The organism is Paenibacillus terrigena DSM 21567, assembly GCF_000374845.1.
GTDB lineage: Bacteria > Bacillota > Bacilli > Paenibacillales > Paenibacillaceae > Paenibacillus_K > Paenibacillus_K terrigena.
This window is the reverse complement of sequence record NZ_KB895429.1, coordinates 1-57,671: the sequence shown is the minus strand read 5'-3', so window position 1 is coordinate 57,671 and position 57,671 is coordinate 1. Positions and strand designations below refer to the sequence as shown.

Here is a 57,671-nt window from a genome sequence, read left to right as displayed (position 1 = left end):
TAATCAAGGACAAAAGATATCAAATTAAGACATTAGAAGGAGATTATGGACTGATGTTATTCGACACACATACGCATTTAGACGCTGAACAATTCGACGAAGATCGGGAGGAAGTCATTGCAAGAGCGCTGGAGCAAGGCGTTACGCAGATGATCAATATCGGGTTTAACCGTGAGACGATCCCGACGACCATGAAATTGGCGGAAAGCTATGATTTTATCTATGCTGCTGTAGGCTGGCACCCGCAAGACGCGATTACGATGCAGCCTGGTGACCTCGAGTGGATTGAAAAGTTATGTGCACATGAGAAGGTTGTTGCGATTGGTGAGATCGGACTGGACTACTACTGGGATACCTCACCAAAGGATGTGCAGCATCGCGTATTCCGTGAACAAATTCGGTTAGCAAAGCGTCTTAATATGCCGATCGTTATTCATGATCGGGATGCGCACGAGGATGTCGTTCGCATTTTGCGCGAAGAGCATGCTGAGGAATGTGGAGGCGTAATGCACTGCTTCTCCGGCAGCTGGGAAATTGCCAAGCAATGCCTAGATTTGGGATTCTATATTTCATTTGGCGGCCCCCTTACATTCAAGAATGCAAGGGTTCCCAAAGAGGTGCTCGCGAACGTTCCGAATGACCGATTTTTGATCGAAACAGACTCGCCATATTTGACGCCGCACCCCTATCGCGGGAAGCGAAATGAGACAGGTTATGTACGTCTTGTCGCGGAGGCAGCAGCGGAAATAAAAGGGCTAAATTTGGAAGAAGTTGCTAAAATTACGATGAAAAATGCCCAAGCCTGTTTCCGCTTAGGATGAAAAACGGTGAAAAACGCATGAAAAACCTAATAAACGGGTGAAATAGGTAGTTTTCATCTCAAAAATCGAAGAATATTACAAAATTTTAACCATTAATATCTAAAAATGAGTTTGATGCCTTCTTTACAAGCATGGAGCATTCAGAGTATGATTCAAATCAGAGTTTGAATATTGTTCCATCCATTTTGTATCGCTGAGTCTCCAAATTGGAGAGCGGGGGAACCGATATGGACCTTCTCAGGAGGGTTCGTAATTGATTTCTTAATGGGGTGAATAGAGGGCTTCTCGCCATGAGCGGGATAGCAATCTTAGGGCGACTCTCACGTCCGAATCCGACAGCTAACCTCGTAAGCGTGCAGGGAGAGGTACCCTCGTGCGGCCATCAACTATTGTTTCCAACAGGAAGCCACGAAAGAGACCCTCTTTACGCTAGGCTTCTTTTCTTTTGAATAAAGTTGAGTAGGACGTCATACTGTTACAGAACAGGAGGTGGGGGGACGTACCTAACAGAGGATGGTGTACAGCTGTCACATGCAGGTTGATGCGGCCGTTGTGCAAAAATACAGTATATAGTCTTCGTCAATTTATGATCATGCTTAACACCTGACGGCGGGACTATGAAGGAGGTCTGAAGACGTGGGCGTTTTCCAAACTGAGGAATCCCATGGTACACGATCATCCAGCATGTCTTTCGCATTGCGATGGATGCATGAAAACGTGCGTTTGATATCACTCGTGGCTCTACTGTCACTCGCGATGACTTTCATGTTAATGGTGGTGCTGAATGTTTACGCCAAGAAGGATATTTCTCTGGTCGTAGACGGACAACATATCCAGGTCGAAACGACAAACACAGTATTACAGCACCTACTGGATGAACAAGCTATACAAGTCGGCGCATACGACAAGCTGTCGATGCCGCTCCAATCGGAGCTCAAGGATGGTGACAGCGTTGAAATTTGGCGTGCGGTTCCCGTTCTTGTCACAGCAGATGGTCAGACAAAAAACTTGTTTACGACCGAAAAAACAGTCAAAGAAGTACTCGCAGCTGCGAATATACCATTATCTGAAGACGATAAAATTACACCTGCGCTGAATACACCGATTTCGAACAAAATGGATATTAAGATTACACGCGTCAGTACGAAGATGGTAAATCGCGAAGTATCGATTCCTTTTGAATTCGTCAAAAAGCCCGATGCAACGCTCCTACAAGGCAAACAGAAGCTAATCCAAGACGGAAAGTCTGGACTTGTTGTTCAGAAGATTGAGAAGGTCTTCGAAGATGGCAAGTTGGTTTCGATCAAAATGGTTGATAAGGCCTATAAATCCAAGGCAACACACAAGATTGTTGCTTATGGTACAAAGAAACCTGAGGCTAAAGTCCGAACTTTGTCTGCTGGTGGACCAGGGGTTGCGAAAATTCATAGCCTTGGTAAAGAAGTGAAGTATGCAAAAGTGCTGAAAAATGTAACGTTAACCGCCTATTCTTCGGAAGAAGATGGCATTGGAACGCGGACGGCTTCAGGCACGACCGTAACCGAAGGGCGCACAATCGCTGTAGATAAGGACGTCATCCCGATTGGTTGGTGGGTATACATCGAAGGAGTCGGATTTAGACGAGCGGAAGATACAGGTGGCGCTATTAAGGGCAATAAGATTGACGTGTATATTCAATCCCTAAAGACAGCGAATAAATTCGGCCGTAAGAAGGGGCATACCGTCTATGTGATTGGACCGGTCAAACCGTCGGCGAGCTAATGAGGGTCGTAATTCTAGGCCATGCTTCATTTGCCAATCGTGTATTAATCATATAGTATTATCCATAACAATATGCCATGATAAGAAGAGGGAAACCTCTTCTTTTTGTATTTTGCGGAAGAAAAGAAAGGAAGCGGATTGTACATGATTAAGGAAGTCATCGTGGTCGAAGGGAAAGACGATACCACGGCCATTCGGCGGGCTGTAGAGGCCGATACGATCGAGACCGGGGGGTCTGCCATTAACAATGCGATATTAAAGCGTATTGCGCTGGCTCAGGAGCGTCGAGGCGTAATCATTCTGACAGATCCGGATCATGCCGGGGAACGTATTCGCAAGATTATATCGAATCGTATCCCGGGCTGCAAGCACGCTTTCTTGAAGGAAGCGGATGCCACCTACAAAGGGGACATCGGTGTAGAGAATGCATCGCCAGAAGCAATTCGGTATGCGCTGGATCATCTACGAACGGAATATGAGAAGAATGAACAGCTCATCGATTGGGGTGATCTGATGGATGCAGGACTAATTACCCATCCGAATGCAGCGAGTCGCAGAAGGGCGATGGGAGATATACTTGGGATTGGCATGTGCAACGGAAAGCAGTTCTATAAACGGTGCGGCATGTTCCAGATAAGCCGAGAAGAGTTCTTGGCCGCGTTAGAGCAAATTGAAAATGAAGGGCTGTAGAAATAATGAAAGAAATCAATTCAGCAGGGGCACGCATCGATATTGCGACGCCGAAGCGGACGAAAGATATTATTGGAAAACATGGATTTTCATTTAAGAAAAGTCTAGGTCAGAATTTTCTGATTGATATGAATATATTGAACAAAATTGTAGATGCTGCAGAACTTGATGAGACCATGGGGGCTCTTGAGATTGGACCTGGGATCGGAGCGCTGACAGAACGTCTTGCGCAGACGGCAGCGGAAGTGACAGCAGTAGAGATCGATACACGATTGATTCCGATTCTGGAAGAGGTGCTTGCACCTTATCCGAATGTAGGCGTCATTCATGGAGACGTACTGAAAGTGGATTTGAAGCAAATTTTCGAGGAGCGGTTTTCTAAGGTAAACAAAGTCAGTGTTGTGGCGAATCTTCCTTACTATGTTACGACGCCCATTCTTATGAAGCTACTCGAAGAACGTCTACCGCTGCAAAATATTGTGGTGATGATCCAGAAGGAAGTGGCGGACCGGATGGCTGCTCGCCCAGGTGGGAAAGACTACGGCAGTCTAAGTGTTGCAGTCCAATATTATTGCGAGCCAGAGCTGGTATGTACGGTACCGCATACGGTGTTCATTCCACAGCCGAACGTAGAGTCTGCTGTGATTAAGTTGAAGGTGCGGGATACACCGCCAGTTCAGGTCGCAGACGAAGCCCATTTCTTCCAAGTAGTACAATCCTCGTTCGCGCAGCGACGGAAGACGATTGCGAATAACTTGAAGGCAAGATTCTTCAATGAAGGCGGCCGTGAGGCGCTGGAGGCCGCGTTACAGGAAGCGGGTATCGAACCCCAGCGCCGAGGCGAAACGCTAAGTATCGCTGAATTTGCGCGTCTTAGCGACGTATTGTTGGCAGCAGGACGGGTATAACCGCTAAAATCCGGTTGATTGCATGAAATCGATGTGGATTCGAACAGAAGATAGACACCAATCCATGGGCACCTCCATACGATAGACAGAAGAGGTGATTTGGGCCATGAAGCAAGGAGATCTTGTCGTTCGAAAATCGTATGGCGGAGACGTCACATTTCGCATCGAGGCATTTATGAAAGATTTAGTGATTATCAAGGGGATTGACTTTCGTCTATTGGCGGATGCTCCCACGAATGATTTGATGCCTGTAACCGAGGGGAAACCTCTACATTATAAAGAAGAGCAGGCTTTTATTCGTGCGAAGGAATCGACTCGGCTTCTGGAACAGCATAGACGCGTGCAGACTGAGCGGAACCAGGCAGATTTGAATCAGAAAATGATGAACCACCAACCTTACTTTGAAGTACCCGGCAAAGTGCTCCACTTGGACGGGGATCCGAATTATTTAAGGAAGAGTCTGGATTTGTACAATCAACTGAGGGTCCCAGCCGAAGGCCATTACGTGACAGAAGCAAACATGTCTGACGTCCTCTACCGACTGCTTCCCCGTGTCAAACCGGATATCGTTGTCATCACCGGACATGACGGCGTCTATAGGCATTTGAAGAATCGTGATTTGTACAGCTTGTCCAGTTATAAGAACTCTCAGAATTTCGTGAATGCCATCAAAACGGCACGGCAATATGAACGGAATTTCGATGTGCTGAATATCGTTGCAGGGGCATGTCAGTCACATTTTGAAGCACTGCTCCAAGCAGGTGCGAACTTCGCAAGCTCACCGGGACGTATTCTCATCCATGCGCTTGATCCGGTGTATGTTGCAGCGAAGGCATCTTTTACACCGATCCGGGAGACGATAAATATTGTGGAAGTTCTCTCCCAGACGATTACGGGAACCGACGGTATGGGTGGTATTGAGACGCGGGGAAGTTATCGAATCGGTCTTCCGAAACTTCGAGACTTAACTAATTTGGACATCGTTCCGTCGATTCCGTGAATAATTTTCGAAATTTAACAAAATTGCCGTTGACAACTTCAAATAATCGTTGATATAATATTCAGTTATTTGACATCACCCCTTGAATTGGTTATAATGGACAAGGAAAGAGGTGGTAGTTGACAATGGCTAAAAATGCGCTGTTGGAAATTAAACGTAGCCTAGAAGCCCATGTCGGGCGAAAAATTATGCTGCGAGCAAACGGTGGTCGCCGAAAGACCATTGAACGTACCGGTGTACTTGAAGAAACCTACCCATCTGTTTTCATTGTTAAACTTGACCAGGACCAGAACGCATTTAAGCGTGTTTCATACAGTTACGCCGACATTTTGACGGAATCTGTGGAATTATCGGTATGCGAGGACGATGGCCAAGTGCGCATCACATATATCCAGAATTAAGGCTTTTGTAGTAAGCATCACGGCAGCCCTTCGGGGCTGTCTTTTTTCATGGAGTGATAGGTGAGTATGATCTGGATAGGGAACAGCCATACTAACGATAAGGGCAACGAATACACTCCAGTCATAAATACATCCCTTAAAGGAGGACCTGAGATGAGCCGCAGAAGAAGTGTCATGTCAGATCAATTGAAAGTTGAGCTTGCAAAGGATCTCGGGTTTTATGAAACAGTCCAGAATGAAGGTTGGGCCAACATCCGAGCCAAGGATGCAGGAAATATGGTCAAACGCGCCATCCAATTGGCTGAACAAGCCGCATCAAGAAAATAATCATCATGAGCGAAGGATGTCCGACACAGGTGGCGTTCTTCGCTTTTTATTTCCTGTGACGGCTTCAAATGACTTCAATATATGATTCTGATATAATATGTTAAGTTCCTAGAACGTTTGATCAGATAAAGTAGGTGAAGACCGTGAAAGTATATGAGAAAGCGCCAGCCAAGATCAATTTATTGCTGGACGTGTTACATAAAAGAGAAGACGGTTACCATGAAGTTGAGATGATTATGACGATGGTCGATCTCGCAGATCGTCTCGAGATGGAGGAATTGCCTCGCGACACGATTATTATATCGAGTCAAGCGGGTTATATTCCGCTTGATGAGAAGAACCTAGCCTTTCAGGCCGCGAAGCTTATTAAGGATCGCTATGACGTCAAGCAGGGTGTCTATATCCACCTGGATAAGAAGATCCCGGTGGCTGCAGGTCTTGCAGGAGGAAGCAGTGATGCAGCAGCAACACTGCGTGGATTGAATCGCCTCTGGAAGCTGAATATTCCGGATCTTGAACTTCAGGAGTTGGGTGCTGAGCTGGGCTCAGATGTTCCTTTCTGCGTGACGGGAGGTACGGCGATTGCTCGAGGTCGTGGCGAGAAATTAGAAATGATCCCGAATCCGCCGCAATGTTGGGTGATTCTAGCAAAGCCGCCGATCAATGTCTCTACCGCCGATGTCTATGGACGGTTTCGGGTAGACAAGTTGAACGGCCACCCTTCCATGGCGGATATGATCTCTGCGATCGAAAATCAGCAGTTCCACGATGTGTGCGGACAACTTGGTAATGTGCTCGAAGATGTGACCTTATCGCTATACCCTGAAGTACACCAGTTGAAGGACGCAATGATGAAGCTGGGAGCAGATGGGGTATTGATGTCAGGCAGCGGACCGACGGTCTTCGGCCTTGTATCGAAGGAATCCAAAGTGGCGAGAATCTATAATGGACTTAGAGGATTCTGCAAAGAAGTATATGCTGTTCGTATGCTCACATAATGAAATGAAGGAAATGTTGGTAAAATCCGTACAAAAATGATATATTTTCATTATAATATTCGGATTTAACAGAGGGGGAGTAGAATGAAAAAGCTAAAGAGAAGCGCCCGTCTGGTGGAAATGACACAATTTTTGTTACATCGACCCCATACTTTAATATCGCTCACGACTTTTGCTGAGCGCTACAATGCAGCGAAATCATCGATCAGTGAGGATCTAGTGATCATTAAGGAAGTGTTCGAAGAAGAGGGCATGGGAGATCTTCTTACGCTCGCTGGAGCGGCAGGTGGTGTGAAATTTATTCCGCGTATGCCGAAATCTATTTCATTGCCTATCATTGAGGAATTGTCTCGCAAGCTAGAGGATCCTGATCGGATCTTGCCGGGCGGCTACTTGTATATGACGGATCTTTTGGGGCAGCCTGCCCTGATGAATGAGGTTGGAAAAATGTTCGCAGCGGCGTTTGCAGATGCTCAGATCGATGTGGTCATGACGGTGGAGACGAAAGGGATCCCGCTCGCTTACGCGACGGCTGCCCAGCTCAATCTTCCCGTGGTGCTCGTTCGACGTGACCACCAGGTGACAGAAGGCTCTGCCGTAAGTATTAACTATGTTTCGGGCTCCAATAAGAGCATTCATACGATGACGCTAGCACGTAGAGCACTCAAAGAGAAATCACGTGTACTGATTATTGATGACTTCATGAAAGCAGGCGGGACGGTTCAAGGAATGATTGATCTGCTGCATGAATTCGAAGCCGTTGTTGCAGGTGTGGGCGTTCTCGTCGAGTCTGGTGAACTGGAGAGCAATGAACGACTGCTGAATGATTATTATTCGCTTGCGAAGTTAACACATATTGATTTCAAGACCAAACAAATCTCGGTCGAACCTGGTAATTATTTCGGAGAGGAAGCGTGATTGAGGATGAAATTAGAAACGGTTGCAACAACAAATGCTCCGGCAGCGATTGGACCTTACTCACAGGCCATGAAATTTGGTAATTTATTGTTCACTTCAGGGCAAATTCCACTTGGACTGGATGGACAAATAGTTGAGGGTGGTATTGCGGAGCAGACGCATCAAGTTTTCCATAATCTACAAGCAGTCTTGGCCGAAGCAGGGGCTACATTCTCTAGCGTAATTAAGGCGACGGTGTTCATCAAAGATATGAATCAATTTGCAGCGTTGAATGAGATTTATGCATCCTATTTTGGTGATCATAAACCTGCAAGATCAACCGTTGAAGTTGCCCGTCTCCCTAAGGATGTCCTTGTCGAAATTGAATTGATTGCGTCGATTTAATTCGATAAATGTCGAATCGCATAAATATTAGTTTTAAATTCAAAAAATATTCATAACAATGGTAAAAAAAAGAAGGAATTAGCATGGATATGTGGAATTATACACCAAGTCTCTGATGGAAAAAGGTGGTGAACACACATGCAAATTACCGATGTAAGGCTCCGCCGCGTCAACTCCGAAGGGAGAATGAAGGCGATTGCTTCCATCACTATTGACAATGAATTCGTTGTGCACGACATTCGCGTCATCGACGGGAACAATGGAATGTTCGTTGCAATGCCGAGTAAGCGGACACCAGATGGTGAATTCCGCGATATCGCTCACCCGATCTCTTCCACAACTCGCGAGAAGATTCAAGCAGCAGTTCTCGCTGAATATGAGCGCGCAGCTACGGAAGAAGAAGTCATCGAAGAGGGAGCTTAAGGTTTGTAATTGCGCTTAGAGGAAGGGAGCCGGAGGACGGCTCTCTTTTCTTTTTGTTCAGAATAGGATATATTCTTTAATGAACTGATTAACATGTGCGAAGTATGTCTATTTGTTATGCGTCTAGAGTGAGCATATGGTAAGAAGCGTTTGGGAGGTCGGAACCTTGAAGAGAATGGCAGTTGTGCTTGCTGCAGGACAGGGCAAACGCATGAAGTCGAAATTGTATAAAGTGTTGCATCCGGTATGCGGCAAACCGATGGTAGGCCATGTCGTCGATACCGTATCGCGTGCATCCTGTGAGCGTACAGTCGTTATTGTAGGTCATGGAGCTGATGCTGTGAAATCGTATTTGGGAGATCGCGCTGAATATGTATTGCAGGCAGAACAGTTAGGTACAGGTCATGCGGTGAAGCAAGCGAAATCGCTGCTAGGACATGAAGAAGGTTTGACATTAATTGTATGCGGAGATACGCCGCTAGTGACGGAGACGACACTTGAGCGTTTGATTGCGCTGCACACGGAGAAGGGTGCATCCGCAACGATTCTATCAGCGCATATGGCGAATCCTACCGGTTACGGAAGGATTATTCGTGGTGCCGACGGATCGGTTCAGAAGATTGTGGAGCAGAAAGATTGCACACCTGACGAACAAGCGATTCAAGAGATTAATACAGGAACCTATTGCTTCGATAATGCGAAGCTTTTTGCTGCGCTGGAGCAAGTGACGAATCAGAATGTGCAGCAGGAATATTATTTGACGGATGTCATTGGCATCTTGCGTGCTGCGGGCGATATCGTTGATGCGTATTGCACAACGGATGAAGCAGAAGCGATCGGCGTGAATGACCGCGTTGCGTTATCGGAAGCCGAGCAATTAATGCGTGCTCGCATTAACCGCCAACATATGATCAATGGTGTGTCATTGATTGATCCAGCATCCACCTACATTGGTGCTGACGTTGTGATCGGTCAAGATAGTGTCATCTATCCGGGCACGATGATTCGCGGGAAGACCATTATTGGTAATGAATGCATGATTGGGCCTCATACCGAAATTGAAGATTCTGAGATTGGCGATGGCGTCATTGTGAAGCAATCCGTATTGTCGGAAGCGACGGTAGGCAACGGCTCGGGAATCGGACCGTTCGCTTATTTGCGCCCAGGTGCACGGATTGGCCAAAATGTGAAAATCGGCGATTTCGTTGAAATAAAAAATGCAACGTTAGATGACGGTGCAAAAGTAAGTCATTTGAGTTATATTGGCGATGCAACGGTCGGTAAGAATGTAAATATCGGTTGCGGAGCGATTACGGTCAACTATGACGGGTATAATAAATCTGTTACAGAGATCGAAGATGATGCCTTTGTCGGCAGTAACGTGAACCTAATTGCGCCAGTTAAGGTAGGCAAAGGGGCATATGTCGTGGCTGGATCAACAATAACGCATAATGTAGCAGAGAACGAACTAGCTGTTGCAAGAGAACGCCAAGTGAATAAGCCGGGATATGCGGAGAAATTGCGCGCCCGTGCTAGAGCGAAGAAAGAGCGTAATTCGTAACCACAATGGATTTATCATGTTTGGTTATCGGCAGGAACAAGACGAACTAGGTTATGATAGCAACACTGACTATACAACGACTGGCACGGAGGGTTTTTATTCTATGGCTTATTGTGACTCAAAATTAAAGATTTTTACATGCAACTCGAATACGTCTTTGGCACATCGCATTGCTGAACATATCGGCGTACCGATGGGAGATTCGGAGACACTCGCATTCAGCGATGGCGAGATCCATATCAAGCTAACCGAGAGTGTTCGTGGTTGTGACGTCTATGTCGTTCAATCAACGTGTGCACCGGTTAATGATAACTTGATGCAGCTGCTCGTTATGGTAGATGCTCTGAAACGGGCATCGGCGAAGAGTATCAATGTCGTCATTCCGTATTACGGCTATGCACGTCAAGATCGTAAGGCTCGTTCACGCGATCCGATCACAGCGAAGCTCGTTGCGAACTTGATCGAGACGGCAGGCGCACATCGCGTCATTACAATGGATTTGCACGCAACGCAAATTCAAGGTTTCTTCGATATTCCAGTAGATCATATGCTGGGTGTTCCGATTCTGGCGCAATATTTCCGTTCGAAGCAAATCGAGGATGTCGTTGTTGTCTCACCTGACCATGGTGGTGTTGTTCGTGCCCGTAAATTGGCTGATTTCTTGAAAGCCCCACTTGCTATTATTGACAAACGTCGTCCTGAGCCGAATGTGAGTGAAGTCATGAACATTATCGGTGAAGTTAAAGGGAAAACTGCCATTGTTATCGATGATATTATCGATACGGCTGGTACGATTGTTCTAGGTGCCAATGCATTGCGTGATGCAGGTGCCAAAGAAATTTATGTTTGTTGTACACATCCGGTCTTATCCGGACCTGCGATGGAACGTCTTGAGAATGCACCAATCACGGAAGTTATCGTGACAGATACGATTCCAATTACGCATCCTAATCCAACAAGCAAACTCAAAGTATTATCCGTTGCGCCTTTGATGGGCGAAGCGATTATCCGTGTCCACGAAGAGTTGTCGATCAGCAAGCTGTTCGAAATCGAATAAGAGTAAGCTAAGCATACGAATGATGAAGGGTTACAGCTCCGCGCCTAGTGGAGAAGTAGCCCTTGTCGTTCAAATATAAGAATCTATAAGTTTTACCTATAGGCATAGAGAGGAATTGCACACATATGAAATGGATTGTCGGACTTGGGAATCCCGGGACATCGTATCAGAAGACGCGGCATAATGTCGGATTTATGGCGATTGATGAACTTGCGAGACGTCATAACATCGCCGTCACCCAGAACAAATGCAAAGCGCTTATCGGCGAGGGGCATGTGAACGGGAAGAAGGTTGCCTTGATCAAACCGATGACGTATATGAATCTATCAGGCGAGTCGGTTCGGGCATTCATGGATTACTACAAAGTGAATCTGGAAGATTTAATTGTCGTCTACGATGATCTTGATACGGAGATTGGACGGATTCGCCTTCGTTATCAAGGTAGCGCAGGTGGGCACAATGGGATTAAATCAATCATTCAGCACACTGGCACTCAGATTTTCAACCGTGTTCGGATGGGGATTTCAAGACCGCCAGCAGGGTTCAATATTGCCGATTATGTCCTCAATAATTTCCCGAAGGCTGAAGCAGCGCCGCTCGAAGACATGATCGGAGCAACCTGTGATGCACTTGAATTCGCGATGCAGAATCCGTTCGAAACGACGATGGCGAAGTTCAACGGGTGACCTAAAATCCATACTGGATAATACGGCTAATTCTGAGAAGGATGGGCATACTGGGGGTATATCCTACTCTCAGGAGGCATATAGATGTCAGTAAACTATATTTGCAGGCATTGCGGGACGTCGCTAGGCCGTATTGATCAAGAACATGTAAGTGAGACGCAACTCGGGTTCCATTCCTTGACCCCTGAAGAACGCAACGATATAATATCGTATAACTCAAATGGAGACGTTACCGTGCGAGTGACATGTGATTACTGCAGAGAAGCACTCGACAACCACCCAGAATTGTCGCTCTTATCGAGTCCACTACAGTAGAAGTGTTGTACAAAAGATGATAGAAGCCTTGGCATGTTCGCCGAGGCTTATTTGTAAAAGATCCGAAGAATGGTATGGCCCATGTATACAAATTTGTAGAGGCGCTTCCCGTCATGAAGACGGCGAAGCCAATTCTACATGGTGTTGGTACGCGTTCTTGAACGCTGTATTTCCATGCCATTCCATGGATTCTCTTAAGAGATGAGTTATTCAGAGAGAGGTGCCCGCGTTGTTACACGCACTTATTCAAGCATTATCCGAAGATCGAGATTTTAAATCCATTACAGCAGGCCTTGAATCCGGGATGCGAGAGCAGCTCATATCAGGACTCACAGGTTCTTCGCGACAAGTTGTGATCGCTGCGCTGTTCGAGAAGTTGCAGCGTCCGATCCTCATCGTGACCCATAATATGTTCGCAGCGCAGAAAATCACCGAGGATTTGCAGGAGTGCATCTCACCGGAGCATGTGATGCTGTATCCTGCCAATGAGCTGGTCGCAGCAGAATCAGCCATTTCAAGTCCTGAGACGTTAGCGCAGCGCATCGATGTCTTGATGAAGTCCTCTCGCGGCTTCCGCGGTGTTATCGTCGCTCCTTATTCCGGTGTGCGCAGATTCATTCCGACTCGAGAGATGATGAAGAGCGCACACCTCGATATTAAAGTCGGGGAGACGCTGGAGATTAATGCCTTTATGAAGCGTATGGTGGAGCTCGGATATGAACGGGTAGAGCAGGTCCAATCACGCGGTGAAATGAGCGTACGCGGCGGAATTGTGGACTTCTATCCACTAACATCACGGCTTGCTTACCGGGTGGAGTGGTTCGGTGATGATATCGACTCGATTCGTACATTCGATCCGACGGATCAGCGTTCGGTGGACAAGGAAGAAGCCATCGTCATTCCACCATGTAAGGAGATTATTGCCGATGCACGGCGATTCCAGAATGGGGCTGTGCATGCATCGGAACTGCTCGATAAGCAGCTGGAGAAAATGGCGGATCGCAATGCGAAGAGTTTGCTTCGCGAAGAGATCGGTCGTGAGCTCGAGATGCTGCGGGAGCAGATCTATTTTCCGGACCTCTATAAATATATTTCGATGTTGTTCCCGGAGCGGGAGACGTTATTCGACTACATGGCGGAAGATACTCTCCTCATTCTGGACGAACCAACGCGTATATTGGAGATCTCGAAGCAGCTTGAACGGGACGAGAGTGAGTGGAATCTGCATTTGATGCAGAATGGCAAATCAATGCCAGGCTTCGTTCTCGGTCATACGGCCGATCATATGCTGCATCATCCTCCGTTCCAGACGTTGTTCTTGTCGCTGTTCTTACGTCAAATTCCACATACGCAGCCGCAGAATATCGTTAATTTCATGTGCCGCGCGATGCAGGATTTCCATGGGCAGATGAACGTGCTCAAGGCAGAGATGGAGCGCTGGAAGAAGTCTGGGGCGACGGTCATGATGCTCGCGAGCAATGACGAGCGGACAGAGCGGATGCGCCGCGTTCTGCAAGATTACCAGATTGACGAGCCAATGATTCTGAAGGGCAACCTGCAGACAGGGTTCGAGCTGTCTTCCATCCACCTTGTCGTCATTACCGAAGGCGAGATGTTCTCGCAGAAGCAGCGCAAAGTTCGTAGTAAAATTGATAAAAAAGTCGACAATGCCGAACGCATTAAGAGCTACACCGAGCTGAAGGTCGGCGATTATGTTGTGCACACGAACCATGGTATCGGGAAATACATGGGGATTGGGACGCTGGAGATCAACGGTATCCATAAAGACTATCTGCATATTCTGTATGCAGGAGGCGACAAGCTATCCGTGCCGATCGAACAGATCGATATGATCCAGAAGTATGTCGGCTCGGAAGAGAAAGAGCCGAAGATTTACAAGCTAGGCGGTAACGATTGGGCGAAGGTTAAAAATAAAGTGCGTTCTTCCGTGCAGGACATTGCGGATGATCTAGTCAAGCTCTATGCGGAACGTCAATCCGCACCGGGTTTTGCTTTCGAGAAGGACACGCCTGAGCAGCAAGAGTTCGAAGCGATGTTCCCCTATGATGAGACGATCGACCAATTGCGTGCGATTGAAGAGATCAAGAAGGACATGCAGAACAATGTGCCGATGGACCGTCTATTGTGCGGTGATGTTGGATACGGGAAGACGGAAGTTGCCGTTCGCGCAGCGTTTAAGTCAGCGATGGAAGGCAAGCAGGTGGCCGTCCTTGTTCCGACAACGATCTTGGCGCAGCAGCATTACGAGACATTCCGCGAACGATTCGCGGGTTACCCGATGAATATACAAGTCCTTAGCCGATTCCGTTCGAAGAAAGAGCAGAATGAGACGATCAAAGGCATCAAACGCGGTACCGTCGATGTCGTCATCGGGACGCATCGTATTCTGTCGCAAGATATGATCTTTAAGGATTTGGGACTGCTGATTGTCGATGAGGAGCAGCGTTTCGGCGTATCGCACAAAGAAAAGCTGAAACGTCTGAAGACGAATGTCGACGTACTCACCTTAACGGCTACGCCAATCCCGCGTACGCTGCATATGTCGATGCTTGGGGTTCGCGATTTGTCTGTTATTGAGACGCCGCCGGAGAACCGGTTCCCTGTACAGACTTATGTTGTGGAACATAGCAATACACTTACCCGTGAATCCATTGAACGTGAATTAGCGCGCGGCGGACAGGTATACTATTTATATAATCGTGTTCAAGGGATCTACCAAATGGCGGAACAAATTTCGGCGTTGGTGCCGGATGCGAGAGTCGCTGTAGGGCATGGACAAATGTCCGAGCAGGAGCTAGAGAAGACGATTCTCGATTTCTTGGACGGTGAATACGATGTGCTCGTCAGTACGAGTATCATTGAGACGGGCGTCGATATTCCGAACGTGAATACGCTCATCGTCCATGATGCCGATAAAATGGGCTTGTCTCAGTTATATCAGCTGCGCGGGCGTGTTGGACGTTCGAATCGGATTGCCTATGCGTACTTTACGTATCAACGGGATAAAGTATTGACGGAGGTTGCGGAGAAGCGCCTGCAATCGATTAAGGAATTCACAGAGCTTGGCTCAGGGTTCAAAATTGCAATGCGCGACTTGTCGATTCGTGGAGCAGGTAATCTGCTCGGTGCGGAGCAGCACGGCTTCATTGCTTCGGTCGGATTTGATCTCTACTCGCAAATGCTCGCGGATGAAATTCAGAAACGAAAAGCTGAGATGGGCGGGGATTATGTTGCACCGCCGAAAGAGATATCGACTGTGATTGACCTGAGTGTCGATGCATATTTACCATCCGATTATATTTATGATAGTATTCAGAAGATTGAGATTTACAAGAAAGTCGCATCCTTGCGTTCCTTCGATGAAGGTGATGAATTGCAGGATGAGCTGGTGGATCGCTTCGGCGACTTGCCACTTGCTGTTCTACATTTGCTAGCGGTTGCGAGGCTCAAAATTTACGGTCGCTGTTATGGCATCGAGGCCATTTCGAAGAAAGGCGATGACGTTGTCATCCGTATTGCAGCGAGCGAGACCGATCACATTTATCGTGACAAATTAGCGCAGCTGGGTGCGCAGTTCGACAAGCGTATTCGCTTTGAGCAGGGTCCAAGTATTATAATGAATGTGAGATGCAAAGGGCTAGATGATTCGCAGATGCTGCAATTGGTAGAAGATGTGCTTAAAAGCGCCAAAGAGGCGTTCAAAACGAAGGGAGAATTACAAGATGTTGTTAAATAACCGTAAAAGTGCTTGGAAATCCTTGATGATCACGCTTGTGGCGGTACTCATGGTATCGTTAATCGCGGGGTGCGGACAGAAGAATGAGGGTTCTGCTGCCAAAGGAGATCAGAGCAAGGTCGTTGCGACGTATAAAGGCGGAACGATTACTGAGAATGAATTTAATAAAGAAATCAGCATGATGACGCTTCTCTATCCGCAATACGCGCAAGTCGTAACGATGGATGAGTTCAGAGAATATTTGCTCAAGCAAGAGATTGCCTACAAAATTCTAGCTGACAAAGCAACAGATGCAGCGAAGAAAGACGGCGAGAAGAAAGCGAAAGAGCAATTGGACCAGATGAAAAAAGCAGCTGGGGATCAATACAAAACCGAGTTGGACAAGCTTAAATTAACGGATCAAGATGTGCTCGCTTATATGACGCGCTTGCTTACAGTTGTTGCGGATTACAATGCGAAAGTAACCGATGACCAAGTGAAGGCCGAATTCGAGAAGAATAAGCAAAACTTCACTACAGCATCTGTTCGTCATGTCCTTGTTGCCTTAGAAACGCAAGACGGTAAAACAAAGCGTACGAAAGAAGAAGCATTAAAACGTGCGAAAGAAGTTCAAGCGAAGTTGAAAGCACCAAATGCCGATTGGAACAAAATTGCGAAGGAGTACTCCGATGACGGAGGTTCCAAAGACAATGGCGGATTATATAAAGATGCAGCTGTAGGTCAGTGGGTTGAGGAATTCAAAAAAGCAGCCGTTGAGCTTCCGCTCAATAAAATCAGCGATCCGGTTGAGTCACAGTTTGGTTATCATGTGATGAAGGTCGAATCTCGTGTTGAGATGACGTTCGATAAATTGACAGCGGATCAGAAGGAATCGCTTCGTGGACAAGTTTCGGGCGCGAGCATGAATCAATTCATGGAGAAGGAATTGCCAGGTTTGATCACAAAAACAGATCTGCCTAAGGTAGAGAAAAAGGAAGAGCCTAAGCAAGAAACTGGCAAAAAAACCGATGAAAAGACAGAACCAACCAGTGATAAAAAGTAATTAAATGTAACATCTGTAAATAAAATTGACTATTTTATGAACAAGCAGAAAATACGTGAAATTTTTTCACTATTTTCTGTTTTTTTGTGAAACGATTCCTTTATTTCAGCGTACAATCGAGATGTATAAGAAACTGGGAGCAGATGAATACTATGGTCAGATTTTAAATCAACCACCAGTTAAAGTTATTTCAAAGGACAGTTTTTTGAACTAACCACATCTCCTCATTTCCATGAACCGTAGTAGTAGAAGTACAACTGATAAGAAAGTGAGGCAACAAGAAATATGAAAGCTACTGGTATTGTTCGTCGTATTGATGATCTCGGACGGGTCGTCATTCCTAAAGAAATTCGCCGCACACTTCGAATCCGCGAGGGAGATCCACTCGAGATTTTTGTTGATCGCGATGGTGAAGTTATCCTTAAGAAATATTCCCCGATTGGTGAGCTTGGCGACTTTGCAAAAGAATATGCGGAGTCTTTATTCGAGAGCACAAATCATATAACATTGATTACAGATCGTGATAATATTATCGCAGTTGCTGGTGGATCCAAGAAAGAATATTTGGACAAGTCCATCGGATCTTTGGTTGAGGAATGTATGGAAAACCGTAAGACATCGATTGAGACGAATTCCGGCACGTATGAAATCGGAAGAGATAATCAAGAGACAATCAGCTCTTACGTTGTAGCACCGATTATCGCAGGTGGCGACCCTATTGGCACCGTTGTTATGCTTAGCAAAGACGAGAATACGAAGATGAGTATTCTTGAGACAAAAATGTCTGAGACAGCGGCTGCATTCTTAGGTAAACAAATGGAACAATAAATCGGGCTACCGATTTTATGAACTCCTATACTCGAAACATACGCAAAGCGTATGCTCGATTATGGGAGTTTTTTATATGCTATAATGAATGGATATAAATTCGGTTAGAATGGATGATTAGAGGGAGAACGATGAGAGAGCAGCAGGACATGGGTTCATTACCAACTACGGAATCCCACGTCGTTAAGGGCGCAATGGTACTTGGACTTGCTGCGTTGCTGTCGAAATTGATCGGGACGCTGCAGAAGATTCCACTGCAGAACATTGCGGGTGACGGTGTTTTTGGTATTTATAATGCGGTGTATCCTTTTTATATTTTGATTGTATTCCTCGCGACAGCCGGCTTTCCGGTGGCCATATCGAAGTTCGTGGCGGAGCGTATGGCCCATGATGATGAAGTCGGAGCAAGACGAATCCTGCATGTATCGATGGTCCTCCTCGGTGTAGCAGGCATCGCCGGGTTTATCCTTCTGCATCAGGGTGCAGATCGGATTGCTGGTTGGATGGATAACATCCACACGGCGGAAGCTATTCGCTGCTCTTCATTTGCGCTGCTGATTGTACCGGTGATGTCCGCCGTGCGTGGTTACTTCCAAGGGAAATCAATGATGGTCCCAACGGCGGTCTCCCAAGTGGCAGAACAATTGATCCGGGTAGCAACGATGCTCTTCTTGCTGCTCATCCTTACACGTGCAGGCTTGGAAGAATCGATCGTTGCTGCGGGTGCAGCACTAGGCTCGACAGCAGGAGGCGTGGCCGGGCTGCTGGTGATGATGTATTACTATCGCAAAGAACGTAGAAGACCATCTCTACAGAGGGTTGAGATACGTGCACAAGGTGCCTCGCACGTGCAAGAGGCTGCTCCATTGCAGACGCTCCTATGGCAGCTTGTACGCTATGCGGTGCTCGTGTGCCTCGGGGCGATTGTGGTACCGATGATGAGTATTGTCGATACGTTTACCGTACCGAGACTGCTGAAGATGTCCTTTGCAGATGAAATGCAAGCCATGGCAGCTTTCGGCATATATAATCGCGGTTTGCCACTGGTTCAACTTGTTGGGATGGTCGCGAGTTCGATATCCGTATCGATCATTCCAGCCATCACACAGGATCACCTGAGCGGCAATCTAGACAAGCTACGGCAGCGATCGACGATTTTGTTAAGATGGTCATGGATATTGGGCGCGGCATCGACACTCGGGATTGTACTGCTCGCAGAACCGATTAACGTGGCATTATACCGCGATTCGAATGGGACAGATACGATGGCATGGGTCGCATGCATGGCTGTGGTGAGTACGATCAACATCATGACTGGAGCGATACTGCAAGGGATCGGTAAGGTGAATGCACCGGCTTGGCATTTGCTCATTGCTGTTGGGGTCAAGATTGCGCTCAATCTCTGGCTTGTACCTGTACTAGGCATGAATGGCGCAGCTATAGCAGGCGTGGTTGCTTACGGTATCGCAGCACTATTGAATGGGATTGTACTCTTTCAGACCCTAGGGCTGCGGATCTCATGGGGTGAGCTGGTCGTGAAGCCACTGCTCATGATGGGGATGTTGTCCGTAACCGTGGGTGCGACCACAACCCTAATGCCGGAATTGCTGCATGGATTCGGTCTAGCAAATGGGCGAGTGGAAGCAGTCATTGTTACGCTTGTTGGCATTGTGATCGGTGTCGTTACCTTTGCAGGTAGCGGAATGGGATTCGGGGTCATTACGGCCCAAGAACTTGCAATGCTTCCCGGTGTGAAGAAGTATATCCCTAGGTTGGAGAGGCTTGGGTTATTAAAAAAAGGCATTAATGGAGGGATGAAGAGTGGATAAATCAATTACAGTGCTGGGGCTTGGTTCAGGTAATCCTGATCAGTTAACCCTGGGCAACTGGAAGAAACTTCAGTCAGCAACCCATGTGTTCGTACGTACAGAGCATCATCCGATGATGACGCTGCTGCAGGATGAAGGAATTGCTTATGCGTCCTTCGATTCGCTCTATGAGCAGCATGATGACTTTCCTGAGGTCTACCGTGCGATTACAGATCGGCTGATTGCATTAGCCGGTGAACATGGCAATATTGTCTATGCCGTACCGGGACACCCGATGGTCGCAGAATCGACGGTACAGCAGCTTAGACAGCGTTGTGGTGAAGCGGGTATTTCCTTGCATATTACAGGCGGCGAGAGCTTCTTGGATCAGGCGTTTACACGTCTTGGGTTCGACCCCATTGAGGGTTTCCAGCTGCTCGATAGCAGCGGCCTGTCGTCTTCCTGGCTTCAGCCGCAGCTTCATACCGTGATCGGTCAAGTCTATGATGTCTTCACCGCTTCGGATGTGAAGCTGGTCTTGATGGAGCTGTACCCGGACGACTATGAAGTCGTGGTAGGGCATGCCCTCGGCGTACCAGGCGAAGAGCAGATCATTCGCGTGCCGCTCTATGAACTGGATCGTGTAGAAGGTTATGGTAATTTATCGCTGATCTGGGTGCCTCGGAGCGACGATGAGCAGCTTCGTAACCGCACATTTGCAAGATTACACGAAATTGTCGGAATTTTGCGCAGTCCGGAAGGCTGTCCGTGGGACCAAGAGCAGACGCATCAGTCGATTCGCAAAAATTTGATCGAAGAAATGTATGAAGTGCTTGAGACGATCGATGATGATGATCCAATTCATATGCAGGAAGAACTTGGAGATGTTATGCTGCAGGTGATGCTGCATTCCCAGATGGAAGAGGAAGTCGGGACCTTCACGGTATATGATGTGATCCAGACGTTAAATGAGAAGCTATTGTTCCGTCATCCGCATGTATTCGGGGACCAGTCGGCAGGCGATGCGAGTGAAGCGCTCAAGAATTGGGAGCAGATGAAAGCTGAAGAGAAGCAGCGTAAAGGCCTAGATCAAGGCGTCACTTCGGTGCTCGATGGCGTGCCTCGCGACCTACCAGGATTGATGAAAGCTTACAAGCTTCAGAAGAAGGCTGCGAAGGTTGGTTTTGACTGGGAGGACTTAAATGGTGTATACTCCAAAATCGAAGAAGAATTTGCGGAGCTGAAGCAGGCCGTCGCAAATGGCGATTCGCATGACGAGCAAATCGGCGAGCTGGGAGATTTATTATTTGCTGTTGTCAATGCGGCACGATTTATCGATGCAGACCCCGAAGAGGCGCTAGCGCGAACCAATCGTAAATTTACTTCTCGTTTTCACTATATTGAAGACCAGCTCCGTATAAATGGTAAATCTTTTGACCAAACTGATTTACTAGAGATGGAAAAATGGTGGCAAGCCGCCAAACGTCAGTAGAATAGGGGCTCAAGATCGACCTATTCGCTGGCAAAATTCTTCTCTATTTGACCTTTTTCGAAAAAAGCTGTCAAAAGAAGCAGGAATTTACTAACAAAACAAGAATACATAATCGATCTATTTTTCTAATTATGGGAGGAACTAATAATGAACAAGACAGATTTGGTAAACAACATTTCTACAAAAAGCGGATTAACTAAAAAAGACGTTGAATCGGTACTAAATAGTTTCCTTGGCGAAATTACAGATGCGCTTGCTGGCGGCGACAAAGTTCAATTGATCGGTTTCGGTACTTTCGAAACTCGTAAACGTGCAGGTCGTACAGGCCGTAACCCACAAACAGGTAAAACAATCGACATCCCAGCATCGAACGTTCCTGCATTCAAAGCAGGCAACAAACTTAAAGACGCTGTAAAGTAAGATGCGTGTCGATAAATTCCTGAAAGTATCCCGATTAATTAAGCGTCGTACCGTTGCGAAGGACGTGTCCGATCAAGGGCGCGTGCTCGTGAATGGGCGAGAGGCCAAGCCAAGCAGCAGCGTCAAAGAGGGCGATGAGATTACGATTCAATTCGGCCAGAAGCTGGTTACCGTTCGTGTCGAGCGTACGGCAGAGACGACCAAGAAGGATGAAGCTGCGCAGCTTTATACGGTGATCAAGGAAGAGCCTATTGCGAAATCGAATGATTTCCCTTGGTAGACATACATAGGTAGACATAAGAGACGGAGGCGTTAATCGCTTCCGTCTCTTTTTGCTATACTAGATTTCATCATTTACGGGGCCCCCGCAAAGTACCTGATTCACCTTTGAAGTTAAGTCTCCATTTTGTGGGGTTATTTTGCTATACATGATGTTCTAAAGTGGACGTCCCTCCCATAAGCTAGTCTTAGTAAAGGAGGGGCCATGCGATGGTGGAACAGGTGAAGACGAAACGGCAAGAAGTGAAGATGCTAAATCGTAAGCAGCTCGAGATTACCGGCGTAAGTAACGTGGAGAGTTTCGATAATGAGGAATTCCTGCTCAATACGGATTGCGGATTCCTCGCGATTCGAGGGCAAAATTTACATATCAAGAACTTAAGTCTCGAACAAGGCCTGATCGCGATTGAAGGCGTGATTAACTCCCTGACTTATTTAGATGCGAACTCGCAAGGCAAATCCAAAGGATTTCTAGGGAAGTTGTTTAAATGAGTTTAAATGAACAATTTGTGGCCATGTTCGCGATGTTGATTAGTGGGCTATGCATGGGGATCGTTTTCGACGGATACCGCGTGGTTGCCCACCAGCTTCATTTTCCAAAGTGGACCAAGCCTGTGCTGGATTTTTGTTACTGGGTGATTGCGGTTTGTTTCATTTTTCGAATGCTATATATCACAAATCAGGGAGAATTGCGGTTTTATGTCTTTTTCGGACTCTTTCTAGGCGTTTGGTTCTATTTTTTATGGTTCAGCTTTACAACCGTACGCATTGTGGTAATCTTAATGAAGGTTATTAAGCAGATTGTCCGGTTGATTCAGCGCTTAGTGGAGATCTTCTTACTGAAGCCAATCATCGGCTTGTATAAATTGGTAAAGTTTCTCGTTCGAATTCTATTCTTGTCCGCTATGTTCATAGGCAGGATTGTGTTACAATTATTAAGTCCGTTTTGGAGGTTGTTCAAATTCCTAACGCGTCCCTTGTGGAGACACTTCAAGGTCCCTGAATGGGTGAAGCGGTCGCTCGATTACGGGACAAGATTATGGAACCGCCTCTTTAAGCGCAAGCGTGAAGAATGAATCATGCTCAAACATCTCAGGGGGGATTACGGTATGTCGTCTAGGGTTCGTCAAGAACAGCCAACTAAATACACGGGCGCACGGAAACGAATCCGGCTCTGGATGATGTTCATGGTATTGTTTTTCAGCTGGGGGATTTATACATTCATTCATCAGACGGTGACACTGGCAAGTGAACGCGTGAAGCTGGAGGATAATCAGCAGATGCATCAGGAGACGAAGCTGCTGCAGTCGCAATTGGAGCAAGAGATTGCTCGGCTGAATGAGGATGAATATATCGGCCAGATTGCAAGGAAGACACTCGATATGTACCCGCCGGGTGAGACCCCTATTGATAAGGGAATGCTCAAATAGCGGATTCGAATCGTGACGTGATATGCGTCTGTTGACCAAAGCTTCGGCATTCGGTATAATCACCATAGCCAAAGATTTTAAAGTATCAGAATCTACGGATTTGTATATTTTTAAGGGAGGATCATTTTATTCTATGGCAATTGAAGTGGGCACCAAGTTAGAAGGAAAAGTGACAGGGATTACGCATTTTGGAGCATTTGTAGATCTGTCAGGAGGTGTCACGGGTCTCGTTCACATCTCGGAGATCGCCGACAACTATGTTAAGGACGTCAATGATCATTTGAAAATTGATGATGTTGTCACGGTAAAGGTCATTAACGTGGATAAGGACGGCAAGATTGGTCTATCCATCAAGCAAGCGGTGGATAAGCCGGTAGAAGCGCAGACCAGGCCGCCAAGAGCGCCAAGACCAGATCGTCAAGGCGGACGTCCAGACGGTGACAGACCAGGCGGATTTCAACGAGATCGAGGTGGGCGTTCATTCAAACCACCAGCGAACAAGGCTACTTTTGAAGATAAAGTGTCCCGTTTCTTAAAAGATAGTGAGGAGCGCATTTCTTCCCTGAAGAAGAACACCGAAGGGAAGCGCGGAGGCCGCGGCGCGAAACGCATGTAATTCACAACTTCATCATGAAATAATGAACACCGCAACAGCTTCGGCTGCTGCGGTTTTTTATTGTTCTATTTTATTCGTCGACGCGGAATAAAAATACCGACAGGTTCCTACGGCATTCCTTGAAGTTCTGACGATTTGCCGTAGACTCTCCTCGAAAGCGCCTACAATTCGGTTGGAAATTCAGACATCATTCTCAATTCGATCATGTGTTATATTGGCGGGATCCCTTGCGCTGCAAGGGTTTTAACGTGCCATGGGCAACGATTGTTTTTGTCGGAAACTTTTTTTGACGAGCCTACGCATTGTGACAAACTTTCTAAGGTCTCCTTTCTATAATGAGAATCACTCACTCATTAAGAGATTATGAGATTACGAGAAGAGGTGGTGTTCACCCATGCAAACCCCAAATGTGATGAATCGAGCTTATGAAGGTATCGCCGTACGGAAATGGACGATCGTACTGACCGGTATGGGCTTTCTGCTCGGGAAAGCAATGATACTTAATGAACTTGCGCCGTTCGCGGTAGCGTATTTTGCAGTGATCTATATGCTTAGGCGTGATCTTAGCGGCTGGCTCGCGTTAGCCCTGCTCGCAGGCAATTACTTCTCGGCCGAACCGGGTATATGGGCATTGGCTGCACAAATGCTTCTAGTTCTTCTCATTCAACGGGGAGTTGAAGCGTATAATCGACCGGAGTCCTCTTTTATGCCCTTAATCGTATTCACCTCTATGATGCTTGTCCGATTGTTCGAACTCGTGGTCGGCAATCATATGTCATGGTATACGATTCTAATGGCGGTCATGGATGGAGGATTAAGCCTTGTCCTGACGATTGTGTTTATGCAGGCACTGCCGATTCTGACACGTGTTCGCAAACAGACGGCGCTTAAGAACGAAGAAATCATCTGTCTGATCATCTTGCTCGCATCGGTTATGACGGGTGCTGTCGGCTTTACAATCTATGGACTGTCGCCGGATCATATTTTCTCACGTTATTTAATTCTCTTATTCGCTTTTGTTGGCGGTGCGCCGCTCGGGGCATCGGTGGGTGTTGTGACCGGATTAATCTTAAGTCTTGCAGATTTACATGCCATCTATCAGATGAGTTTGCTAGCCTTCGCAGGAATGCTCGCAGGTATGCTTCGTGAAGGGAAACGTTGGTGGGTAGCTGGTGGTATGCTGCTTGGCTCCTCGATTCTTGTGATCTATCTCGGAACGACGACAGAAGTGATTATGTCTACAAGTGAGACGGTAGCAGCCATTGCACTATTCCTATTAACACCTAAGTCTATGATTACGATGATCTCGAAATATGTACCAGGCACGCAGGAGCATGCCTCCACGCAACATGAATATGCGCGGCGGATCCGAGATATGACAGCGGAACGCGTGAATCAATTCTCGGAGGTGTTTAGGCAACTGGCAAGAAGCTTCGGACAAGTCGCGAGTAGCGGGGAGATGGTGCGTAAAGAAGAAGAGTTCGATCATTTTATTAATACAGTCACGACGCAGACGTGCTCGAATTGCTATCGCAAGGATCAATGCTGGGAAGGGAGGTTCCATCAGACATACTCCTTCATGACCGATATGATGACGGCGATTGAGGAGAATCCGAAGCTGAAGAAGGAGGATTTACCAGGATCATGGCTGAAGCTGTGCAGTAAGACGGATCAAGTGATGGGGGCGATGAAAGGGCAGTACGACCTGTACAAGAATGATTTGCATTGGAAAAGACAGGTTATCGACAGTCGGCAATTTGTGGCCGAACAATTAAGCGGGGTTTCACAAGTGATGGATAGTCTCGTACGGGAAATTCAACGGGAAGGGGCGGCACTTCACAAGCAAGAGGAACAAATTCGAACGATGCTCGAAGAGCTCGGACTCCCGATTCAAGATATCGATATTATTAGCCTCGATACCGGCCAGATCGAGATTGAGATTGTACATACTTTCCGAAGGGGGCATGATGAATGCCGTAAAATTATCGCGCCTGTGTTATCCGATATTCTAGGGGAGCATATTGTTGTCGCTAGCGAACGGTTCGGTACAGCCGATGGGGGCCGGGACGGGGTGGTCATGGTCACATTCGGATCTGCGAAGGCGTTCGAGATTGATACGGGGGTGGCGAGTGCGGCCAAAGGGGGCGATGCATTATCTGGAGACAGCTACAGTACAGTGGAGCTTGGCAATGGGAAGTTCGCGGTAGCCATCAGCGATGGCATGGGCAACGGCGAGCGTGCGAAGCTTGAGAGCAGCACAGCGCTCTCTATTCTGGAGCGATTACTGCAATCGGGAATGGATGAGCAGATGGCGATTAAATCGGTCAATTCTGTTCTGCTGTTACGCTCTGCGGAGGAAGTGTTCGCGACCGTCGATATGGCGATTATCGATCAATATACGGCGAAGACAACGTTCATGAAGATTGGGTCAACACCGAGCTTTATTATTCGTAAAAATGAGGTGATCTCGATCTCGGCAGCTAATCTGCCGATCGGAATATTGCAGGATATTGAAGTGGATCTGTTGACGGTTCAACTGGAGCCGGGCGATACGCTTGTGATGATGACGGATGGCATTTATGATGCGCCGGGTCATGCGGTGAATAAGGAACTGTGGATGAAGCGGGTGCTCCAAGAGATGAAATCGGACGATCCGCAGATGATTGCGGACGCCTTGCTCGAGATGGTTGTCAGGTGGCATCACGGCAGCATCTCAGATGACATGACGGTCGTTGTCGCACGGATTGAGCGGCACATTCCTGAATGGTCTACCGTGCATTGGCCAGGTTCAACACGGCTAAAACGTCCAAGGACGGTGAGCTGAAGAATTATGAAATGAGAAATTAAACAAAGCCTCCCTCATATGGTAAAATAATGAGCGATATGCCGTTATTTTGAATATAAGAGGGAGGCTTTTTGCTTGTTAACGAAATTTTTTCTGTTCTCGTTCTTACTCTATATTACGCGTAGTCCGATTCTAGCCATTATTTTACTTCTTGTGATCCTATATGTGTTGGATCGGCGATATGTCGGACTCACACCGAGCCTATTCAAGCCGTTCAGTCGGAACCGCCGCATCAACCGATTGAAGGAAGAGCTCCGGGCCAATCCGCATGCTTCCACATCGCGGTTCGAGCTAGCAAGATTGTACGTTGCACAGAAGAAATATCATGAAGCATGGGGTCATCTAGAACAAATCGAACGAGCAATGGAGGAGTCGGCGGATTATCATTTTGAAGTCGGTGTGTGTCATTTGAAGCTAGGGCGCATCGAAGCAGGCGAGACACATATCTTTAGAGCACTTGAGCTGAATCCACGCGTTGGATATGGAGATCCATACCTGCAGCTGGCTGAGGCATATCGTACGACGGAGCCGGAGAAGGCGATCGCGATGCTGGAACAATTCCGCCAGGTGAATTCATCTTCTTGTGAGGCCTACTATCGTCTGGGGCAGCTCTATGAGCAATTAGGCCGCGGAGAGGATGCTCGCCGAGCATATCGTGAGACGCTCGAAATCTATCGATCCTTGCCGAAGTATAATAAGCGGAAACAACGACGCTGGGCAATTCTAGCGCGATTCAAAGCCTAACTCGGATTAAACTCTCTTAAATCTGGAAAGGATAGAATAGAGCATCGTATTCATCTTATTCCTAGGGGAGGGTTTATTGTGAAACAAATTCTATTGATTACGGATGGCTGCTCGAATGTCGGTGTAAGTCCGATTGTTGCTGCAGCGCACGCACGGGAAGAAGGAATTACCGTTAATGTTGTTGGTGTGGTTGACCAAGGTGCGATTGGCGAGCTTGGGGCGGCAGAGATTGCTCAGATTGCCAAAGCAGGCGGCGGGATGGATCGGATCGTTCAGCCACATCAACTGTCACAGACGATTCAGATGATGACGCGGAAGACGGTCGTGCAGACGATTCACCAGGTGGTCGAGCGTGAGCTTCGGCAAATTCTGCACACGGATGCGACCCATATTGAAGATTTACCACCACAGCAGCGGTCAGAGGTTGTGAAGGTGATGGACGAGTTAACCGAGACAAGCGAATTGCAAGTTGCCCTGTTAATTGATGCAAGCGCAAGTATGAAGCCTAAGCTGCAAGCGGTTGAAGAGGCCATTCGGGATCTGATGCTGAGTCTGCAGGCGCGGCAAGGGAAGAGTGAAATCGCTGTATTCCACTTTCCAGGCCGAGCTTCTGACGAGACAGTTATGGATCTGGACTGGACACAAGACTTGTCCGGCGTGGGCTCATTATTCCGTCGAATGCAAATGCGTGGAGCGACGCCAACGGGGCCGGCGATCTATAAGGTGATCGAATTCATCCAATATGATAGAATGGTTGGAAGCGATCCTGGATTTCGCAATCAGTCAGAAACGGATGGGATGTTAGGTGACTACGTCGTTTAATGCAAGCTCGAGCCTTGCCCCTGGTACGTGGATTGAGGGCAAATGGCATCATCGCAGGTATCTCGTCGAGCGTCTTCTCGGCAGAGGAGCGAATGGCGCCGTTTATTTGGTGAGACGGGGGCGCGGGACTGAGCTGGCTGCTTTGAAAATCGGATATGATGCGGTGGACCTTCAATCGGAGATTAATGTATTGACAACGCTCGCTACTCATCAGAATAAATCAGATCGCCGCATGCGGAATTCAGCATCGCGGCCTTTTCTGCTCGATGTCGATGATTACAAGCTAGGGCAGATGGATATGCAATTCTATGTCATGCGGTATGTCGAGGGCGTTACGCTTCATCAGTATATGGAGAAGAATGGGCCTGAATGGATGGGGCTGATTGGGTACCGCTTATTACAAAAGCTGGTCGAACTGCATGAAGCGGGCTACGTATTCGGAGATTTGAAACCCGAGAATATTATGGTTTCGTCCTATGGACAGGTTGAACTGGTTGATTACGGCGGCGTAAGTCGCATCGGACGAAGCGTCAAGCAATTCACCGAGAGGTATGACCGGGGATATTGGAATGCGGGATCTCGTGCTGCAGATCCGGGATATGATCTATTCGCCTTTGCGGTGCTGTGGTTGCATGTCATGGATGGCGCACGTCTGCGCCGGCAAGGCCCGGACCAGCTGCCTCAAGTTCGGAGTGCGAATGATTTGATCAACCTTGCACATACTCATATTCGTCTGAAATCTTATGAATCGTGGTTCAAGCGAGCCATTAGCGGTCAGTTCGCTTCTTCGCATGAAGCATGCAGTGAATGGAAACAGGCTGCAATTCGCAGTGGCAGCAAAATTTCATCGCCACCAATTCGTAGGCATACACCGGGTTGGTTGAAAGGGATATTCGTCGCATCCATTATTCTGTTAGGCTCGACCCTATACATCATCCTGCAATCCAATTAGAAGCTTTACATGTTATATAGAGAGGGGCGGCATGAATCAATGCGAATGACGAAGATATACGCCCTTGCGGGGCAAGTCGAGCAAGTGGTAAGGGAGCACCAGCTATGGACTCCGGGGAGCACGATCGTTGTAGCTGTCTCGGGAGGGCCGGACTCGGTTGCGCTTCTGCATGTTCTTCATATGCTGGCGGCTCCCGAGCGGCATCATCTTCAATTGATTGTCGCTCATGCGAATCACGGATTCCGGCAGGAGTCTGTTGCTGAAGCTGAGATTGTTAAGCGCATCGCTTCAGACCTCGAGCTCCCTTGTGAAGTTGCGCATTTGGAAATTCCCGAATATATAGAACGTACAGGGATGAATAGCCAGGCGGCAGCACGTGAGCAGCGATATGCTTTCCTGCATGCAACAGCGACCAAGTATGGTGCATCGCATATCGCACTGGCGCATCATGCAGATGACCAAGCAGAGACGGTGATGATGCGACTGATTCGTGGTTCAGGGGCAGCGGGTCTTGCGGGGATGGCTATTTCAAGAACGGAAAAAAATGTGGAACTTATTCGCCCTTTTCTACGTATATACAAAACAGATTTAATGGACTGTTGTGAAGATAGTGGCTTACAATATGTAACTGACGAGAGTAATAACTCCCGCAAATATGTCAGGAATCAGATTCGGTTGGATGTGATGCCATTTTTGGGGCAATATAATGAGCAGATTGTGAAGGCATTGAACCGAACCGCAGACTTACTTCGTGCAGATAGTGATTATTTGGAACAGGAAGCGTCAGAGCAATTGGCTGCGAATCTGAAGCGTACGAAGGGCGGATATCAGCTTGCCCGCACTGATTTAACCAATACACATGTTGCTTTACAACGAAGATTTATTAAACTAATATTAAGTTATCTTGCACAAAAAACGGATACAGAATCCGATTCCTTCGATTATGAGAAGATTGAAGCGATCAGGCTGGGGATTCTTCAAACGCAGCCTACGACGTGGATGCTCGATATTTCGGAGCGAATCCAGTGCGTTCGGTCCTACGATCAGATCGATTTTATACATAGGCTTGATTCGCAAGGACCCGTAGCGTATGAATATCGAATAGAACGGGGGCACGGGGAACAGTGGATTTCTGATCATTCAGGGCTGTTGCGCTGGAATGAAATCAGCTACGATTCGGATTTAAGCGAAGTGAGGCCGAAGCATCGATGTATTGCCTTTTTTGATGCGGACTGCGTACACTTTCCGCTAATCGTGCGGAATCGTCGTCCAGGTGATCGAATGCGAATCCTTGGATTAAATGGGTCCAAAAAAGTACAAGATATTTTCATTGATGAGAAGATTGCACCAGTGCTTCGTGACGCTTGGCCTGTTATAACGGACTGCACAGGTCAAATTCTGTGGATACCCGGCGTTCGCCGTTCAGCACATGCGACGGTTGAAGAGCAGACGACGCGACTTGTTCGGTTGGAGCTCTGCAGGTATGAAGGGTAGCAACATCAGCTTTGAAATGTAATGGAAGGCAAGAAGCTTTCATAGTATACATTAGGAGGGGCCATCATTGTTTAACGACATTCAAGAAGTACTGTACAGCGAGGAACAAATTCAGACGAGAATTAAAGAATTAGGGGAAGTACTAAGCCGCGATTACGACGGGAGAAATCCACTTGTGATTTGTGTGCTGAAGGGTGCATTTATTTTTATGTCCGATCTTGTGAAGAACATGACAATTCCGCTCGAGCTTGATTTTATGGCTGTATCCAGTTATGGGAAAGCCACCAAATCATCCGGCGTTGTTAAAATTTTGAAAGATTTAGATGTACCTGTGGAAGGTCGCGACGTTATCATTGTCGAAGATATTATCGACAGCGGCTTAACACTCAGCTACTTAATTGATGTTCTGGAGCGACGCAATGCGAACTCGACACGTGTCGTTGCGCTCTTTGATAAACCGGTTCGTCGTACAGTCGACCTCGAAGCGGATTATAAAGGATTTGAACTACCCGATGCATTCGTCGTCGGATATGGTCTCGATTATGCTGAGAAATACCGTAACCTCCCCTACATTGGGATCTTGAAACCAGAGGTCTACTCGAACTAACAGCTGCAATCGATGCTTACCTCGTTCTATTGTGGTGGTAAGACATGCTATGGTAAAATAATTAAAGTGTCTTGAGAGGAGGTTGGGGATGAACCGGTTCATCCGTAATTCGGGTTTTTATTTGATTCTATTTTTGGTCGTGGTGGGTCTTGTTCAATTTATAGGCAATCGCAACGAATCTGCTGTAGAAATACAATATAGCCAACTTCGCGAAGCGTTAGAGGCTAAGAACGTAGCGGATATCTCGGTCCAATATCAAGGCAGAGCCAACTTGGTGACAGGTAAGTTTATTAAAGTACCTGATGGCGCCAAGACGGATAGTTTCTACTCTGTCATGCCTGACGACCCTACTGCTTATAAAGAAGTGATGGACGCAAGTAAGTCCAATGGATTTTCACTTAAAGTTAAACCGATGGAAGGCGAGAGCATTTGGCTCACGTTCCTGACTTCGATTATTCCGTTCGTTATTATGTTCGTCCTATTCTTCTTCTTGTTCAATCAAGCGCAGGGCGGCGGCGGTAAGGTTATGAACTTCGGCAAGAGCCGTGCTCGCCTATATAATGAAGAGAAGAAGAAAGTTACGTTCGAAGATGTGGCTGGTGCTGACGAAGAGAAACAAGAGCTTGTTGAGGTTGTTGAGTTCTTGAAGGACCCTCGCAAATTCGCAGCTGTCGGTGCTCGTATCCCGAAAGGGGTCTTGCTTAACGGTCCTCCGGGAACAGGTAAAACATTGCTTGCTCGCGCCGTTGCTGGTGAAGCAGGCGTACCATTCTTCAGTATCTCCGGTTCGGACTTCGTTGAGATGTTCGTCGGGGTCGGTGCATCCCGTGTTCGTGATTTGTTCGAGAACGCGAAGAAGAATGCACCATGTATTATCTTCATCGATGAGATTGATGCTGTAGGTCGTCAACGTGGTGCCGGACTCGGCGGCGGACATGACGAGCGCGAACAGACGCTCAACCAATTGCTCGTTGAAATGGACGGCTTTGGTGCGAATGAAGGTATTATTATCGTAGCTGCGACGAACCGTCCAGATATTCTTGACCCGGCTCTTCTTCGCCCAGGACGTTTTGACCGTCAGATTACAGTTGACCGTCCAGATGTCAAAGGCCGCGAAGCGGTATTGAAAGTACATGCGAAGAATAAGCCGCTTGCCAAAGACGTGAAGATGGATGTTATCGCGAAGCGTACAACCGGATTTACCGGTGCAGATCTGGAGAACTTATTGAATGAAGCGGCGCTACTTGCAGCCCGTAAGAATCGTAAAGATATCTCGATGCGAGAAGTGGATGAAGCGATCGATCGCGTTATCGTAGGTACAGAGAAGCGCAGCCGCGTGATCAGTGACCGCGAGAAACGTATCGTGGCTTACCACGAAGCAGGTCATACGATCATCGGTTACTTCTTGGAGCATGCGGATACGGTACACAAAGTAACGATTGTTCCTCGTGGACGCGCTGGCGGATACGTCATTATGCTTCCGAAAGAAGATCGCCTGCTTGTTACGAAGCAAGAGCTTCTTGACAAGATTACAGGATTGCTTGGTGGGCGCGTGGCGGAGGAGATCTTCATTGGTGAGATCGGTACTGGCGCATACAGTGACTTTAAGCAAGCGACAAGTATTGCTCGCAGCATGATCATGGAATACGGGATGAGTGATCGTCTCGGACCAATGCAGTTCGGTAATTCGCAGGGCCAAGTATTCTTGGGTCGTGACTTCGGTCATGAGCAGAATTACAGTGATTCGATCGCTTATGAGATCGATCAAGAAATGCAGACGATTATTCGTAGTTGTTATGAGAAAGCGCAGGAGCTTCTTAAGAAGCACTCGCGTGAGGTTCATATCATTGCGAAGACATTGCTTGAGAAAGAGACGTTGGAGCTTGAACAAATTAAGCAATTGATCGATACAGGTTCGTTAGATGGTTTGACAGTTGAAGCAGATGAGAATTCAGCATCGACTGAGACTAGCCAAACGGTTGAATCCACGGATGCTGCAAATGCAGTGAAAGTGAATATTCAATCGCAATCCGAATCCGATCAATCGAATAAATTTGCTTCAGACAAGGTCGATGAAGAAGTGAAAGAAGAATCACCAGGCACGGATGTGCATAACGATAACGAAGACACTGATAAAAAAGAGTAATGTATCAAAAAACCGGACAATAGCCTTATTGTTCCGGTTTTTTTGATTTTTTCGGGGTTCTTCGCAAAGGATCTGAATCACTCCGAAACCAAAGCACCACGTTGTAGGGTGATTTTACGGTTTTGACAGATTGACATGCAACGCAAGGGTGTGTAAATTAAATGGTAACTGATTCGAGGGTCATAGCGCGTTAAGCGTGGATGTACGAAATACTAAAGGGGTGGGTCTAGTGGAAGCTTTGGCATTGCAGCATAAGGCAGAGCAGAATCGCGAGCTGCGAGAACGGCTAATGCAATTAAAGAAGGAACGTAATGCAATCATTCTTGCGCACTATTATCAACGGGACGAAATCCAAGAGGTTGCGGATTTCCGAGGTGATTCATTCCTGCTCGCACAGAAAGCAGCAGAGACGGATGCTGAAGTCATTGTGTTCTGTGGTGTTCATTTTATGGGTGAGAGTGCGAAGATTCTAGCTCCGAATAAGACGGTTATTATCCCAGATGAGCGTGCAGGTTGTCCGATGGCGGATATGGTCAATGTCGATGGACTGCGCAAGCTCAAAGCCGAGCACCCGAATGCGACCGTGGTCACGTATATCAATTCATCTGCGGAAATTAAAGCCGAGACAGATATTTGCTGTACTTCTGCGAATGCAGTAAAGGTGATTCAATCGGTTGATTCTGAAGAGATTATTTGGGTTCCAGACAAAAATTTGGGCCACTATGTTCAACAATTCACAGACAAGAAGATGATTATCTGGGAAGGATATTGCAATACGCATGATATGCTTACGCTGAAAGATGTCGTAGAGATGAAAGCGAAATATCCAAACGCGCAGTTCGTTGTGCATCCGGAATGCCGTCCCGAAGTTGTCGAGATGGGCGACTTTATCGGTAGTACGACAGCCATTCTAGAATATTGCCGCAAATCCGACTGCCAGGAGTTTATTGTAGGAACGGAAGACGGTACTGGATATCAGCTTCGCCTGGATAGTCCCGATAAACAGTTCCATTTTGCTTCGAAGTTCCTCGTATGTCCGAATATGAAAGTGAACAACTTGAAGAAGCTCGTGAAATGCTTGGAGACGATGCAGCCGCAAATCTACGTTCCTCCTCACATTGCAGACAAAGCCCGGTCATCGTTGGAGCGCATGTTAGAAGTGAAGTAGCACTTATTAGATTTATTGATATCGAACACGCCAAGAGCCCTTGTAAATCAAGGGCTCTTTCTTTTTCAATACGGACAAAACCCCACGTTGGCATGTACCTTGAAAAAACAAACATGACTCCCTAAATATCTGCATTGTAAGCGGTTGCTTAATCTTGGATAATGAGGGCATAAACCTGAAGGGGGATACAAATATGACAAGAAGATCTCGAATGCTCGGTTCGGTTATGGCTGGGGTACTCGCGTTAAGCCTAGCGGCATGTGGTTCCGGCAGCAGCAATACCAGCGATACAACAACAAAACCAGCAGATAATTCATCAACAACAACGACAACAGATAACGGTAATAGTAACAGCAATGAGAAAATCACGATTACCTTCCAAAATATTTATCCGGATACAACGGATCCTAAAAACAAAATGCTTCATAAAATTGTGGACCAGTATCAGAAGGATCATCCGAACATTACAATTGAGCTGGATTCGCTCAATACGGACCAGCAGAAGTTGAAGCTCAAAACACAAGCGGCTTCCAAAGAAGTTCCGGATATTACAATCGTGAATCCTGCAGCGCAAATGCAGCCGTTCATTGATGCTGACCTGTTCGCTCCGCTCAATGACATGATCGAGCAGAACGGATTGAAGGATACGTTCCAGAAGGGCATCTTGGATTACTATACGTTCAACGGTAATGTATACGCGCTGCCGGATGGCAATAACATCGCCGTCGTCTACTATAACAAGTCGCTGTTCGAAAAAGCTGGCGTGAAAGTACCGACCACATTCGAGGAAATGGTCGACGTCGTGAAACAGCTCAAAGCAAAAGGCATTACGCCAATGGCGATCGGCGAGAAAGACTCCTGGACCGGTTCCTTCTTATTCATGAACGTCTTGCTCCGTACGAATGGTGGACCGGGCTTCTTGAAAGACGTGGTAGACGGGAAGAAAAAGTTCGAAGATCCTGCTTTCAAGGAAGCTGTAGATGCATTTGAGTCTCTTATTCAAGCAGGAGCCTTCCAAGATGGCGTTACCTCCTTCGATTATAATGCGGGCGAGAACCTGTTCAAGACAGGCAAAGCAGCCATGTACTTCATGGGAAGCTGGGCAACGGGCGGAATCGAGACCTCCGAAGCCGGCAAAGACAACAACGTTGGCGTATTCAAATTCCCTACCGTGAACGGGAAGGGTAACCCGGATGAGTTCATGTTGGCGCCAGGAAGTGCGTTCGCTGTATCCAAAGACAGCAAGCATTTGAAAGAAACATTAGATTTCCTGAATTACTTCATGCTGAATTATCCAAAAGAAACCTTCGCAGCAAAAGGTGCGGTAGGGATTGCTCAGACGGTGGATGGCGACTTTAAAGCAGCCGGATACTCCGATATGGCGATGGATGTATTGAATTTGTTCAAAGAGGTCAAAGGCGGAGACTTAGCATTCGATAACACGATGAACCCAGGTACAGCGCAAGCTCACTTATCCAGCATTCAGAACCTATTCGTAGCGAAGAAAGATGCTTCGGAAGTTGCGAAGGAACATCAAACGGCTTACGAAGAGAATAAATAATGAAATGAATCCGTCGATGGTATACGGAAGGGGACGTCTTACGCCCCCTTTCGTTGTCGACGAGAGGGACTGAAGGAGGCGGAAGCCTTGAACGTATTAAAAGTATCTGGATGGGTCATTGCAGCATTCGTGCTACCGTGTTTGCTCCTGTATGTATGTCTCGTATTTATTCCGATTCTCGTGTCCATCTACAGCGGTATGCTCGATTGGAACGGGATAGGCGCTTCGAAGTTTATTGGAATCGCCAACTATACCAAAATGTTCACGAACGATTCCGTATTCTGGCCGGCATTAGGCCGAACGTTCCTATTAGCTGGGTTTTCCATGCTTGTACAAGTACCTATTGCTTTGTTCGTCGCGATTTTGATCAGTCGTTATGTTCGTAGACCTAATTTTCTCGTATCCAGCTATTTTCTACCCGTCATTCTGTCGGTCGTTGTGATCGGTCAGCTGTGGAAGACGATCTATAACCCAGCGTCTATGGGGGGAATGATCAATCAAATTCTTATTGGGCTGGGTCTCGATTCGTGGACTCACTCTTGGCTAACTGAACCGAAGGTTGCGATATTCGCTGTCATCTTGGTTAGTCTGTGGCAGTATTTGGGGTATCACATCTTGATTCAATTTACTGGCATTCAGAACATTCCGGCTGACATTTATGAAGCTGCCAAAATCGATGGCGCCGATGGCTTCAAGGCCGATCGATATATTACACTACCTATGATCGTTCCGATATTCAAAATTTCTGTCGTCCTAGCGTTCATCGGCTCGCTACAATCCTTCGATCTGATTATGGTCATGACGGGCGGTGGACCGGCACATGCCACCGATGTCATTTCCAGCCATATGTACAATATGTCCTTCTTGTCGATGAAATACGGGTACGGTAGTGCCATTGCAACATTCTTGGTGTTCGTCTGCATGCTTGCAACCGTGATCATCAACTTCCTGTTCAACCGATTAGACAAACGATACTCGTAAGAAGGAGGTGCTCCCGATGAGCCAATCCGTAATCACTCCGGCTGTGAAACCCGTTATTGCTAAGCGGCTTCGTGGCTACTCGATCAAAAAAACGATTGTATTTATCTTGTTCGGCATTCTCCTTGTTACGCAGCTGTATCCATTGCTATGGTTGCTCATTTATTCACTTAAGACGAATGAAGAAATCTTATCCGGCAGCTTCTTTGCCTTCCCAGCGATATGGCAATGGGAGAACTACACCAATGCGGTAGCTGGCGGCAAGTATTGGAGCTATCTATCGAACAGTTTATTGGTGACTTCGATTACGATGGTAGGCGTTATTTTTCTCTCTTCCTTAGTGGCATTTGCGATTACGCGGTTTCGTTGGAAATATGGCCAGGCGGTTATGCTGGTCTTCTTGCTGGGGATGATGATCCCGATGCAGGGGACACTGCTCCCTCTGATGGTCATATTTAAGAACGTGGGGATTCTGAATACGCATTTATCCCTGATCTTGCCGTATATTGCATTTCAGACGCCAATCGCTGTCTTTATTCTGAGTGGCTTCATGAAGACAATCCCGCATGAAATCGAAGAATCAGCCATTATGGATGGTGCGGGGGTATTTCGGATATTCCGCAGTATGATCTTACCGGTATCCATTCCACCGATCATGACCGTATGTATCCTAACCTTTATTAACATTTGGAATGAGTATATCTTGGCAGCGACTTTCATTTCTTCGGAAAAGCTAAAGACGCTTCCCTTCGGCGTATATAGCTTCGTTAGCCAGTACTCCGTGAATTATGGAGCGATCGGGGCATTCCTTGTACTCGGCGCATTGCCGGTCATTGTTATCTATTTCTTGCTTGCGGAGAAGATCACCAAAGGTATGGTCGCTGGCGCAGTAAAAGGGTAAGATGTAGCTATGAAAAGTTACAATTCGATCCATGGCCGCTTGTTCATGATTTTCCTGTTTAGCATGCTTGGTCTGCTGCTCATTGTAAGCCTGGTCTATTACCAGCGGGCGACGGAGCAGATCAGGGATAAAGTTAGCGTCGTTGCTGAGAAAAATATATCACAGACCGCAGGTCTGTTCGACCTCATGCTCAAAGGCTATGACGGTGTAACCAAATCGCTGAACAGTAACAATGAATTAATGAGATTGCTTCATGCCCAACCGACGGCTGCGTCAGTGGCTGCGGTGAATATGGAGCATCGCATCACCGATATTCTTGGGGTCGTGTTCTATTCACGTAATGATATTGTAGGCATACATGTGATCACGGATCAGGGGACCGTCTTCAGCTTTGATCGTTCGATCCGAACAGAAACGATGGGATACGTGGGGCAGCCTTGGTATTCCGAGCTCAAACAGTCGACTGGCGAGATGAAATGGCTTGGCGTATATCCGCAATCCCTGATGAGCAGCGATATCGACCGGCCTGTTTTTGCCTTTGGTCGTCAATTGTTCGATTTGAGCAGCTTGAAGCCCATCGGGCTTGTGTTGATTGAAGCTGACGCCAGTGCCATCTTATCTGCACTCTCCAATGCGAGTCTTGCACCCGGGAGCAGCGTGATGATCCGAGGGGCTGACGGCAAAGAAATTATTCGTACGAAAGCTGTGAAGGAGGATATGAATATTATTCCGCCGGACTGGCCGGGGGATATCAAACCGAATACAGTCGCTGTTCGCGAATGGAATCAAGCGTTAGTTACCGCAGCGCGGATTAATATAGCCCATTGGACGGTCATTGGCGTCACGCCTGATCGCGAACTGAAATTAGAAGTCAAAGAAACACAGCAATTTCTGCTCACAGTCATCATTGTGCTTGTCCTGGTAGCTACAATTGTGGCAACATTCGTATCCCGTTCTTTTTCATATCCATTCAAACGTCTGATCCAGCAGATGAAGCAGGTGGAGCTAGGGAATTTCAATGGGAAAGTGCATGTCGATTCGTACGATGAGCTGAATGTGCTCGTTGGTTCGTTCAACCGCATGGTCTATCAAATGGATGAGCTGATTGAGCGGATCAAGCTTGCTTCGATTAGTGAGAAGAATGCGCAGCTTCAAGCGCTGCAATCTCAAGTGAATCCTCACTTTTTGTTCAATACGCTGGATATGATCTATTGGATGCTGGATGAGCGGGAGAATGATAGGCTCGGGAAGGTCATTCTAGCGTTATCTCAAATTTTTCGTTACAGCAGTGATTGGGAAGAAGCTTCCCGCGTCAAGCTTCGAACGGAGCTGGATCAACTACAGCATTATTTGACGATCATTGAGACGAGGGTCGGAGGACGCGTGCAGACGGTGATTGAAGTCGAGGAACGCTGGCTCGATGCCGAGGTACCGAAGATGATCCTACAGCCCATTGTGGAGAACGCTGTAAAGTATGGACTCGAGCCGCTAAGCCGACAAGGCATATTGAAAGTCTACTCCAGGCAAACGGAAGATCGGCTGGAAATCGTGGTTCAAGATAATGGGCTAGGCATCGATGAGGAAGCGTTATCCCAGTTGTCTCGGCTTCTTGCAGGCACACCGATGCTTGAGCTGGATCCAGAAGAGACAAATATGCGACGCGGCATAGGGCTTCTGAATGTGCATCGTCGTATCCGGTTAATGTATGGTGATCATTATGGCATCCGTGTAGAAAGTGTCCGAAACGTAGGAACGACGGTGATTGTCTCGTTCCCAATTCCTGAGAAGGAGGAACTGGAAGCATGAATATTCTAGTCGTGGACGATGAGCTTATCATTCGAGAAGGGATCGAACGTACGATTCATAAGAATTTTCCGGAGCACCGCGTCTTTCAAGCAGCCAACCCTGAAGAAGCTGTCGACTTGTTAACGAATGTTCCGATCATGCTGGTCCTTACCGATGTTCTGATGCCAGGGATGACAGGCCTCGAGTTGATGGAGATCTCTCGCAAACGCCATGCTCACATCAAATGGGTGGTAATTTCCGCCTATTCTGAATTTGCGTATGCCCAAGAAGCCATTCGGCTTGGAGCCAAGGATTACTTACTAAAGCCGATTGGTAAAGAGATCTTGGTAAGCAAGATCCAAGAGTTAACGGAAGAAATTTCGCATGAAAATGAAAGAACGCAGGAAACCCAGCTATTGAAGCGGAACTTGCGATTTTGGAGGGAAGGGTTGCTCACTCGTTGGGCTGCTGGTCTAGATATTGGCGGGATCGATTTAGCTCCGATTACGGGCAATTATCCGCATTTCCATTTGGTTATGGTACGGCTGGAGAGCGACTCGAATAGGAAGCTGGAGCATTTCATCGTTGAGAACGTACTCACGGAATTGATTGATATGGCGGGTAAAGGGTTTGTCGCCAATATGGATACGAAAAGCCTGTTAGGCCTTGTGACGTTGAATCATGAAGAAGGACTTAACCCGCTAATTGAGCAATTGCGGAGCCATCTGAAACGGTATTTGAAGATCCCTTTTCAAGTTCTCTACTCGGGACGGATTTCTGATGTAGAAGGTGTCCCTAAGCAAGTTCAGCAAATGGTTAAGAACTCTGCATCGCAGGTCTATGATCATTATGCGACGGGCGGCGAGCATGCAGTAAATGTAGCGCTCCAATATATTCTTGCACACTATGCATCAGAGCTGTCACTGGAGAAGGTGGCATCGGTTATCTATTTGAACCCGGTCTATTTCAGCCAACTGTTCAAACAAAAGACGGGAAAAGGCTTCAAAACGTATGTTACCGATATCCGGTTGGATCGTGCGATGGCCATGCTGCGGGAGTCGGAGCTGAAGGTGAGTGAGGTTGCTGAGCGGGTGGGCTACCCGGATGTCCGGCATTTCTCCCAAATCTTTCGGAAAAAAACAGGGCTTACCCCTTCTGAGTTTCGTGCGCATGAGCCTTGCTCTATCAATTGTAATGCCCAACATGAATAGTAATCACCGAGAGAGCGCCTAGAAGGTGCTCTTTTTTGCTGCGTTTTGCATATTAAAACTTTGTGAAGAAGTATTTTGGATAAGGGGTTTATTTATGCTCTCAACAGCATTAAAATAGATACAGTTTCATGCGGAATGCTTGGAAGTGATTATTCCAAGCTTATATGTGATAAAAAGAACATCATTGAACAAGAGATGAAGAGCATAAATAAAATCCTACAGGATGCGACATCGCAGCACTCTAGTATAAGGATAGGTGGGAATGAAGATGATTCCACAGTATTTGGTTGATTTTTCTCTACAAGATTTACCGAGAATCGATACGGATGTTATTGTCATTGGCGTTGGGATTGCAGGGCTTTTCACGGCGATTAAAGCCAGCGAGCAGAATCAAGTGATTATGATCACGAAGAAATCGCTGATGGACAGCAATACGCGTTATGCCCAGGGCGGTATTGCAGCGGTCATCGCAGATGATGATTCGCCGGAATATCACCAGGAAGATACGTTAACAGCTGGGGCAGGGCTTTGCTCCGAAGAGGCGGTTCATGTGCTGGCTCATGAAGGGCCGGAAGGGGTCCGGCAGCTCATGAAGATGGGTACGGAGTTCGACCTGGAGGATGGCGAATTGGCGCTAACGAAGGAAGGGGCGCACAGCCACCGCCGTATTCTGCATGCCAACGGGGATGCGACGGGATTTGAGATTGTTCGTGCGTTATCGGAGAAAGCCAAAATCAATCCAAAGATTGATATCTGGGACGACCATTTCGTGATTGATTTAATAACACATGATGGCGAAAGCATCGGCGTACTAGCTCAGAAACCAGATGGCAGTCGTGTATTTGTTCAGGCAAAAGCAACGATCCTGTGTTCAGGCGGCGCAGGGCAATTGTACCGTTATACGACGAATCCTGATGTGGCGACAGGCGATGGAATCGCCATGGCATATCGGGCTGGCGCCTATATTCAAGACATGGAATTCATTCAATTTCATCCTACATCCCTCTGTTATCCGGGTGCTCCAAGGTTTCTCATCTCCGAAGCGGTACGCGGAGAAGGTGCTTACTTGCGAAATATAAAAGGCGAGCGATTTATGGACAAGTACCATCATCAGTTGGAGCTTGCCCCTCGTGATGTTGTTGCTCGTGCGATCGTGAGTGAAATGGAGGAGACGAATTCTACATTTGTATTCCTCGATATTACCCATGAATCCGAAGCCTTCATTAAGCATCGCTTCCCAACCATCTATGAGACTTGTCTGAAATATGGGCTAGATATGGCTGCGGATTGGATTCCTGTGGCTCCGGCTGCCCATTATACGATGGGAGGCGTGCAGACGGATCTGAACGGCGAGACGAATTTGAAGCGGCTTTTTGCCTGCGGTGAAGTGTCTTCGACAGGTGTCCATGGAGCGAATCGTCTAGCGAGTAACTCCTTGTCCGAAGCGATTGTATTCGGCCGTCGGATTATCGAACGTATCAATGCGTTGTCACCACAGGCCCAGGTTTCAATGGATATCTCCTTTACGGAAGACCGCAAGGAGGTGCCAAGCCAGGCCATCGTAGAACGACGGTTGAAGCTGCAGAAGGTGATGGTGCGATATGCCGGATTACGCCGTCATGCTGCGGGGCTGCTCAAGGGTCTGGATGAATTAAAACGGCAATATCCGATTTATCATACATGCTTAACCAAACGTGAAGAATATGAATTTGCCAACATGCTGACATGCGCAACACTCGTGACGGAATCCGCATTATGGCGCGAAGAAAGCCGCGGTGCGCATGCTCGTGAGGATTACCCTGAGCGTGATGATCTGGCGTGGCACAAGCATACCGTGTGCCGCCGCAATCATGGCATTACAGAGGAGCGAATTGAACATGTTTAATGTATATAATCAGGCACTGCGCGACCAGATTCGCGCATGGCTTCAGGAGGATATCGGGACGGGTGACGTAACGACAGCCTTCACGATCCCAGTTGGTGCACAGTCCAAGGGCATCATCCACGCTAAGGAAGCGGGTGTGATCGCAGGGATTCCTGTGGCTCAGCTTGTATTCGAAATCGTGGATCCGACACTGACATGTTATGCGCAGGTGGAAGATGGGCAATATGTTGATAAAGGTACGACACTTATTATTGTTGAAGGCAGTACGCATAGTATTTTGACTGGGGAACGCCTAGCTTTGAACCTCATGCAGCGTCTTTCGGGGATTGCGACGAAAACTCGTAAGTTCGTGGATGCGCTAGAGGGGCTTCCAACACGTCTTGTCGATACGAGGAAGACAACACCGGGCCACCGTGCACTAGAGAAGTATGCTGTGCGCGTTGGTGGAGGCGCTAACCATCGCTTCGGGTTGTATGACGCGGTCATGATCAAGGATAATCATATTAAGGGTGCAGGCGGTATTATACCGGCCGTCGAACGAGCGCGTATGAACATTCCCCATACCATGAAAATCGAAGTTGAGGTCGAGGATTTCGATCAACTCGAAGAGGCATTGCAAGCGAAGGCGGATATTATTATGTTCGATAATATGAGTCCATCGCGCATGGCGGAAGCGGTACGACGGGTGAAATCGCGTGCGCCGCATATTGTGACCGAGGCATCCGGAGGAATTACGCTTGAGAGTATTCGTGAGAAAGCAGAGAGCGGCGTTGAAGTCATCTCTGTCGGCGGATTAACGTATTCGGTTGCAGCCTTGGACATTAGTCTAGATCTAAATGAGAAGAAGGCGGAGGCATAAAAGTGATATTGGTTATCGATGTAGGGAACACGAATATCGTATTGGGACTCTATCAAGATCGTGAACTGCTGCACCATTGGCGGTTAAGTACGAATCGGTCTGCAACGGTAGATGAATATGGCATTCAAATTCATAATTTATTCCGAATGGGCCGTGTGGAGACGAGTGCGATCGATGGGGTGATTATCTCATGCGTCGTGCCGCCGATCATGGGTACACTGGAGCATTTGTGCGAGACTTACCTTGGTAAGACGCCGCTCGTTGTTGGACCTGGCCTCAAGACGGGACTCAATATTCGTTACGAAAACCCACGTGAAGTGGGGGCGGACCGTATCGTGAACTCAGTCTCCGCGATTGAACAATATGGCGGGCCACTTATTGTAGTCGATTTTGGTACAGCGACGACCTTTGATTACATTGATCAGAAGGGTAATTATTTGGGCGGAGCGATCGTTCCGGGTCTAGGCATTTCAACGGAGGCTTTGTATCAACGTGCTGCCAAGCTGCCGAGAATCGACCTATCGAAGCCGAAATCCGTCATCGGGCGTAACACCGTCCACTCTATGCAGGCGGGGATTATCTACGGTTATGCGGGGCAAGTCGATGGGATCGTTGAGCGGATGAAAGCCGAGACAGGTGAGAACCCTAAAGTCATTGCCACAGGCGGACTAGCGGCGCTTATCGCGAAGGAGTCACGATCGATTGATGAGATTAACTCCATGCTGACATTAGAGGGCTTGCGTCTCATCTATCAACGAAATCAGCATGCATAATAGGAAATACAGAGCAGGAGGTACGAACATGACAGAAGCAGGACAACAGAAAGATTATTTGATTCGGGGTACAGCCTATAACGGAAAGGTGCGTGTATTTGCTGTACGGACGACACAACTGGTGGACGAATTGAGACGCCGTCATGGTACCTATCCGACTGCAACAGCGGCACTTGGACGTACGGCATCGGCAGCTGCCATGATGGGTGCGATGCTCAAGGGTGAAGAGAAGCTGACGATTCAAGTGAAAGGGAACGGACCTCTCGGACAGATTGTAGTCGATGCGAATGCGTATGGTGAAGTTCGCGGTTACGTGAACAATCCAGATGTTCATTTGCCGAGCAATGCGCAAGGGAAGCTGGATGTTGCTGGTGCAGTAGGACGCGAAGGCTTCATCTACATGATTAAGGATTTGGGGCTTAAGGAGCCTTACCGTGGCAGTACGCCGATTGTCTCAGGTGAGCTCGCGGAAGATTTTACGTACTATTTTGCCAAATCAGAACAGACGCCTTCTGCGGTAGGACTTGGCGTTCTCGTGGATACGGACGGATCTGTTATTGAAGCTGGTGGATTTATTATTCAATTATTGCCGGGATTAACCGATGAAGAAATTACGAAGATTGAGAATGCACTTGGTGTGCTTCCGACGGTAACGACTTTGCTTAATCAAGGAATGGATCTCGATGAGATGCTGCGCCAGATCGTGGATGATGTGCAGATTATGGATCAGATGGACATTCAGTTCCGCTGCCAATGCTCGCGCGATCGGGTAGAGACGACATTGCTCAGCCTTGGAAAATCTGAGATTGAACAGTTGATTGCAGATGATGAACAAGCCGAAGTCATTTGCCACTTCTGTAATGAGCCGTACCAATTCAACCGTGAAGAGCTCGCTGCTTTGCTCGAGCGTGCCACGAAATAAGAAGCATGACGAGGTGTACCACCTGCTAGATCAGTCTTGAAGTACGATGGAAAAGGATATTGGGGAAGAATGACAAGGATGGAGAAAGGCCTTTGGGTTTCTGTTACGGTGCTGGTAGGTTGTGTTGTTATTTTATCATGTATTATTCTGCTTCGATTGTCGGCGTCGGAGACGAAGCAGCAGGAAGGTTCAGACGCCTCGTCACAGCGTGAAGATTCATTGCCATCCTCGAGCATAATTGCTCGGCTTGGAGGTGATTCCATCACCGAAGGGCAGATGCAGCACGAGCTGTCGAGGAAATATGGCGTGCAAATGCTGCATGACATGCTGAAGGAGAAGGCTGTTGATCAAGAGGCAGTGCTTCTAGGCATTGAAGTGACACCCACAGAGGTGGATCAAGAGCTGAAGCGTGTGGTGGCTGGGTACGAAGATGAGGAAGCCTATTATAAGCTGATGCTTGAGCAAGCTGGGTTAACACGGGCTGGCGTACGTGATGATATCTATCGCGGGCTACTCATGGATAAGATTATGATCGCTTATGCGAATGTTCGGGAAGACGAGATTAACGACTATATTTCGGCCAACCCGAAGGTATTCCATGCTCCTGAGCAGCTTAACATCTCTCAGATCATGGTGAATACGAAGAAAGAAGCTGAGGAAATCCTGGAACAACTTGCTGATCATGCTGATTTTGCATCATTAGCAGAACAATATTCAACGGATGTCTTCTCGTCGGATCAGGGTGGCGAATTAGGTCTTATTGATGTGGATGATCCCTTTACGGACCCTGTTATTCTTGCCTCTGCCAAGCGTCTTGAGGTTGGGCAAGTCGATGGTCCGGTCAAGCTCAAGCAAGGATACGCGATTATCCAGTTGAACGGCAGAATAGCAGCGCGATCGATGAGTGATGAGGAGTCTCGCATCGTGGCGCGCAAAGAGATTGCACATACGAAAGGAAAGTCTTCGCAAGAAATCGAGCAGGATCTCCTTGAGAAATATGGGGTGGAAGTCTTGGATTCGAAATATCTGGCGATCCAATGAATAAGTGCTCTGTAAATACGATATCGTATTTACAGAGTATTTTTTTGTGCCTAGTAGGCAATTCAGGCGTGGATTTTGGGTATATGCCTGTTATTTTAAAGATCTGGTACTTTTTTCATGTATTGTGTTGACAACCGCTTTACTGGTTTGATACTATGATATTAATTTAAACCTACTGAATTAGTCGGAAATAATAAATTGATGAATACTGGGAGGCATTATCATGGCTAGAATCGTACAGAATGTTACGGACCTTATTGGAGATACACCTCTTGTTCGCCTGAATCGCATTGTGCCTGAAGGCAGTGCAGAGATTTACGTGAAGCTGGAGTATCAGAACCCAGGCTCCAGTGTGAAAGACCGTATTGCGATTAACATGATTGAAGCAGCTGAGAAAGAAGGCCGTATCAAACCAGGCGACACTATCATTGAGCCTACGAGTGGTAATACAGGGATTGGACTTGCGCTTGTCGCAGCAGCGAAAGGCTACAAAGCGATTCTTGTTATGCCAGAGACGATGAGTCTTGAGCGTCGCAACTTGCTTCGCGCGTATGGTGCAGACTTGGTGCTAACACCGGGTGCGGAAGGAATGAACGGTGCCGTTCGTCGTGCGGAAGAGCTCGCTGCCGAGAATCCCAGCTATTTTATTCCTCAACAGTTCAAGAACCAAGCGAATGTTGAGATTCACCGTCTAACGACAGGCCCTGAGATTGTTGAAGCGATTAACTCGCTTGATGGTCAGTTGGATGCCTTCATTGCAGGGATCGGTACAGGCGGAACCATTTCCGGCGCAGGTGAAGTCTTGAAACAGAACTTCCCGAATATTCGCATTGTTGCGGTTGAACCATCGGCATCACCAATTCTTTCTGGCGGTAAACCAGGACCTCACAAGATTCAAGGGATCGGAGCGAACTTCATTCCAGAAATTCTAAATCGTGAGATTTATGATCAGATCATTACGGTTGAGAATGATGATGCGTTCGAACTAGCGCGTCGTGTTGCGAAGGAAGAAGGGATTCTAGTCGGTATATCTTCCGGTGCAGCGATTCATGCGGCATTGAAGGTTGCAGCTGAGCTAGGAACAGGCAAACGTGTCGTTGCGATCGTCCCAAGTAATGGCGAACGTTATCTCAGCACACCGTTGTTCAATTTCGAGAACTAATCTTAAATTGATCTATTGCGAAAATATAAATGATAACCCTCCTGCGATTCGATATGCAGAGAGGGTTATTTGCACAAATAGAACATGGTATACTAGCAACCATATAAGAAGACATTCGAATCGAGCTTCGAAGTCGTGGTGCGATATCGCGGTATTCGGAGTTCGTCCATATAGACCGTTCGCAGGGGGACAAGATCGTGAAGATGACAATGACGACAAGGGAGCAATGGAAAGAATGGAGTGCAGCGTATTCGGTGCTGCCGATGGTGCGCAGATTCCCATGGCATGAAGCGGAGCGGGGTATCGTATCATGGCGCAAGGCTTGGGAGGCTGCAAGTGAGTATTCTTTCGTTCTTGAGAGTGGGAAAGTTGGACGATACACCTTCTTTGGCCTTGCACCGACTTCGGTTATTCGGGGGAAGGGAGATCTGGCGGAGACTTCCGAAGGGGTTAAGCTGGAAGGGGCACCTCTATCTGTTCTGAAGAAATGGATGGCACCTTATCAGGCTCCAACGATCGAAGGCGCGCCGAAGTTCATTGGGGGCTGTGTAGGGTATCTCAGTTATGATATCGTTCGTTCCCTAGAGCGACTTCCGTTATATGCAGCAGATGATCTGGATCTGCCCGATTATGTGTTCATGCGGATGGATGAGGTCTGGATCGTGGATCATGAGGCACAGGAACTGATCTGTGCGGTGCATATGCCATGGGATCGAGATCGGAATTCGAAGGACAAGCTTAATTCGTTGTATCTCGCAGCGGAAGAGCGTATAGAGCGGATGAAGCGATTATGGGATGAACTGGTGGACCAAGGCGTTGGATCGGAGGAAGAGACGCGTATGAGGCGATTGGCGATGTTTCAAGAAGAAGGTCAATCGTTACTTCAGGGCGCAGGTACACTTGAAGGGATGGATACGGTATTCCCACGGGCCGATTTCGAAGAAGCCGTACGTCGAATCCAACAATATATTGGACAAGGGGATGTATTCCAGGTTAATCTATCGCTTCGTCAGAGCATGAGGGTAAATTCCTCACCGGAGCAATTATACGAGTGGCTGCGTCTCGTGAACCCCTCCCCTTATATGGGAATGCTTCGCTTCCCTGATTTTCAGATCGTCTCCGCATCACCGGAGCTGCTCGTGAAGCTAGAACAGAGACGTGTGAGTACACGGCCTATCGCAGGGACAAGACGGCGTGGGCACACGGAAGAAGAAGATCTTCAGATGGAAGAGGAATTACGTACGAATGAGAAGGAGCGGGCAGAGCATATTATGCTTGTCGACCTAGAGCGTAATGATCTTGGGCGTATCTCACGTTATGGGTCTGTTCGGGTTAGTGAATTGATGGCCATTGAACGCTATTCTCATGTAATGCATTTGGTGTCAGAGATTGAAGGCGAGCTTGCAACAGGCAAAGACGCTTATGATATCCTGGCCGCGACATTCCCGGGTGGGACGATTACGGGGGCGCCGAAAGTACGTACGATGGAGATTATCGAGGAGCTCGAGCCCGTTCGCCGCGGGCCGTATACCGGATCTTTTGGGTGGATTGACTATAATGGGAATATGGAATTTAATATAATTATTAGAACGGTGACGCTTAAAGATGCGAAGGCGCATATTCAGACGGGAGCAGGGATTGTTATTGATTCGGTCCCCGAACGGGAATATGCAGAATGCCTGAATAAAGCGAAAGCGATGTGCAAGGCGATTCAGCTGAGTGAGCTTGAAGCGAACACTATATTGAGCAAGAGCTAGGAGAGGTAGTTCAAAAAGTTATCTTTTGATCACGAAGTAGTTCGAGAAGTGATTCTACATCGAATCTTGCGTTCATCCTCGAAGTCAGGTACTCATGTAGGTTTTGCCTACACTCCGTTTCCTCCTTCTTCGGATTCACGCAACCTTCTCGGTGCTGAAAAGCCAACTTTTTGAACACGCATGATTTAGAACGAGTTGAGAGGAGAAGAGATGAGATGATTTTAGTAATCGATAACTATGATTCCTTCACGTATAACTTGGTGCAGTATTTAGGTGAATTGGGTGAAGAGGTGGTCGTACACCGGAACGATGAGATTGATATCGCAGGGATTGAGGCGTTGAAGCCTGATCATATCTTGATCTCACCGGGGCCATGCACACCGAATGAAGCGGGCATCAGTATGGAGGTTATTGCATATTTCAAAGGTAAAATACCGATTCTTGGCGTGTGCCTCGGTCATCAATCGATTGGACAAGTGTTCGGCGGCAACGTCATTCGTGCGGAGAAGTTGATGCACGGGAAGACGTCGGAGATGCACCACAACGGTGCAGGCTTGTTCGAGGGACTGCCCTCGCCGTTCACGGCAACCCGCTATCACTCGTTGATTGTGGAGCGGGAATCGCTTCCGGATTGTCTGGAGATTACAGCCGAGACAGCGGACGGCGAGATTATGGGATTACGGCATCGCGAGTACCCAATTGTCGGCCTACAATTTCACCCCGAGTCGATAATGACGGACCACGGGCACCAGATGCTGAGCAATTTCTTGCGATTACGCGTCGGCGCACCGACGGGTGAAGCGTAAACGATGCAGCTCATCGGATTTAACGGTCGTATCGTTTCGCCGCAAGAGGCCATGATCTCGGTACTGGATCATGGCTTTTTGTACGGACTCAGCTTGTTCGAGACGTTCCGCACCTATGGCGGACGTCCGTTCCTGCTGAGTCGCCATTTAGACCGCCTCGCGGATGGCTGCCGCGCGGTCGGGATCGAGCTCCCGCGCGACGCACAGCTCGCGCAGGTCCAGCGCCACGTCGCCGAGCTGCTGCAGGCCAGTGGCCTGCGCGACGGCTACGTGCGCTACACCGTCACGGCTGGCGATGCTGCGCTCGGCCTGCCGGAGAGCACGTACACGACACCGAACGTCGTCGTGTACGCCAAGCCCTTGCCCACCGCCGCACCGCTGGCGGCCAAGGGCAAAGCCCTACAGCTATTGCGCACGCGCCGCAATAGCCCAGAAGGCGATGTGCGTCTCAAATCCGCACATTACATGAATAACATCCTCGCTAAGCGTGAGCTCGGTGAGACCCCTTCGGCCCGCGCGTCGCACGGCGCGCCCGCCGAAGGCTTAATGCTGAACGCCGCAGGTCACGTCACCGAAGGCATTGTCAGCAATGTCTTCTTTGTGAAGAACGGCGTGTGCTGTACCCCTGCGATCGATACTGGCATTCTGCCCGGCATCACGCGCGGCTTCGTGCTGGAGCTGGCGCAGCAGGCAGGCATCGCTGTGGAAGAGGGATATTATACGTGGGAAGCCCTTCTCGATGCCGATGAAGTGTTCATCACGAATTCGATCCAAGAGATTGTACCGATTCATACCCTGTACGACCTCGAAGGCGTCAGGTGGCGTGCCGAATCTCGTCAGCCGGCAGGCAATCCAGGGCTTATGGAGTCATCTCGTACCATTACGCTTCAATTACACCAGGCCTATCAACAAGCGATAGACCTACATATAAAGGCGGGACAATAACATGCAACCAACCATCTATCATCGACAATATTCGCTCGGTCCCTCCTCATTAACCCTTGGAACCCGGACACAAATCATGGGAATTCTGAATGTGACGCCCGATTCCTTCTCGGACGGTGGACGTTATAACGCCATCGATGCTGCAGTTGCCCATGCGAAGCAGCTTGCGGCCGAGGGTGCGGACATCATTGACATCGGTGGGGAGTCGACACGCCCTGGGTTTGCTGCCGTACCATTAGAGGAAGAACTGGAACGGGTTATCCCCGTGGTTCACGCTATCCATGCAGCAGCGCCAGAGATTATCCTGTCTGTGGATACGTACAAAGCTGAAGTTGCCCGACAAGCGCTCGAAGCCGGCGCACATATCATTAATGATGTGTGGGGATTCAAACGCGATCCGCAAATGGCTGCCGTCGCTGCGCAAGCGGGTTGTCCGGTGATTCTCATGCATAACCGAGAAGAACGGGATTATCGCCACTATATGACTGATATTTTGAATGACCTTCGGGAGAGTATTGCGCTTGCTCGCGCTGCTGGTGTAGCGGACGAGCAGATTATCGTCGATCCAGGGATCGGATTTGCCAAGGATTATCAGGAAAACTTATATTTCATGCGTCAGCTGGATCAGCTGCATGAACTTGGGTATCCGATTTTGCTCGCAACCTCCCGCAAACGATTTATCCGTACAGCGCTTGATCTTCCCGTCGATGATGTCGTGGAAGGAACGGCAGCTACCGTTGCTTTTGGTATCGCCCAAGGCTGTCAGATCGTGCGCGTGCATGATGTACGGAAGATAAAGCGAACTGTCGATATGTGTGATGCGATGCTATACGCCGCAGAGCCGACTTACTAATTCCCTTATAGAAGTTGTTCAAAAAGCCATCATTTGATCACGAAGTCATTCAAGAAGCATAATCAACATCGAATCTTGCGTTCACCTTCGAAGTCCGGTACTCATTTAGGTTTCGCCTAAACTCTGTTCCTCCTAAAAGTTTTTCGAAGAAAATCTCGCTACGGAAGCATAGGCCCTTCAGGTTCTCGCAACCTAAGCATACGCTTTCGATGCAGTTTCCTCTGGAAACTTTCAGGTGCTGAAATGCCGACTTTTTGAACACGCACTTACAACCCACCCTTAAGGAGCTGAAATGATGGATACAATGACATTAACGCGCATGGAGTTCTACGGTTATCACGGCGTGTTCGAAGAAGAGCGTAAGCTAGGCCAGCGTTTCTACGTTGATCTGGAGATGAAGATGGACCTCTATCCAGCTGGATCAACCGATGATTTGACTGCATCCGTGAATTACGCCGAAGTGTTCTACACGGTCAAAGAAGTGGTCGAGACGAAATCTTTCCAACTTATAGAAACTTTGGCGGAAAATATTGCATCTACCGTACTCGCCACTTATACTAAGATCAACGAATTGACGGTGCGTGTCATTAAGCCGCATCCGCCCTTTGACATTCATTTTCAAGGCGTTACAGTTGAAATTTGTCGCCCAAGACGTTAGATTGATGTGTAGAGGTAGTTCAAAAAGTCATCATTTGATCACGAAGCAATTCAATAAGCATAATCGACATCGAATCTTGCGCTCACCTTCGAAAACTTATGCTTACGAAGTATGTTTCCTTTGGAAACATTTCAGGTACTCATTTAGGTTTCGACTAAACTCCGTTCCTCCTAAAAGTTTTTCGAAGAAAAACTCGCTACGGAAGCATAGGCCCTTCAGGTTCTCGCAACCTAAGCATACGCTTTCGATGTAGTTTCCTCTGGAAACTTTCAGGTGCTGAAATGCCGACTTTTTGAACACGCATGTATAGAAAGTGAGAATATAGCCAATGACTTATTCCAACCCCTCGGATCATTCTGAGGTTTATATTGCTTTAGGGGCTAATTTAGGGGACCGTGAACACACGTTGATGACGGCGATTGAGCTGCTAGACCGTCATCCGGCGATCACGGTTCTGCGTGTGTCATCCATGTATGAGACAGACCCGTTTGGTTATGTGGATCAACCTGCATTTCTGAATATGGCGCTTGCCGCTAGCACTAGCCTTGAACCCGATGCCCTGCTCCGAGTATTAATGGAGACAGAGAAGGAACTGGGTCGTGTCAGAGATGTGCGCTGGGGCCCGCGTACGCTGGATTTAGATTTTATTCTAATGAATAATCAGCTGTTTACTTGGAACTCTGAGACATTGATTCTTCCTCACCCAAGGATGCACGAGCGACTTTTCGTGCTGACTCCGCTCTCAGACATTATCCCTGCAGGACCTCTGCACGAATTCGTACAGGATGCTATGGATAAACTGGAGGGAAAGGAAGGCGTTCGCCGTTGGAGAACTATCAATTGGCACAGCGGATCCGAGCATTCCGCAAATTAAAAAACCTTACGCAGCAGCAGCTTGCGGACCGTATGGATATCTCTGTCGCCGTACTTGGCGCCATTGAACGCGGTAACCGCAGACCTGAAGAGACTCTGCTCATCCGGATTTCAGAACATCTTGGCATTACAATGGAAGAATTAACGGGTGCGATGAACACGCGATAAATATGGCAATTCTAGAAAGAGGTTATGATTATGCTTAAAATCGGCAATATCGAGATGAAGAACCAAGTTGTGCTTGCCCCTATGGCTGGCGTGTGTAACCCGGCTTTTCGTCTTATCGCCAAAGAATTTGGTACCGGTCTGGTATGCGCGGAGATGGTTAGTGACAAGGCCATTCTGCATGGCAATAAAAGAACGATTGAAATGCTCTACGTCGATGATCGTGAGAAGCCGTTAAGCTTACAGATTTTTGGCGGAGACCGTGAATCGCTTGTCGAAGCGGCGAAAGTTGTCGATACGCAGACCAATGCCGATATTATTGATATTAATATGGGATGCCCAGTGCCGAAGATTACCAAGTGTGATGCAGGCGCACGCTGGCTCCTCGATCCGAATAAAATTTATGAGATGGTATCCGCCGTTGTTGATGCAGTGCAGAAGCCTGTTACGGTGAAAATGCGCATCGGCTGGGATTCCGATCATATCTATGTTGTAGAGAATGCGAAAGCAGTAGAACGTGCAGGCGGTCAAGCGATCAGCGTGCATGGACGTACGCGGGAGCAATTGTATACGGGCAAGGCTGACTGGGCATATATTAAAGATGCCAAACAAGCGGTATCCATTCCAGTAATCGGGAACGGGGACGTAGCTACACCAGAGGATGCCAAGCGGATGCTCGAAGAGACGGGCTGTGATGGCGTGATGATTGGTCGCGGCGCACTCGGCAATCCGTGGATGCTATATCGTACGGTTGAGTACTTGTCGAGTGGGATTTTGTTGCCTGATCCATCCGCACAAGAGAAGATCCGGATTGCGATTCTTCATATGGACCGTCTTGTTGCCTTGAAGGGCGAATCGGTTGCGGTCAAAGAAATGCGTAAGCATCTGGCATGGTACCTCAAGGGATTATCGGGTGCTGCGCGCATCAAAGACGTTATTATGGAAGAAACGCGTCGGGACGAAATGGTACGAATTTTAGAACATTTTGTCGAATCATTAGACCAAGTCGATCAAGCTGCCTCAGTTGAAGGCGAAAAGGCCGTTCACTAGACAAATCGTGACTTTTTCGCGAATAAAGCGGTTTCATAGGGTGGAGCAAGTGTCATTGACATTTCGGTTGGCTTCCCCTATAATTCTGCATTAGTAAATTTGACTCGGTTTTAGAAGTACGTCCTATATGATTCAAGTCATCATGATTTCCGAGCGAAATATATTTTTAAATAAGAAAGTGGATTCGTATCTGCAATCGTATCGGGTGCGAAAATCTCTCACATGACAGGAGAATCGGTGAAAAATGAGCGATAAAGAAGTAATTCTGACCCAAGATGGTCTGAAACGGTTGGAGGAAGAATTAGAGAACCTAAAATCCGTGAAGCGCCGCGAAGTCGCAGAACGGATCAAGATCGCAATTGGCTACGGCGATATCAGTGAGAACTCCGAATATGAAGATGCGAAGAACGAACAAGCATTTATTGAAGGACGTATTATTACGTTGGAGAAGCTGCTTCGCAACGCGCGCATCATTAACAAGGATGAGATTGATGTGGATACAGTAAGCATCGGTTCCAAAGTTGTTGTGGAGGATTTAGAGTTCGGCGATTCGATGGAATATTCCATTGTCGGTACAGCAGAATCCGATCCGCTTCAGAACAAGATTTCGAATGAAAGCCCAGTGGGCAGAGCGATCCTTGGCAAGAAAAAAGGGACCGTAGTTGATGTTAACGTTCCAGCGGGCATTATCCAATATAAAATCGTAGATATCAAAAAGTAAACTCGAATTTCGTGTAGAAACGCTTTCTGTCCACAAAAAGGACGCCGAAGGCGTTTCTACTTGCTATAATAGGGTATAACGTTTGAGCTAATGAAGGAGATGACACAGGAATGTCGGAAGAAATAGTAAGCCAGGAAACCGAACTTAGTGAATTGCTTCAGATTCGTCGCAACAAATTGGACGAGCTGCGTAAGTTAGGGATCGATCCATTCGGCAAGAAATACGTGAGAACAAATACAGCGAAGGAAATCCTAGATGCATATCAAGATGTGAGCAAAGAAGATCTTGAAGCGCAAACTGTTGAAGTTAGTCTAGCAGGTCGTATTATGGCCAAACGCGGCATGGGTAAAGCAAGCTTCGCCCACATTCAAGACTTGAGCGGCAAAATCCAAATCTATGTGCGTCAAGATACGGTACCTGCTGAGAAATATCAAGGATTCGATATTCTTGATCTTGGCGACATCGTAGGTGTAACAGGCACCGTGTTCAAGACGAAGACAGGCGAGACTTCTATCAAAGTGAAGGATCTCGAGGTTCTGTCGAAATCTCTATATCCGTTGCCGGATAAATTTGCAGGATTGAAAGACGTAGATCTTCGTTATCGTCAACGTTATGTTGATTTGATCATGAGTCCGGATGTACAGCAGACATTCATTTTACGTTCCCGTATTATTCAGTCGATGCGTCGTTACCTCGATAGCAAAGGATTCTTGGAAGTGGAGACACCGACACTGCATACCATTGCTGGGGGTGCCGCAGCACGTCCATTCATTACGCATCACAATGCGCTTGATATGGAATTGTACATGCGTATCGCAATCGAGCTTCACTTGAAACGTCTAATCGTCGGTGGCATGGAGAAAGTCTATGAGATTGGCCGCGTGTATCGGAATGAGGGGATTTCGACTCGCCACAATCCAGAGTTCACGATGATCGAATTGTACGAAGCGTATGCGGACTATGAGGATATCATGAACTTGACGGAGCAGACGATTGCACATATCGCACAAGAAGTACTTGGTACCACAACGGTTGATTACCAAGGACAAGAGGTAAACCTGGCTCCGGGCTGGCGTCGTGTATCCATGGTTGATGCGGTGAAGGAAGCCGTGGGTGTAGACTTTAAGCAAGAGATGAGTCATGAAGAGGCGCACCGCCTTGCCAAAGAACATAAAGTTCCTGTGGAGCCGCATATGTCGGTTGGTCATATTTTGAATGCGTTCTTCGAGCACTTCGTGGAAGAGACGTTGATTCAACCAACGTTCATTACAGGACATCCGGTTGAAATTTCGCCGCTTGCGAAGAAGAATGAGCAAGATCCGCGCTTTACGGATCGTTTCGAGCTATTCATCGTGGCGCGTGAGCATGCGAATGCATTTACGGAGTTGAATGATCCAATCGACCAACGTGAGCGTTTCGAAGCGCAATTGCGTGAGAAAGAACAAGGTAATGACGAAGCGCATGAGATGGACAATGACTTTATCCGTGCATTGGAATACGGTATGCCACCAACAGGTGGACTGGGTATCGGGATTGACCGTCTTGTGATGCTGCTTACGAATGCACCATCCATTCGTGATGTGCTGTTATTCCCGACGATGCGTCATTCGGCGGAGTAGTTTGCAGTGATAAGGAGCAATCTTGGAGCGTACGCGTTCTAAGGTTGCTTTCTCTTTTTTAGAATGATTTAGTTTGTAAAATAATACCTGTTGCATCAAACTTCGTGTCCGTGCTATATTAATATTCCGCCCAAGAGAGACGGGCCAATAATATATCGCAGCTTATCTTCTTTAAAAGAGATTTTAAAAAAGATTCAAAAAAAAGCTTGCATTATGAAATCAAACATGATATATTATAAAAGTTGCTGCTGAGAACAACGGCGACAACGAGAAAGACATTGATCTTTGAAAACTGAACAACGAATGATTGAAAGAATACATGAGATCAGTAATGATCTCGCTAGCAAGTTTATGAGCAAGTCAAACACTTTATTGGAGAGTTTGATCCTGGCTCAGGACGAACGCTGGCGGCGTGCCTAATACATGCAAGTCGAGCGGAGTTATTC

Annotated in this window: 56 protein-coding genes, 1 rRNA gene and 1 riboswitch (1 of these 58 running past the window's edge); all 57 genes read left to right on the top strand. The window is 47.6% G+C overall.

Going from position 1 to position 57,671, the window contains the following annotated elements; genetic code table 11:
• On the top strand, positions 1-3 hold the 3' end of the coding sequence (locus tag C558_RS0127385; RefSeq protein ID WP_018759497.1) for an HD domain-containing protein. Its footprint begins 1,293 nt before the window's first position; only the last 3 of its 1,296 coding nucleotides appear in the window; the start codon falls outside the window, past its left edge; the stop codon is at positions 1-3.
• Between the two features lie 50 nt (positions 4-53).
• A complete protein-coding gene (locus C558_RS0127380) occupies positions 54-821 on the top strand; it encodes a TatD family hydrolase (RefSeq protein ID WP_018759496.1) in 768 nt (255 codons plus the stop codon).
• Between the two features lie 181 nt (positions 822-1,002).
• Positions 1,003-1,189, top strand: a riboswitch (cyclic di-AMP (ydaO/yuaA leader).
• A gap of 268 nt (positions 1,190-1,457) precedes the next feature.
• Positions 1,458-2,582 (top strand): resuscitation-promoting factor, encoded by a 1,125-nt coding sequence (locus C558_RS0127375; RefSeq protein WP_018759495.1) that lies wholly within the window; start codon positions 1,458-1,460, stop codon positions 2,580-2,582.
• Between the two features lie 144 nt (positions 2,583-2,726).
• Positions 2,727-3,272, top strand: a complete 546-nt coding sequence (gene rnmV / locus C558_RS0127370) for a ribonuclease M5 (RefSeq protein ID WP_026264167.1) — start codon at positions 2,727-2,729, stop codon at positions 3,270-3,272.
• Between the two features lie 5 nt (positions 3,273-3,277).
• Positions 3,278-4,180: a 16S rRNA (adenine(1518)-N(6)/adenine(1519)-N(6))-dimethyltransferase RsmA gene (gene rsmA / locus C558_RS0127365; protein WP_018759493.1), complete on the top strand. Its 903-nt coding sequence runs from the start codon at positions 3,278-3,280 to the stop codon at positions 4,178-4,180.
• A 106-nt stretch (positions 4,181-4,286) separates the two neighbouring features.
• Positions 4,287-5,180, top strand: coding sequence for a sporulation peptidase YabG (yabG, locus tag C558_RS0127360; RefSeq protein WP_018759492.1), 894 nt, complete (start codon positions 4,287-4,289; stop codon positions 5,178-5,180).
• A gap of 125 nt (positions 5,181-5,305) precedes the next feature.
• Positions 5,306-5,581: a biofilm formation stimulator Veg gene (veg, locus tag C558_RS0127355; protein WP_018759491.1), complete on the top strand. Its 276-nt coding sequence runs from the start codon at positions 5,306-5,308 to the stop codon at positions 5,579-5,581.
• A gap of 153 nt (positions 5,582-5,734) precedes the next feature.
• Positions 5,735-5,908: a small, acid-soluble spore protein, alpha/beta type gene (locus tag C558_RS0127350; RefSeq protein ID WP_018759490.1), complete on the top strand. Its 174-nt coding sequence runs from the start codon at positions 5,735-5,737 to the stop codon at positions 5,906-5,908.
• A 143-nt stretch (positions 5,909-6,051) separates the two neighbouring features.
• Positions 6,052-6,906, top strand: coding sequence for a 4-(cytidine 5'-diphospho)-2-C-methyl-D-erythritol kinase (gene ispE / locus C558_RS0127345; protein ID WP_018759489.1), 855 nt, complete (start codon positions 6,052-6,054; stop codon positions 6,904-6,906).
• 84 nt (positions 6,907-6,990) lie between these two features.
• Positions 6,991-7,824: a pur operon repressor gene (purR, locus tag C558_RS0127340; RefSeq protein WP_018759488.1), complete on the top strand. Its 834-nt coding sequence runs from the start codon at positions 6,991-6,993 to the stop codon at positions 7,822-7,824.
• Between the two features lie 6 nt (positions 7,825-7,830).
• Positions 7,831-8,208, top strand: coding sequence for a RidA family protein (locus tag C558_RS0127335; protein ID WP_018759487.1), 378 nt, complete (start codon positions 7,831-7,833; stop codon positions 8,206-8,208).
• 138 nt (positions 8,209-8,346) lie between these two features.
• The gene (gene spoVG, locus C558_RS0127330) at positions 8,347-8,631 is read left to right on the top strand and encodes a septation regulator SpoVG (protein ID WP_018759486.1); all 285 of its coding nucleotides are present in this window, start codon (positions 8,347-8,349) and stop codon (positions 8,629-8,631) included.
• Between the two features lie 166 nt (positions 8,632-8,797).
• Positions 8,798-10,192: a bifunctional UDP-N-acetylglucosamine diphosphorylase/glucosamine-1-phosphate N-acetyltransferase GlmU gene (gene glmU / locus C558_RS0127325; protein ID WP_018759485.1), complete on the top strand. Its 1,395-nt coding sequence runs from the start codon at positions 8,798-8,800 to the stop codon at positions 10,190-10,192.
• A gap of 103 nt (positions 10,193-10,295) precedes the next feature.
• Positions 10,296-11,249, top strand: a complete 954-nt coding sequence (locus C558_RS0127320) for a ribose-phosphate diphosphokinase (protein ID WP_018759484.1) — start codon at positions 10,296-10,298, stop codon at positions 11,247-11,249.
• A gap of 125 nt (positions 11,250-11,374) precedes the next feature.
• A complete protein-coding gene (pth, locus tag C558_RS0127315) occupies positions 11,375-11,935 on the top strand; it encodes an aminoacyl-tRNA hydrolase (protein WP_018759483.1) in 561 nt (186 codons plus the stop codon).
• Positions 11,936-12,019: 84 nt separating this feature from the next.
• Positions 12,020-12,250 (top strand): anti-sigma-F factor Fin, encoded by a 231-nt coding sequence (fin, locus tag C558_RS33450; RefSeq protein WP_083927291.1) that lies wholly within the window; start codon positions 12,020-12,022, stop codon positions 12,248-12,250.
• 229 nt (positions 12,251-12,479) lie between these two features.
• The gene (mfd, locus tag C558_RS0127310) at positions 12,480-16,007 is read left to right on the top strand and encodes a transcription-repair coupling factor (protein WP_018759482.1); all 3,528 of its coding nucleotides are present in this window, start codon (positions 12,480-12,482) and stop codon (positions 16,005-16,007) included.
• Positions 15,994-17,049 (top strand): peptidylprolyl isomerase, encoded by a 1,056-nt coding sequence (locus tag C558_RS0127305; RefSeq protein ID WP_018759481.1) that lies wholly within the window; start codon positions 15,994-15,996, stop codon positions 17,047-17,049. Before mfd ends, C558_RS0127305 begins: the two co-directional genes overlap by 14 nt.
• Positions 17,050-17,334: 285 nt before the next feature.
• Positions 17,335-17,877 (top strand): stage V sporulation protein T, encoded by a 543-nt coding sequence (gene spoVT / locus C558_RS0127300; RefSeq protein WP_018759480.1) that lies wholly within the window; start codon positions 17,335-17,337, stop codon positions 17,875-17,877.
• Between the two features lie 131 nt (positions 17,878-18,008).
• Positions 18,009-19,706 (top strand): putative polysaccharide biosynthesis protein, encoded by a 1,698-nt coding sequence (locus C558_RS0127295; protein ID WP_018759479.1) that lies wholly within the window; start codon positions 18,009-18,011, stop codon positions 19,704-19,706.
• Positions 19,699-21,177 carry a bifunctional methyltransferase/pyrophosphohydrolase YabN gene (gene yabN / locus C558_RS0127290; RefSeq protein ID WP_018759478.1) on the top strand — a complete coding sequence of 493 codons (1,479 nt, stop codon included), beginning with the start codon at positions 19,699-19,701 and terminating at the stop codon, positions 21,175-21,177. Before C558_RS0127295 ends, yabN begins: the two co-directional genes overlap by 8 nt.
• A 147-nt stretch (positions 21,178-21,324) precedes the next feature.
• Positions 21,325-21,597, top strand: coding sequence for an HU family DNA-binding protein (locus tag C558_RS0127285; protein ID WP_018759477.1), 273 nt, complete (start codon positions 21,325-21,327; stop codon positions 21,595-21,597).
• 1 nt (position 21,598) lies between these two features.
• A complete protein-coding gene (locus C558_RS0127280) occupies positions 21,599-21,877 on the top strand; it encodes an RNA-binding S4 domain-containing protein (RefSeq protein WP_018759476.1) in 279 nt (92 codons plus the stop codon).
• A gap of 209 nt (positions 21,878-22,086) precedes the next feature.
• Complete coding sequence (gene yabP, locus C558_RS0127275) at positions 22,087-22,368, top strand: sporulation protein YabP (protein ID WP_018759475.1); 282 nt, start codon at positions 22,087-22,089, stop codon at positions 22,366-22,368.
• Positions 22,365-22,952 (top strand): spore cortex biosynthesis protein YabQ, encoded by a 588-nt coding sequence (gene yabQ, locus C558_RS0127270; RefSeq protein WP_018759474.1) that lies wholly within the window; start codon positions 22,365-22,367, stop codon positions 22,950-22,952. The genes yabP and yabQ overlap by 4 nt, the downstream gene beginning before the upstream one ends.
• A gap of 33 nt (positions 22,953-22,985) precedes the next feature.
• Positions 22,986-23,306: an FtsB family cell division protein gene (locus C558_RS0127265; protein WP_018759473.1), complete on the top strand. Its 321-nt coding sequence runs from the start codon at positions 22,986-22,988 to the stop codon at positions 23,304-23,306.
• Between the two features lie 133 nt (positions 23,307-23,439).
• Entirely contained in the window at positions 23,440-23,922 is a 483-nt protein-coding gene (locus tag C558_RS0127260; protein WP_018759472.1) for a S1 domain-containing RNA-binding protein, read from the top strand.
• A gap of 394 nt (positions 23,923-24,316) precedes the next feature.
• Complete coding sequence (gene spoIIE, locus C558_RS0127255; protein ID WP_018759471.1) at positions 24,317-26,746, top strand: stage II sporulation protein E; 2,430 nt, start codon at positions 24,317-24,319, stop codon at positions 26,744-26,746.
• Positions 26,747-26,842: 96 nt separating this feature from the next.
• A complete protein-coding gene (locus C558_RS0127250; RefSeq protein ID WP_018759470.1) occupies positions 26,843-27,511 on the top strand; it encodes a tetratricopeptide repeat protein in 669 nt (222 codons plus the stop codon).
• Between the two features lie 78 nt (positions 27,512-27,589).
• On the top strand, positions 27,590-28,333 hold the full coding sequence (locus tag C558_RS0127245) for a vWA domain-containing protein (protein ID WP_018759469.1): 744 nt from the start codon (positions 27,590-27,592) through the stop codon (positions 28,331-28,333).
• The gene (locus tag C558_RS0127240) at positions 28,317-29,285 is read left to right on the top strand and encodes a serine/threonine protein kinase (RefSeq protein WP_018759468.1); all 969 of its coding nucleotides are present in this window, start codon (positions 28,317-28,319) and stop codon (positions 29,283-29,285) included. The genes C558_RS0127245 and C558_RS0127240 overlap by 17 nt, the downstream gene beginning before the upstream one ends.
• A gap of 45 nt (positions 29,286-29,330) precedes the next feature.
• Positions 29,331-30,779 (top strand): tRNA lysidine(34) synthetase TilS, encoded by a 1,449-nt coding sequence (gene tilS, locus C558_RS0127235; protein ID WP_342662362.1) that lies wholly within the window; start codon positions 29,331-29,333, stop codon positions 30,777-30,779.
• Between the two features lie 67 nt (positions 30,780-30,846).
• Positions 30,847-31,386 (top strand): hypoxanthine phosphoribosyltransferase, encoded by a 540-nt coding sequence (gene hpt, locus C558_RS0127230; RefSeq protein WP_018759466.1) that lies wholly within the window; start codon positions 30,847-30,849, stop codon positions 31,384-31,386.
• Positions 31,387-31,474: 88 nt separating this feature from the next.
• A complete protein-coding gene (ftsH, locus tag C558_RS0127225) occupies positions 31,475-33,532 on the top strand; it encodes an ATP-dependent zinc metalloprotease FtsH (protein WP_018759465.1) in 2,058 nt (685 codons plus the stop codon).
• Between the two features lie 229 nt (positions 33,533-33,761).
• On the top strand, positions 33,762-34,700 hold the full coding sequence (gene nadA, locus C558_RS0127220) for a quinolinate synthase NadA (RefSeq protein ID WP_018759464.1): 939 nt from the start codon (positions 33,762-33,764) through the stop codon (positions 34,698-34,700).
• Between the two features lie 193 nt (positions 34,701-34,893).
• Complete coding sequence (locus tag C558_RS0127215; protein ID WP_018759463.1) at positions 34,894-36,261, top strand: extracellular solute-binding protein; 1,368 nt, start codon at positions 34,894-34,896, stop codon at positions 36,259-36,261.
• Positions 36,262-36,348: 87 nt separating this feature from the next.
• Positions 36,349-37,242: a carbohydrate ABC transporter permease gene (locus tag C558_RS0127210; protein ID WP_018759462.1), complete on the top strand. Its 894-nt coding sequence runs from the start codon at positions 36,349-36,351 to the stop codon at positions 37,240-37,242.
• Between the two features lie 16 nt (positions 37,243-37,258).
• A complete protein-coding gene (locus C558_RS0127205) occupies positions 37,259-38,140 on the top strand; it encodes a carbohydrate ABC transporter permease (protein WP_018759461.1) in 882 nt (293 codons plus the stop codon).
• A 9-nt stretch (positions 38,141-38,149) separates the two neighbouring features.
• On the top strand, positions 38,150-39,946 hold the full coding sequence (locus C558_RS0127200) for a sensor histidine kinase (protein WP_018759460.1): 1,797 nt from the start codon (positions 38,150-38,152) through the stop codon (positions 39,944-39,946).
• Positions 39,943-41,136 (top strand): response regulator, encoded by a 1,194-nt coding sequence (locus C558_RS0127195; RefSeq protein WP_018759459.1) that lies wholly within the window; start codon positions 39,943-39,945, stop codon positions 41,134-41,136. The genes C558_RS0127200 and C558_RS0127195 overlap by 4 nt, the downstream gene beginning before the upstream one ends.
• Positions 41,137-41,404: 268 nt before the next feature.
• On the top strand, positions 41,405-43,021 hold the full coding sequence (gene nadB / locus C558_RS0127185; RefSeq protein ID WP_018759457.1) for an L-aspartate oxidase: 1,617 nt from the start codon (positions 41,405-41,407) through the stop codon (positions 43,019-43,021).
• Complete coding sequence (gene nadC, locus C558_RS0127180; protein ID WP_018759456.1) at positions 43,014-43,880, top strand: carboxylating nicotinate-nucleotide diphosphorylase; 867 nt, start codon at positions 43,014-43,016, stop codon at positions 43,878-43,880. The genes nadB and nadC overlap by 8 nt, the downstream gene beginning before the upstream one ends.
• Before the next feature lie 2 nt (positions 43,881-43,882).
• A complete protein-coding gene (locus C558_RS0127175; RefSeq protein WP_018759455.1) occupies positions 43,883-44,653 on the top strand; it encodes a type III pantothenate kinase in 771 nt (256 codons plus the stop codon).
• Between the two features lie 28 nt (positions 44,654-44,681).
• Positions 44,682-45,575, top strand: a complete 894-nt coding sequence (gene hslO / locus C558_RS0127170; RefSeq protein ID WP_018759454.1) for an Hsp33 family molecular chaperone HslO — start codon at positions 44,682-44,684, stop codon at positions 45,573-45,575.
• Between the two features lie 78 nt (positions 45,576-45,653).
• Positions 45,654-46,616 carry a peptidylprolyl isomerase gene (locus tag C558_RS0127165; protein WP_018759453.1) on the top strand — a complete coding sequence of 321 codons (963 nt, stop codon included), beginning with the start codon at positions 45,654-45,656 and terminating at the stop codon, positions 46,614-46,616.
• A 223-nt stretch (positions 46,617-46,839) separates the two neighbouring features.
• Positions 46,840-47,778: a cysteine synthase A gene (gene cysK, locus C558_RS0127160; RefSeq protein WP_018759452.1), complete on the top strand. Its 939-nt coding sequence runs from the start codon at positions 46,840-46,842 to the stop codon at positions 47,776-47,778.
• A 203-nt stretch (positions 47,779-47,981) separates the two neighbouring features.
• The gene (locus tag C558_RS0127155) at positions 47,982-49,535 is read left to right on the top strand and encodes an anthranilate synthase component I family protein (protein WP_026264166.1); all 1,554 of its coding nucleotides are present in this window, start codon (positions 47,982-47,984) and stop codon (positions 49,533-49,535) included.
• A 215-nt stretch (positions 49,536-49,750) separates the two neighbouring features.
• Positions 49,751-50,341 carry an aminodeoxychorismate/anthranilate synthase component II gene (pabA, locus tag C558_RS0127150; RefSeq protein ID WP_018759450.1) on the top strand — a complete coding sequence of 197 codons (591 nt, stop codon included), beginning with the start codon at positions 49,751-49,753 and terminating at the stop codon, positions 50,339-50,341.
• A 3-nt stretch (positions 50,342-50,344) separates the two neighbouring features.
• Positions 50,345-51,286: an aminotransferase class IV gene (locus tag C558_RS0127145; protein WP_018759449.1), complete on the top strand. Its 942-nt coding sequence runs from the start codon at positions 50,345-50,347 to the stop codon at positions 51,284-51,286.
• A gap of 1 nt (position 51,287) precedes the next feature.
• On the top strand, positions 51,288-52,139 hold the full coding sequence (gene folP, locus C558_RS0127140) for a dihydropteroate synthase (RefSeq protein WP_018759448.1): 852 nt from the start codon (positions 51,288-51,290) through the stop codon (positions 52,137-52,139).
• A 295-nt stretch (positions 52,140-52,434) separates the two neighbouring features.
• Positions 52,435-52,797: a dihydroneopterin aldolase gene (folB, locus tag C558_RS0127135; RefSeq protein ID WP_018759447.1), complete on the top strand. Its 363-nt coding sequence runs from the start codon at positions 52,435-52,437 to the stop codon at positions 52,795-52,797.
• Positions 52,798-53,125: 328 nt separating this feature from the next.
• Positions 53,126-53,671, top strand: coding sequence for a 2-amino-4-hydroxy-6-hydroxymethyldihydropteridine diphosphokinase (gene folK, locus C558_RS0127130; RefSeq protein WP_018759446.1), 546 nt, complete (start codon positions 53,126-53,128; stop codon positions 53,669-53,671).
• A complete protein-coding gene (locus C558_RS0127125) occupies positions 53,623-53,838 on the top strand; it encodes a helix-turn-helix domain-containing protein (protein ID WP_026264165.1) in 216 nt (71 codons plus the stop codon). The genes folK and C558_RS0127125 overlap by 49 nt, the downstream gene beginning before the upstream one ends.
• A 30-nt stretch (positions 53,839-53,868) precedes the next feature.
• The gene (gene dusB / locus C558_RS0127120) at positions 53,869-54,885 is read left to right on the top strand and encodes a tRNA dihydrouridine synthase DusB (RefSeq protein ID WP_018759444.1); all 1,017 of its coding nucleotides are present in this window, start codon (positions 53,869-53,871) and stop codon (positions 54,883-54,885) included.
• A 244-nt stretch (positions 54,886-55,129) separates the two neighbouring features.
• Positions 55,130-55,606, top strand: coding sequence for a transcription elongation factor GreA (gene greA / locus C558_RS0127115; protein ID WP_018759443.1), 477 nt, complete (start codon positions 55,130-55,132; stop codon positions 55,604-55,606).
• Between the two features lie 110 nt (positions 55,607-55,716).
• Entirely contained in the window at positions 55,717-57,225 is a 1,509-nt protein-coding gene (gene lysS, locus C558_RS0127110) for a lysine--tRNA ligase (RefSeq protein WP_018759442.1), read from the top strand.
• 369 nt (positions 57,226-57,594) lie between these two features.
• A 16S ribosomal RNA gene (locus tag C558_RS0127105) occupies positions 57,595-57,671 on the top strand; the annotation flags it as partial.

Bases quoted from the DNA above. Each gene is read 5' to 3' on its own strand.
- C558_RS0127380 (WP_018759496.1), top strand. From the start codon at position 54: ATGTTATTCGACACACATACGCATTTAGACGCTGAACAATTCGACGAA.
- rnmV (WP_026264167.1), top strand. From the start codon at position 2,727: ATGATTAAGGAAGTCATCGTGGTCGAAGGGAAAGACGATACCACGGCC.
- rsmA (WP_018759493.1), top strand. From the start codon at position 3,278: ATGAAAGAAATCAATTCAGCAGGGGCACGCATCGATATTGCGACGCCG.
- yabG (WP_018759492.1), top strand. From the start codon at position 4,287: ATGAAGCAAGGAGATCTTGTCGTTCGAAAATCGTATGGCGGAGACGTC.
- veg (WP_018759491.1), top strand. From the start codon at position 5,306: ATGGCTAAAAATGCGCTGTTGGAAATTAAACGTAGCCTAGAAGCCCAT.
- C558_RS0127350 (WP_018759490.1), top strand. From the start codon at position 5,735: ATGAGCCGCAGAAGAAGTGTCATGTCAGATCAATTGAAAGTTGAGCTT.
- purR (WP_018759488.1), top strand. From the start codon at position 6,991: ATGAAAAAGCTAAAGAGAAGCGCCCGTCTGGTGGAAATGACACAATTT.
- C558_RS0127335 (WP_018759487.1), top strand. From the start codon at position 7,831: ATGAAATTAGAAACGGTTGCAACAACAAATGCTCCGGCAGCGATTGGA.
- spoVG (WP_018759486.1), top strand. From the start codon at position 8,347: ATGCAAATTACCGATGTAAGGCTCCGCCGCGTCAACTCCGAAGGGAGA.
- C558_RS0127320 (WP_018759484.1), top strand. From the start codon at position 10,296: ATGGCTTATTGTGACTCAAAATTAAAGATTTTTACATGCAACTCGAAT.
- pth (WP_018759483.1), top strand. From the start codon at position 11,375: ATGAAATGGATTGTCGGACTTGGGAATCCCGGGACATCGTATCAGAAG.
- fin (WP_083927291.1), top strand. From the start codon at position 12,020: ATGTCAGTAAACTATATTTGCAGGCATTGCGGGACGTCGCTAGGCCGT.
- C558_RS0127305 (WP_018759481.1), top strand. From the start codon at position 15,994: ATGTTGTTAAATAACCGTAAAAGTGCTTGGAAATCCTTGATGATCACG.
- spoVT (WP_018759480.1), top strand. From the start codon at position 17,335: ATGAAAGCTACTGGTATTGTTCGTCGTATTGATGATCTCGGACGGGTC.
- C558_RS0127295 (WP_018759479.1), top strand. From the start codon at position 18,009: ATGAGAGAGCAGCAGGACATGGGTTCATTACCAACTACGGAATCCCAC.
- C558_RS0127285 (WP_018759477.1), top strand. From the start codon at position 21,325: ATGAACAAGACAGATTTGGTAAACAACATTTCTACAAAAAGCGGATTA.
- C558_RS0127280 (WP_018759476.1), top strand. From the start codon at position 21,599: ATGCGTGTCGATAAATTCCTGAAAGTATCCCGATTAATTAAGCGTCGT.
- yabP (WP_018759475.1), top strand. From the start codon at position 22,087: ATGGTGGAACAGGTGAAGACGAAACGGCAAGAAGTGAAGATGCTAAAT.
- yabQ (WP_018759474.1), top strand. From the start codon at position 22,365: ATGAGTTTAAATGAACAATTTGTGGCCATGTTCGCGATGTTGATTAGT.
- C558_RS0127265 (WP_018759473.1), top strand. From the start codon at position 22,986: ATGTCGTCTAGGGTTCGTCAAGAACAGCCAACTAAATACACGGGCGCA.
- C558_RS0127260 (WP_018759472.1), top strand. From the start codon at position 23,440: ATGGCAATTGAAGTGGGCACCAAGTTAGAAGGAAAAGTGACAGGGATT.
- spoIIE (WP_018759471.1), top strand. From the start codon at position 24,317: ATGCAAACCCCAAATGTGATGAATCGAGCTTATGAAGGTATCGCCGTA.
- tilS (WP_342662362.1), top strand. From the start codon at position 29,331: ATGACGAAGATATACGCCCTTGCGGGGCAAGTCGAGCAAGTGGTAAGG.
- ftsH (WP_018759465.1), top strand. From the start codon at position 31,475: ATGAACCGGTTCATCCGTAATTCGGGTTTTTATTTGATTCTATTTTTG.
- C558_RS0127215 (WP_018759463.1), top strand. From the start codon at position 34,894: ATGACAAGAAGATCTCGAATGCTCGGTTCGGTTATGGCTGGGGTACTC.
- C558_RS0127205 (WP_018759461.1), top strand. From the start codon at position 37,259: ATGAGCCAATCCGTAATCACTCCGGCTGTGAAACCCGTTATTGCTAAG.
- C558_RS0127200 (WP_018759460.1), top strand. From the start codon at position 38,150: ATGAAAAGTTACAATTCGATCCATGGCCGCTTGTTCATGATTTTCCTG.
- C558_RS0127195 (WP_018759459.1), top strand. From the start codon at position 39,943: ATGAATATTCTAGTCGTGGACGATGAGCTTATCATTCGAGAAGGGATC.
- nadB (WP_018759457.1), top strand. From the start codon at position 41,405: ATGATTCCACAGTATTTGGTTGATTTTTCTCTACAAGATTTACCGAGA.
- nadC (WP_018759456.1), top strand. From the start codon at position 43,014: ATGTTTAATGTATATAATCAGGCACTGCGCGACCAGATTCGCGCATGG.
- hslO (WP_018759454.1), top strand. From the start codon at position 44,682: ATGACAGAAGCAGGACAACAGAAAGATTATTTGATTCGGGGTACAGCC.
- C558_RS0127165 (WP_018759453.1), top strand. From the start codon at position 45,654: ATGGAGAAAGGCCTTTGGGTTTCTGTTACGGTGCTGGTAGGTTGTGTT.
- cysK (WP_018759452.1), top strand. From the start codon at position 46,840: ATGGCTAGAATCGTACAGAATGTTACGGACCTTATTGGAGATACACCT.
- C558_RS0127155 (WP_026264166.1), top strand. From the start codon at position 47,982: ATGACAATGACGACAAGGGAGCAATGGAAAGAATGGAGTGCAGCGTAT.
- pabA (WP_018759450.1), top strand. From the start codon at position 49,751: ATGATTTTAGTAATCGATAACTATGATTCCTTCACGTATAACTTGGTG.
- C558_RS0127145 (WP_018759449.1), top strand. From the start codon at position 50,345: ATGCAGCTCATCGGATTTAACGGTCGTATCGTTTCGCCGCAAGAGGCC.
- folP (WP_018759448.1), top strand. From the start codon at position 51,288: ATGCAACCAACCATCTATCATCGACAATATTCGCTCGGTCCCTCCTCA.
- folB (WP_018759447.1), top strand. From the start codon at position 52,435: ATGGATACAATGACATTAACGCGCATGGAGTTCTACGGTTATCACGGC.
- folK (WP_018759446.1), top strand. From the start codon at position 53,126: ATGACTTATTCCAACCCCTCGGATCATTCTGAGGTTTATATTGCTTTA.
- dusB (WP_018759444.1), top strand. From the start codon at position 53,869: ATGCTTAAAATCGGCAATATCGAGATGAAGAACCAAGTTGTGCTTGCC.
- greA (WP_018759443.1), top strand. From the start codon at position 55,130: ATGAGCGATAAAGAAGTAATTCTGACCCAAGATGGTCTGAAACGGTTG.
- lysS (WP_018759442.1), top strand. From the start codon at position 55,717: ATGTCGGAAGAAATAGTAAGCCAGGAAACCGAACTTAGTGAATTGCTT.